At 71.2% G+C, this 56,617-nt stretch carries 51 protein-coding genes and 1 riboswitch; of the genes, 35 read left to right on the top strand and 16 right to left on the bottom strand.

Translation table 11 applies throughout. The features are described 5' to 3' along the window. Positions 1-41: 41 nt before the first annotated feature. On the top strand, positions 42-731 hold the full coding sequence (locus ACIGFK_RS35120) for a response regulator (RefSeq protein WP_376661816.1): 690 nt from the start codon (positions 42-44) through the stop codon (positions 729-731). Between the two features lie 145 nt (positions 732-876). After that, entirely contained in the window at positions 877-3,996 is a 3,120-nt protein-coding gene (locus ACIGFK_RS35115; RefSeq protein ID WP_376661815.1) for an efflux RND transporter permease subunit, read from the top strand. A gap of 102 nt (positions 3,997-4,098) precedes the next feature. Here ACIGFK_RS35115 and nadA read toward each other — a convergent pair whose 3' ends face one another. Then, positions 4,099-5,286, bottom strand: coding sequence for a quinolinate synthase NadA (gene nadA, locus ACIGFK_RS35110; protein WP_376662483.1), 1,188 nt, complete (start codon positions 5,284-5,286; stop codon positions 4,099-4,101). Positions 5,287-5,611: 325 nt separating this feature from the next. Between nadA and erpA the strand changes: the two genes are divergently transcribed. Then, a complete protein-coding gene (erpA, locus tag ACIGFK_RS35105) occupies positions 5,612-5,968 on the top strand; it encodes an iron-sulfur cluster insertion protein ErpA (protein WP_030010511.1) in 357 nt (118 codons plus the stop codon). Between the two features lie 85 nt (positions 5,969-6,053). Here erpA and ACIGFK_RS35100 read toward each other — a convergent pair whose 3' ends face one another. After that, entirely contained in the window at positions 6,054-7,595 is a 1,542-nt protein-coding gene (locus tag ACIGFK_RS35100; RefSeq protein WP_400055090.1) for a hypothetical protein, read from the bottom strand. Positions 7,596-7,663: 68 nt separating this feature from the next. Next, on the bottom strand, positions 7,664-7,903 hold the full coding sequence (locus tag ACIGFK_RS35095; protein ID WP_376662415.1) for a hypothetical protein: 240 nt from the start codon (positions 7,901-7,903) through the stop codon (positions 7,664-7,666). A 131-nt stretch (positions 7,904-8,034) separates the two neighbouring features. On the opposite strand from ACIGFK_RS35095, the gene ACIGFK_RS35090 reads away from it, so the two are divergent. After that, complete coding sequence (locus ACIGFK_RS35090; RefSeq protein WP_386469821.1) at positions 8,035-9,012, top strand: carbohydrate kinase family protein; 978 nt, start codon at positions 8,035-8,037, stop codon at positions 9,010-9,012. A 110-nt stretch (positions 9,013-9,122) separates the two neighbouring features. Here the strand turns inward: ACIGFK_RS35090 and ACIGFK_RS35085 are convergent, their stop codons facing one another. Beyond that, complete coding sequence (locus ACIGFK_RS35085) at positions 9,123-10,502, bottom strand: cysteine desulfurase/sulfurtransferase TusA family protein (protein ID WP_386469824.1); 1,380 nt, start codon at positions 10,500-10,502, stop codon at positions 9,123-9,125. 283 nt (positions 10,503-10,785) lie between these two features. On the opposite strand from ACIGFK_RS35085, the gene coxB reads away from it, so the two are divergent. The 4 genes from coxB (at position 10,786) to ACIGFK_RS35065 (ending at position 15,257) form a co-directional block, all read left to right on the top strand. Continuing rightward, positions 10,786-11,757, top strand: coding sequence for a cytochrome c oxidase subunit II (gene coxB, locus ACIGFK_RS35080; protein ID WP_376658776.1), 972 nt, complete (start codon positions 10,786-10,788; stop codon positions 11,755-11,757). Further along, a complete protein-coding gene (gene ctaD, locus ACIGFK_RS35075) occupies positions 11,754-13,490 on the top strand; it encodes a cytochrome c oxidase subunit I (RefSeq protein WP_376658777.1) in 1,737 nt (578 codons plus the stop codon). The genes coxB and ctaD overlap by 4 nt, the downstream gene beginning before the upstream one ends. Further along, complete coding sequence (locus ACIGFK_RS35070) at positions 13,487-13,885, top strand: cytochrome c oxidase subunit 4 (RefSeq protein WP_376658778.1); 399 nt, start codon at positions 13,487-13,489, stop codon at positions 13,883-13,885. Before ctaD ends, ACIGFK_RS35070 begins: the two co-directional genes overlap by 4 nt. Before the next feature lie 124 nt (positions 13,886-14,009). Continuing rightward, complete coding sequence (locus tag ACIGFK_RS35065; protein WP_376658779.1) at positions 14,010-15,257, top strand: Ig-like domain-containing protein; 1,248 nt, start codon at positions 14,010-14,012, stop codon at positions 15,255-15,257. An 84-nt stretch (positions 15,258-15,341) separates the two neighbouring features. On the opposite strand, the gene ACIGFK_RS35060 is transcribed toward ACIGFK_RS35065, so the two are convergent. Then, positions 15,342-15,743 carry a hypothetical protein gene (locus ACIGFK_RS35060; RefSeq protein WP_376658780.1) on the bottom strand — a complete coding sequence of 134 codons (402 nt, stop codon included), beginning with the start codon at positions 15,741-15,743 and terminating at the stop codon, positions 15,342-15,344. Positions 15,744-15,942: 199 nt separating this feature from the next. Between ACIGFK_RS35060 and ACIGFK_RS35055 the strand changes: the two genes are divergently transcribed. The 6 genes from ACIGFK_RS35055 to ACIGFK_RS35030 all read left to right on the top strand — a co-directional run bounded on the left by ACIGFK_RS35055 (position 15,943) and on the right by ACIGFK_RS35030 (position 23,210). Continuing rightward, positions 15,943-16,563, top strand: coding sequence for a heme-copper oxidase subunit III (locus ACIGFK_RS35055; protein WP_376658781.1), 621 nt, complete (start codon positions 15,943-15,945; stop codon positions 16,561-16,563). A gap of 77 nt (positions 16,564-16,640) precedes the next feature. Then, a complete protein-coding gene (locus ACIGFK_RS35050; RefSeq protein ID WP_376658782.1) occupies positions 16,641-17,450 on the top strand; it encodes a c-type cytochrome in 810 nt (269 codons plus the stop codon). Further along, complete coding sequence (locus tag ACIGFK_RS35045; protein ID WP_376658783.1) at positions 17,447-18,505, top strand: Rieske 2Fe-2S domain-containing protein; 1,059 nt, start codon at positions 17,447-17,449, stop codon at positions 18,503-18,505. Before ACIGFK_RS35050 ends, ACIGFK_RS35045 begins: the two co-directional genes overlap by 4 nt. Next, a complete protein-coding gene (locus ACIGFK_RS35040) occupies positions 18,502-20,133 on the top strand; it encodes a cytochrome bc complex cytochrome b subunit (protein WP_376658784.1) in 1,632 nt (543 codons plus the stop codon). Before ACIGFK_RS35045 ends, ACIGFK_RS35040 begins: the two co-directional genes overlap by 4 nt. A gap of 163 nt (positions 20,134-20,296) precedes the next feature. Further along, positions 20,297-21,361, top strand: a complete 1,065-nt coding sequence (gene trpD / locus ACIGFK_RS35035) for an anthranilate phosphoribosyltransferase (RefSeq protein WP_400055085.1) — start codon at positions 20,297-20,299, stop codon at positions 21,359-21,361. Between the two features lie 107 nt (positions 21,362-21,468). After that, positions 21,469-21,585: riboswitch (SAM riboswitch) on the top strand. Positions 21,586-21,818: 233 nt separating this feature from the next. Continuing rightward, entirely contained in the window at positions 21,819-23,210 is a 1,392-nt protein-coding gene (locus ACIGFK_RS35030; RefSeq protein ID WP_400055083.1) for an aminotransferase class V-fold PLP-dependent enzyme, read from the top strand. Positions 23,211-23,554: 344 nt separating this feature from the next. On the opposite strand, the gene ACIGFK_RS35025 is transcribed toward ACIGFK_RS35030, so the two are convergent. Next, positions 23,555-23,836 (bottom strand): Lrp/AsnC family transcriptional regulator, encoded by a 282-nt coding sequence (locus tag ACIGFK_RS35025; RefSeq protein ID WP_008738815.1) that lies wholly within the window; start codon positions 23,834-23,836, stop codon positions 23,555-23,557. Next, complete coding sequence (locus ACIGFK_RS35020) at positions 23,833-24,555, bottom strand: rhomboid family intramembrane serine protease (RefSeq protein ID WP_376658787.1); 723 nt, start codon at positions 24,553-24,555, stop codon at positions 23,833-23,835. Before ACIGFK_RS35020 ends, ACIGFK_RS35025 begins: the two co-directional genes overlap by 4 nt. A 126-nt stretch (positions 24,556-24,681) precedes the next feature. Here ACIGFK_RS35020 and ACIGFK_RS35015 point away from each other — a divergent pair, with 126 nt between their 5' ends. From ACIGFK_RS35015 to ACIGFK_RS34985, 7 genes are all read left to right on the top strand, one after another. Next, on the top strand, positions 24,682-24,924 hold the full coding sequence (locus ACIGFK_RS35015) for a hypothetical protein (RefSeq protein ID WP_079426254.1): 243 nt from the start codon (positions 24,682-24,684) through the stop codon (positions 24,922-24,924). Positions 24,925-24,964: 40 nt separating this feature from the next. Continuing rightward, entirely contained in the window at positions 24,965-26,329 is a 1,365-nt protein-coding gene (locus tag ACIGFK_RS35010; protein ID WP_376658799.1) for an NYN domain-containing protein, read from the top strand. A gap of 253 nt (positions 26,330-26,582) precedes the next feature. After that, positions 26,583-27,611 (top strand): NlpC/P60 family protein, encoded by a 1,029-nt coding sequence (locus ACIGFK_RS35005; RefSeq protein WP_376658788.1) that lies wholly within the window; start codon positions 26,583-26,585, stop codon positions 27,609-27,611. 274 nt (positions 27,612-27,885) lie between these two features. Next, positions 27,886-28,929 (top strand): NlpC/P60 family protein, encoded by a 1,044-nt coding sequence (locus ACIGFK_RS35000; protein WP_386469835.1) that lies wholly within the window; start codon positions 27,886-27,888, stop codon positions 28,927-28,929. 30 nt (positions 28,930-28,959) lie between these two features. Further along, on the top strand, positions 28,960-30,087 hold the full coding sequence (locus tag ACIGFK_RS34995) for a hypothetical protein (protein ID WP_400055080.1): 1,128 nt from the start codon (positions 28,960-28,962) through the stop codon (positions 30,085-30,087). Between the two features lie 20 nt (positions 30,088-30,107). Further along, entirely contained in the window at positions 30,108-31,250 is a 1,143-nt protein-coding gene (locus tag ACIGFK_RS34990) for a glycosyltransferase family 4 protein (RefSeq protein WP_400055078.1), read from the top strand. Between the two features lie 313 nt (positions 31,251-31,563). After that, positions 31,564-33,180, top strand: coding sequence for a GMC oxidoreductase (locus ACIGFK_RS34985; protein WP_400055076.1), 1,617 nt, complete (start codon positions 31,564-31,566; stop codon positions 33,178-33,180). 6 nt (positions 33,181-33,186) lie between these two features. Here the strand turns inward: ACIGFK_RS34985 and ACIGFK_RS34980 are convergent, their stop codons facing one another. Continuing rightward, the gene (locus tag ACIGFK_RS34980; RefSeq protein WP_376658793.1) at positions 33,187-34,983 is read right to left on the bottom strand and encodes an AMP-dependent synthetase/ligase; all 1,797 of its coding nucleotides are present in this window, start codon (positions 34,981-34,983) and stop codon (positions 33,187-33,189) included. A 228-nt stretch (positions 34,984-35,211) separates the two neighbouring features. Here ACIGFK_RS34980 and ACIGFK_RS34975 point away from each other — a divergent pair, with 228 nt between their 5' ends. The 6 genes from ACIGFK_RS34975 to ACIGFK_RS34950 all read left to right on the top strand — a co-directional run bounded on the left by ACIGFK_RS34975 (position 35,212) and on the right by ACIGFK_RS34950 (position 40,308). Then, positions 35,212-36,009 carry a metallophosphoesterase gene (locus ACIGFK_RS34975; RefSeq protein ID WP_376658794.1) on the top strand — a complete coding sequence of 266 codons (798 nt, stop codon included), beginning with the start codon at positions 35,212-35,214 and terminating at the stop codon, positions 36,007-36,009. Between the two features lie 79 nt (positions 36,010-36,088). Further along, a complete protein-coding gene (locus ACIGFK_RS34970) occupies positions 36,089-36,529 on the top strand; it encodes an SRPBCC family protein (RefSeq protein ID WP_376658795.1) in 441 nt (146 codons plus the stop codon). A 266-nt stretch (positions 36,530-36,795) separates the two neighbouring features. Further along, positions 36,796-37,929, top strand: a complete 1,134-nt coding sequence (locus ACIGFK_RS34965) for an ArsA family ATPase (protein ID WP_400055074.1) — start codon at positions 36,796-36,798, stop codon at positions 37,927-37,929. A gap of 67 nt (positions 37,930-37,996) precedes the next feature. Continuing rightward, positions 37,997-38,461 carry a DUF5304 domain-containing protein gene (locus tag ACIGFK_RS34960; RefSeq protein WP_376658797.1) on the top strand — a complete coding sequence of 155 codons (465 nt, stop codon included), beginning with the start codon at positions 37,997-37,999 and terminating at the stop codon, positions 38,459-38,461. Positions 38,462-38,522: 61 nt separating this feature from the next. Further along, entirely contained in the window at positions 38,523-39,464 is a 942-nt protein-coding gene (locus tag ACIGFK_RS34955; protein WP_376658798.1) for an ROK family glucokinase, read from the top strand. 76 nt (positions 39,465-39,540) lie between these two features. Continuing rightward, entirely contained in the window at positions 39,541-40,308 is a 768-nt protein-coding gene (locus tag ACIGFK_RS34950; RefSeq protein WP_400055071.1) for an endonuclease/exonuclease/phosphatase family protein, read from the top strand. 347 nt (positions 40,309-40,655) lie between these two features. Here ACIGFK_RS34950 and ACIGFK_RS34945 read toward each other — a convergent pair whose 3' ends face one another. Next, positions 40,656-41,270, bottom strand: coding sequence for a hypothetical protein (locus tag ACIGFK_RS34945; RefSeq protein WP_400055069.1), 615 nt, complete (start codon positions 41,268-41,270; stop codon positions 40,656-40,658). After that, positions 41,263-42,042: an alpha/beta hydrolase gene (locus ACIGFK_RS34940; RefSeq protein ID WP_376658416.1), complete on the bottom strand. Its 780-nt coding sequence runs from the start codon at positions 42,040-42,042 to the stop codon at positions 41,263-41,265. Before ACIGFK_RS34940 ends, ACIGFK_RS34945 begins: the two co-directional genes overlap by 8 nt. Positions 42,043-42,212: 170 nt before the next feature. On the opposite strand from ACIGFK_RS34940, the gene ACIGFK_RS34935 reads away from it, so the two are divergent. The 5 genes from ACIGFK_RS34935 (at position 42,213) to ACIGFK_RS34915 (ending at position 47,152) form a co-directional block, all read left to right on the top strand. Further along, entirely contained in the window at positions 42,213-42,944 is a 732-nt protein-coding gene (locus tag ACIGFK_RS34935) for a lysophospholipid acyltransferase family protein (RefSeq protein ID WP_376658415.1), read from the top strand. A 48-nt stretch (positions 42,945-42,992) separates the two neighbouring features. Continuing rightward, positions 42,993-44,210 carry a MacS family sensor histidine kinase gene (macS, locus tag ACIGFK_RS34930; RefSeq protein ID WP_386473451.1) on the top strand — a complete coding sequence of 406 codons (1,218 nt, stop codon included), beginning with the start codon at positions 42,993-42,995 and terminating at the stop codon, positions 44,208-44,210. Continuing rightward, positions 44,207-44,878 carry a response regulator gene (locus ACIGFK_RS34925; protein WP_376658390.1) on the top strand — a complete coding sequence of 224 codons (672 nt, stop codon included), beginning with the start codon at positions 44,207-44,209 and terminating at the stop codon, positions 44,876-44,878. The genes macS and ACIGFK_RS34925 overlap by 4 nt, the downstream gene beginning before the upstream one ends. Positions 44,879-45,042: 164 nt before the next feature. Then, the gene (locus ACIGFK_RS34920; protein ID WP_376658414.1) at positions 45,043-46,071 is read left to right on the top strand and encodes a 6-phosphofructokinase; all 1,029 of its coding nucleotides are present in this window, start codon (positions 45,043-45,045) and stop codon (positions 46,069-46,071) included. An 88-nt stretch (positions 46,072-46,159) separates the two neighbouring features. Next, positions 46,160-47,152: a 2-hydroxyacid dehydrogenase gene (locus ACIGFK_RS34915; RefSeq protein WP_400055067.1), complete on the top strand. Its 993-nt coding sequence runs from the start codon at positions 46,160-46,162 to the stop codon at positions 47,150-47,152. A gap of 220 nt (positions 47,153-47,372) precedes the next feature. On the opposite strand, the gene ACIGFK_RS34910 is transcribed toward ACIGFK_RS34915, so the two are convergent. Next, positions 47,373-49,244: an anthranilate synthase family protein gene (locus ACIGFK_RS34910; protein WP_376658388.1), complete on the bottom strand. Its 1,872-nt coding sequence runs from the start codon at positions 49,242-49,244 to the stop codon at positions 47,373-47,375. 95 nt (positions 49,245-49,339) lie between these two features. Then, entirely contained in the window at positions 49,340-49,408 is a 69-nt protein-coding gene (locus ACIGFK_RS34905; protein ID WP_202203957.1) for a trp operon leader peptide, read from the bottom strand. Between the two features lie 166 nt (positions 49,409-49,574). On the opposite strand from ACIGFK_RS34905, the gene ACIGFK_RS34900 reads away from it, so the two are divergent. Both ACIGFK_RS34900 and ACIGFK_RS34895 read left to right on the top strand, forming a co-directional pair. Continuing rightward, positions 49,575-50,930: a class II 3-deoxy-7-phosphoheptulonate synthase gene (locus tag ACIGFK_RS34900; RefSeq protein ID WP_267089274.1), complete on the top strand. Its 1,356-nt coding sequence runs from the start codon at positions 49,575-49,577 to the stop codon at positions 50,928-50,930. 157 nt (positions 50,931-51,087) lie between these two features. Next, positions 51,088-51,381: a bacterioferritin-associated ferredoxin gene (locus tag ACIGFK_RS34895; protein ID WP_376658387.1), complete on the top strand. Its 294-nt coding sequence runs from the start codon at positions 51,088-51,090 to the stop codon at positions 51,379-51,381. Between the two features lie 31 nt (positions 51,382-51,412). Here ACIGFK_RS34895 and bfr read toward each other — a convergent pair whose 3' ends face one another. Then, on the bottom strand, positions 51,413-51,889 hold the full coding sequence (gene bfr / locus ACIGFK_RS34890) for a bacterioferritin (protein ID WP_030707395.1): 477 nt from the start codon (positions 51,887-51,889) through the stop codon (positions 51,413-51,415). A 185-nt stretch (positions 51,890-52,074) separates the two neighbouring features. Here bfr and ACIGFK_RS34885 point away from each other — a divergent pair, with 185 nt between their 5' ends. Then, positions 52,075-52,707, top strand: coding sequence for a sulfite oxidase-like oxidoreductase (locus ACIGFK_RS34885; protein WP_376658386.1), 633 nt, complete (start codon positions 52,075-52,077; stop codon positions 52,705-52,707). 37 nt (positions 52,708-52,744) lie between these two features. On the opposite strand, the gene ACIGFK_RS34880 is transcribed toward ACIGFK_RS34885, so the two are convergent. The 3 genes from ACIGFK_RS34880 to pknB form a co-directional block, all read right to left on the bottom strand. Further along, positions 52,745-53,425 carry a DUF4396 domain-containing protein gene (locus ACIGFK_RS34880; protein ID WP_376658385.1) on the bottom strand — a complete coding sequence of 227 codons (681 nt, stop codon included), beginning with the start codon at positions 53,423-53,425 and terminating at the stop codon, positions 52,745-52,747. A 93-nt stretch (positions 53,426-53,518) separates the two neighbouring features. Further along, positions 53,519-54,376 carry a deoxyribonuclease IV gene (locus tag ACIGFK_RS34875; RefSeq protein ID WP_400055113.1) on the bottom strand — a complete coding sequence of 286 codons (858 nt, stop codon included), beginning with the start codon at positions 54,374-54,376 and terminating at the stop codon, positions 53,519-53,521. Positions 54,377-54,385: 9 nt separating this feature from the next. Then, the gene (gene pknB / locus ACIGFK_RS34870) at positions 54,386-56,302 is read right to left on the bottom strand and encodes a Stk1 family PASTA domain-containing Ser/Thr kinase (protein WP_376658384.1); all 1,917 of its coding nucleotides are present in this window, start codon (positions 56,300-56,302) and stop codon (positions 54,386-54,388) included. Positions 56,303-56,617 lie beyond the last annotated feature (315 nt).

Below are 56,617 nucleotides of genomic sequence, written 5' to 3'. Positions count from 1 at the left end.
TCACCCCCGTGGACCACACTCCGACGGAACCGACCGCCGCCGTGCCCATCAGGGTGCTGCTCGCCGACGACCAGGCGCTGCTGCGCTCCGCCTTCAAGGTGCTCGTCGACTCCGAACCCGACATGCAGGTCGTCGGCGAGGCCTCCGACGGGGCGCAGGCCTTCGCGCTCGCGCGGGAGACCCGGGCGGACGTCGTGCTCATGGACATCCGGATGCCCGGCACCGACGGGCTCGCCGCCACCCGGATGATCAGCGCCGACCCCGAACTCGCCGCCGTGCGCGTGGTGATGCTCACGACCTTCGAGGTCGACGAGTACGTGGTCCAGGCCCTGCGGGCCGGTGCCTCCGGCTTCCTCGGCAAGGGGGCCGAGCCCGAGGAGCTGCTCAACGCGATCCGCGTGGCCGCCGCCGGCGAGGCACTGCTGTCGCCGGCCGCCACCAAGGGGCTCATCACCACCTTCCTCGCCCAGGGCGGCGGCACCGACCTCTCCGCGGCCTCGGCCGGGTCGCACGCAGAGCGGCTCGCCGCGCTGACCGTCCGCGAGCGCGAGGTCCTCGTACACGTGGCCGCGGGGCTGTCCAACGACGAGATCGCCGGCCGGCTGGAGGTCAGCCCGCTCACCGTCAAGACCCACGTGAACCGGGCCATGGCCAAACTCGGCGCCCGCGACCGTGCCCAATTGGTGGTCATCGCCTACGAATCGGGACTGGTCCGGCCCCGCGCCGAGTAGCGGTGTACGCGGCGCAGTAGTGCGGCGTACTGCGGACGCGGTATGCAGCACATAAGGACGGGACCTGGGAGCGACGCGGGGCGCCCCGGCCGCAGGACAGGCTGGGAACGCCCTTGCGTTCCCACTGCAGAGAGATCCCACACCCATGTCCTGGCTGTCCCGCTTCAGCCTTGCCCAAAGGGCGTTGATCGGCCTCGTGTCGCTCGTCGCGCTCCTCTTCGGCGCCATCGCCATCCCGCAGCTCAAGCAGCAGCTGCTGCCGTCCATCGAACTGCCCATGGTGTCCGTGCTCGCGCCGTACCAGGGCGCCTCGCCCGACGTGGTGGAGAAGCAGGTCGTCGAACCGATCGAGGCCATGCTCAAGGGCGTCGACGGAATCACCGGCATCACCTCCACCGCCAGCGAGGGCAACGCCCTCGTCATGGCCACCTTCGACTACGGCGACAGCGGCACCAAGCAGCTCGTCGCCGACGTCCAGCAGGCCGTCAACCGGGCCCGGGTCCGGCTGCCCGCCGAGGTGGACCCGCAGGTGGTGGCCGGTTCCACCGACGACATCCCGACGGTCATCCTCGCCGTCACCTCCGACAAGGACCAGCAGGCCCTCGCCGACCAGCTGGAACGTTCCGTCGTCCCCGTCCTGTCGGACATCGAGGGCGTCGGCCAGGTCACCGTCGACGGAGTCCAGGACCTCCAGGTCACCGTCACCCCCGACGACGCCAGGCTCGCGGCCGCCGGCCTCGACGGCGCCGCCCTCGCCCAGGGCCTCCAGGCGGGCGGCGCGACCGTCCCCGCCGGCTCCTTCGACGAGGCGGGCAAGAACCGGACCGTCCGCGTCGGCACCGGCTACACCTCCCTCGCCCAGGTCGAGGACCTGCGCCTGAGCGCCGGCCCGGGCAAGCCCGCCGTCCGCCTCGGCGACGTCGCCACGGTGAAGCAGGAGGCCGCCAAGGCCGTCTCCATCACCCGCACCAACGGCAAGCCCAGCCTCGCCCTCGTCCTGACCATGGACAAGGACGGCAGCGCCGTCGCCATCTCCGACGCCGTCAAGGACAAGCTGCCCGAGCTGCGCTCCACCCTCGGCGCGGGCGCCGAACTGACCGTCGTCAGCGACCAGGGACCGGCCGTCGCCAAGTCCATCTCCAGCCTCACCACCGAAGGCATGCTCGGCCTGCTCTTCGCGGTGATCGTCATCCTGGTCTTCCTGGCCTCGCTGCGCTCGACGCTGGTCACGGCGGTCTCCATCCCGCTGTCCGTCGTCCTCGCACTGATCGTGCTGTGGACCCGCGACCTCTCGCTGAACATGCTGACGCTGGGCGCGCTCACCATTGCCATCGGCCGCGTCGTCGACGACTCGATCGTGGTCCTGGAGAACATCAAGCGCCACCTCGGCTACGGCGAGGAGCGCGAGAGCGCGATCATCACCGCGGTCAAGGAGGTGGCCGGCGCGGTCACTTCCTCCACGCTCACCACCGTGGCCGTCTTCCTGCCGATCGGCCTGGTCGGCGGCATGATCGGCGAGCTCTTCGGCTCCTTCTCGCTCACCGTCACCGCGGCCCTGCTGGCCTCGCTGATCGTCTCGCTGACGGTCGTACCGGTGTTGTCGTACTGGTTCCTCAAGACTCCGAAGGGCACGGCGGAGGATCCGGAGCGGGCCCGCCGCGAGGCGGAGGAGAAGGAGGCGCGCAGCAAGCTCCAGCGCCTCTACGTACGCGTCCTCGGCTTCGCCACCCGCCGCCGCCTGACGAGCGTGGCCATCGCGGTCGTCGTCCTCCTCGGCACCTTCGGCATGACCCCGCTGCTCAAGACCAACTTCTTCGACCAGGGCGAGCAGCAGGTCCTGACGGTCAAGCAGGAACTGGCCCCCGGCACCTCCCTGGCCGCCTCCGACGAGGCGAGCCACAAGATCGAGAAGGTGCTGGCCTCCGTCGACGGGGTCAAGAGCTACCAGGTCACCGTCGGCTCCTCCGGCTTCCTCGCGGCCTTCGGCGGCGGCACGGGCTCCAACCAGGCCTCGTACCAGGTCTCCCTGAAGGACTCGGGCAAGGCCGAGAGCGTCAAGAAGCAGATCGAGGGCAAGCTGGCCGCCCTCGACGGCGTCGGCCGCACCCGGATCGCCGCGGGCGACGGCTTCGGCAACCAGAACCTCAGCGTGGTCGTCAAGGCCGGCGACGCCGCGGTGCTCGCCAAGGCCGCCGAGCAGGTCCGCGCCGAGGTGGCCAAGCTCGAGAACGTCACCGACGTGCAGAGCGACCTCTCCCAGTCCGTGCCCCGCATCTCGGTGACCGCCACCCCCAAGGCGGCCGAACTGGGCCTGAACCAGGCCGCGCTCGGCGGGATCGTCGCGCAGGCCGTACGGGGCAACCCGGCGGGCAAGGCCGTACTGGACGACACCGAGCGGGACATCGTCATCAGGTCCGCGCAGCCGGCCACCACCCTGGCCCAGCTGCAGGCCCTCCCGGTCGGCCCCGTCAAGCTCGGTGACATCGCCGAGGTCAAGGAGGTCCCCGGCCCGGTCGCGATGACCCGGATCGACGGCGCCCGCGCCGCCACCATCACCGCACGGCCGGTCGGCGACAACACCGGCGCGGTCAGCTCCGACCTCCAGACGAAGATCAAGGCCCTGAAGCTGCCGGAGGGCGCCACCGCCTCCATCGGCGGGGTCTCCGAGGACCAGGACAAGGCCTTCGCCTCGCTGGGCCTGGCCATGTTCGCGGCCATCGCGATCGTGTTCATGCTGCTGGTCGCGACGTTCCGCTCGCTGGTCCAGCCGCTGATCCTGCTCGTCTCCATCCCGTTCGCGGCGACCGGCGCGATCGGCCTGCTCCTCGTCACCGGCACCCCGATGGGCGTCCCGGCGATGATCGGCATGCTGATGCTCATCGGCATCGTCGTGACCAACGCGATCGTCCTGATCGACCTGGTCAACCAGTACCGGGCCCAGGGCCTCGGCGTCGTCGAAGCCGTCATCGAGGGCGGCCGGCACCGCCTGCGCCCCATCCTGATGACGGCCCTGGCGACGATCTTCGCGCTGCTCCCGATGGCGCTCGGCGTCACCGGCGAGGGCGGCTTCATCTCGCAGCCGCTCGCGGTCGTGGTCATCGGCGGCCTGGTCACCTCGACGCTGCTGACGCTGCTCCTGGTGCCGACGCTCTACACGATGGTCGAGCTCCGCAAGGAGCGCCGCCGCGCCAAGCGCTCGGCGAAGCGCGAGGCCCCTCTGACGGTGGTCTCCCCCAGGGAGGAGGAGACGCCGGCCGGCGTCTGACCGGACGGGGCCGCGAGGCCCCGCCCGCCGCATGCCGAAGGGGCGGCCCCCACCAGGGGGCCGCCCCTTCGGGCGTCTGCGGGCCTGGAGCGGCCCTCTCCGCTACGGGAGCGCCAGCATCCGCTCCAGCGCGAGCTTCGCGAAGCTCTCGGTCTCCTTGTCGACCTGGATCTGGTTGACGAGGTTGCCCTCGGCCAGGGACTCCAGGGTCCACACCAGGTGGGGGAGGTCGATGCGGTTCATCGTCGAGCAGAAGCAGACCGTCTTGTCCAGGAAGACGACTTCCTTGTCCTCCGCGGCGAAACGGTTCGCCAGACGGCGGACCAGGTTCAGCTCGGTGCCGATGGCCCACTTGGAGCCGGCCGGGGCCGCCTCCAGCGCCTTGATGATGTACTCCGTCGAGCCGACGTAGTCCGCGGCCGCGACGACCTCGTGCTTGCACTCCGGGTGCACCAGGACGTTCACGCCCGGGATGCGCTCGCGCACGTCGTTGACCGAGTCCACCGAGAACCGGCCGTGGACCGAGCAGTGCCCGCGCCACAGGATCATCTTCGCGTTCCGCAGCTCCTCGACGGTCAGGCCGCCGTTCGGCTTGTGCGGGTTGTAGAGCACGCAGTCGTCGAGGGACATGCCCATGTCGCGGACGGCGGTGTTGCGGCCCAGGTGCTGGTCCGGGAGGAAGAGCACCTTCTCGCCCTGCTCGAAGGCCCACTCCAGGGCCTTCTTCGCGTTGGACGAAGTGCAGATCGTGCCGCCGTGCTTGCCGGTGAAGGCCTTGATGTCGGCGGAGGAGTTCATGTACGAGACGGGCACGGTGTCGCCCGCGACGCCGGCCTCGACCAGCGTGTCCCAGCACTCCGCGACCTGCTCGGCGGTGGCCATGTCGGCCATCGAGCAGCCGGCCGCGAGGTCGGGCAGCACGACCTTCTGGTCGTCCGAGGTCAGGATGTCCGCGGACTCGGCCATGAAGTGCACGCCGCAGAAGACGATGTACTCGGCCTCCGGCTTGGCGGCCGCGTCCTTGGCCAGCTTGAAGGAGTCGCCGGTGACGTCGGCGAACTCGATGACCTCGTCACGCTGGTAGTGGTGGCCGAGGATGAAGACCTTGTCGCCAAGCTTCTCCTTGGCCGCGCGGGCGCGCGCCACCAGGTCCGGGTCGGACGGAGAGGGCAGGTCGCCGGGGCACTCCACACCGCGCTCGCTCTTCGGGTCGGCTTCGCGGCCGAGCAGCAGCAGGGCGAGGGGCGTCGGCTGGACGTCCAAAGGCTGGGCGGTGGTCACGACACGCACCCTTTCTGTTCTGCGACAAGGGACTTCCGGAGGGCCGGAAGGCCGGACTTCTGGAAGATCGCTTCGGCTTCTCGTCTATATGACGCTATCTATCATAACCGCTTCATGTCAGTTTGACGATGCCGATAGTGTCAATGTGACGCATCAGCCCGCGGATCCATTCCGTCCGTTCGGGTCCGTCCCCCGCGCGGTGTGCGAGCATGGAATATCTGAAACAAGCGTCGGGTCCGGAATGAATTCGCGGTCCCGCTCGTTGCCACCGACGGCAAGAGTCCGACGTTTCCCCGTCCCCGCGGGGAGCCGCCCACTTCGGGAGTGAATGTAGATGTCCGTACAGGACGACAAGACCACTGTGAGCGACGGCATCCTCCTGTCCGACGCCGCCGCCGAGAAGGTCAGGACCCTGCTGGAGCAGGAAGGCCGCGATGACCTGGCGCTCCGCGTCGCCGTCCAGCCCGGCGGCTGCTCCGGCCTGCGCTACCAGCTCTTCTTCGACGAGCGCTCCCTCGACGGCGACGTCGTGAAGGACTTCGACGGTGTGAAGGTCGTCACGGACCGGATGAGCTCCCCGTACCTCCACGGCGCCTCCATCGACTTCGTCGACACCATCGAGAAGCAGGGCTTCACGATCGACAACCCGAACGCCACGGGCTCCTGCGCCTGCGGCGACTCGTTCAGCTAAGCCGCGCAGCAGTACCCGCGAGCACGACGAGGGCCCGCCCGCCGGTCGCATCGACCGGCGGCGGGCCCTCGTCGTACCCCCCGGGCTACTGCCGGGGGAGCGGCTTGCCCGTGGTGGCGTCGAGCACCTTCCGCGAGCCCAGCGGCTGCTGGAGCGTGGCCGTCGCGGACATCTCCTGCGCGAGCATGATGCAGGCCCGGCCCGGCTGGTTCGGCGTGTCCGTGATCTTCACCAGCACCGACTCCGCGGACTCCCGCGCCTCCAGCGCGTAGGTGCTGCACGGGCTGCCCCAGAAGTTCACGGTCAGCTTCCGGTCCGCCTCCGCGTACGAGAACCCCGGCACGGTACGGCCGTCCTTCTGCCCGGGAGAGGTCTGCGGGGGAGCCTGCGCGGCGGCCGGCTCGGTCACCGCGTGCCCGGGCGCACCGTCCCGGCCCGCCACCTCGAAGATCCAGGCCGGGACCAGGCCCCGCGCCCCGTCCACCGTCCCCGGGACCAGGCCGAGCACGGCCCCCTTGACCGTCTCCGAGCGCGGCGGCTTCATCGGCCGGGGGTCCGGGTTGCACGGCGGGGTGTCCGTCGACCCGACCGGGGTGTCCGGATCCAGCGGGACGGAGGTCGCGCAGCCGCTCGGCCCGGGGGCGGCCTCCTGGCCGCTCGACCGCGCGTTCAGCCGGGCCAGCGCCTCCACGGCCCCGACCACCGGCTGCTCGGCCGACCGTACGGGGGCCTTCAGCTCGCCGCTGCCCGCCACCACGGAGCCGTCGGAGGCCACGCTCACCGTGGTCGACCAGCCCTGCGTGGGCAGCTTGCCGAAGACCGGGTCCGCCTTCACCACCCGTACCGACCCCTGGACGAGCCGGGCGTCGAGCGCGGCCCCCTCCAGGCCCGCGGCGGCCAGCACCGGGCGGGCGGCGGCCTTCGCGGCCTCCTCCGACAGCGGCTTGCCGGAACTCGCGTCACCCGCGGCCGCGCTGCCCGCGCCCGCGTCGCTCCCCTGCTGCGGGAGGGTGGCCGGGCCGCAGGTGTCCTTGCCGCGCACGCAGTTGTCCCCGGTGCCGTTGCCGTTCGCCTGGTGGCGGGCGAAGTTCCAGGTCCCCGGCGCCTTGGCGGACACCGTGAGCCGGGGCCCGGAGCCGTCCGCGGCCTCCCCGGCCAGCCAGACCTCCCCGGCGAGCCGCGGAGTGCCCGCGATGCCCAGGGCCGCCGCGAGCCGGGCCGCCTCCTCCGGGGTGACCTCCCCGGACGCGGCGTACGCGGGCGCCGTCGCCGGGCCGTCCGGGAGCTTGACGTCGGCCCGGTACACGACCGGCCCGCCGGACGGGTCGGGCTCCCCGGGCGCGATGCCCGGTCCCGGGGGATCTCCCGCGTCCCGGGGCGCGGAGGCCGCGCTGTCGCCCGCACGGAGGCCCGCCGTGCCGTCGCCGTGCGCCGTGGACGCCCAGTACGCGGTCCCGCCGCCCGCCAGCAGGACGGCGGCCGCGATCGAGGCGACGGCCCAGGCGGGCCGACGGCGCGCCGCCGCGCGCGGTGCCTCCGCCGGGGCGGCCGTTTCGGCCGCGCCGTCCGGGTCGGCCGCATGGGCCGTGTCGGCCGCATCGGCCGCATCGGGTCGTTCGCTGGTCACCGCATCGCTCCTTCACCGGTCCCTGCCTGATGCGGGTGTGACGGAACAGACGCGCAACCGGTTCCCCGCTACTGGTCCCCGTACGCCGCCGTGTCGGCGATCAGCCGCGCCGAAGCCGCCGGGACGCGGATCCCGTGGATCTGCGAGGGCGCCACGCGGGCCGGCCGGGGCCCTGCAGGAACCGCCCAGTGCGGGGCCATTCGGGCGCAGTCGCCCAGCAGCCCGGCGAAACCGGGCCGGCGCGAGGCTTCCGCGCCGGGCCGCTCGGAGGTGTACTCGGAGTAGCCGAAACCGTCGGTGTAGGTCATGGAGGCACCGTAGGCACCGCGGCTCGCGCGAAGAAAGAGCTACTACGGGGTAGTTTCGGCCGTTCGGCTCAGGGCTGCTCACCGGGTAGTTTTGACTGTCCCTTGCCGTCCTCCGCAGGAGCGTCCACGCCGTGCGCATCGCAGTCACCGGCTCCATCGCCACCGACCACCTCATGACCTTCCCCGGCCGTTTCGCCGACCAGCTGGTCGCGGACCAGCTGCACACGGTCTCCCTCTCCTTCCTCGTCGACAACCTCGACGTCCGACGGGGCGGTGTCGGCCCGAACATCTGCTTCGGCATGGGGCAGCTCGGCAGCCGCCCGATCCTGGTCGGCGCCGCCGGCTACGACTTCGACGAATACCGCGCCTGGCTGGACCGGCACGGCGTCGACACCGACTCCGTCCGCATCTCCGAGGTGCTGCACACCGCGCGCTTCGTGTGCACCACGGACGCCGACCACAACCAGATCGGCTCCTTCTACACGGGCGCGATGAGCGAGGCCCGCCAGATCGAGCTGAAGTCCGTCGCCGACCGCGTGGGCGGCCTGGACCTGGTCCTCATCGGCGCCGACGACCCCGAGGCGATGCTGCGCCACACGGAGGAGTGCCGGACGCGGGGGATCCCCTTCGCCGCCGACTTCTCGCAGCAGATCGCCCGCATGGACGGCGAGAACATCCGCACCCTGATGGAGGGCGCGACGTTCCTCTTCTCGAACGAGTACGAGAAGGGCCTCATCGAGTCGAAGTCGGGCTGGACGGACGCGGAGATCCTGTCCAAGGTCGGCACCCGGGTCACCACGCTGGGCGCGCAGGGCGTGCGGATCGAGCGCGTCGGCGAGGAGCCGATCGTCGTCGGCTGCCCCGAGGAGAACGCGAAGGTCGACCCGACGGGTGTCGGCGACGCGTTCCGCGCCGGGTTCCTGACCGGGCTCGGCTGGGGCGTCGGCCTCGAGCGCGCCGCGCAGGTCGGCTGCATGCTGGCGACCCTGGTCATCGAGACCCTGGGCACCCAGGAGTACACCCTGGCCCGCGCCCACTTCATGGAGCGCTTCACCAAGGCGTACGGCGACGAGGCCGCGGCGGAAGTCCAGTCCCACCTGGCGGCCTGATCCCCCGGGGCTCCGCCCCCGCCACCGGGGCCCGGGCTCAGCCCGGGTCCCGGTGGCGCGGCGCCGTTACCGGGGGCAGCACCCCGGCAGCGGCGCCGCACCCGGACGCGTCAGACCAGGCGGCGGACGGAGTACGCCACCCCCGCCGGGCGGGGGGATTCCCCCAGGTACGCGTGCCCGCGCATGCCGCACCACGCCGGGATGTCCAGCCGGGCCACCTCGTCGTCGGAGACCACCGTCACCGTGCCCCCCACCGGCACCCGGCCGATGGCCCGGGCGAGCTCGATCACCGGCTGCGGGCAGCGCAGCCCGAGCGCGTCCAGCTCCAGCGACTCCGCCTCCGGCAGGACCTCCGGCGCGGCCGGGACGCCCAGCTGCTCCCGTACGCCCGCCACCGCGCCCGGCAGTACCTCCAGGAACGCGTTGACCTCCTGCGCCGGCGTGCCCAGCGGCAGCGAGACCCGTACGTTCCCCTCCGACAGCACGCCCATCGCCCGCAGCACATGACTCGGGGTCAGCGTGGAGCTGGTGCAGGACGAGCCCGAATTGACCGAGAAGCCCGCCCGGTCCAGCTCGTGGAGCAGCGTCTCCCCGTCGACGTACAGGCAGGAGAAGGTGACGAGGTGGGGGAGGCGGGCGTCGGGGTGGCCCACCACCTCCACGTCCGGCACCAGCCGGACCACCCGCCGCCGGATGCGGTCCACCAGGATCCGCAGCCGGGCCGCTTCCGCCTCCGCCTCGGCCCGTACCGCCCGCAGCGAGGCCGCCGCCGCCACGATGGCGGGGAGGTTCACGAAGCCGGGGGAGCGGCCCGACTCCCTTTCGTCGGCGGGGCCTTGGGGCGAGAAGCGGACGCCCTTGCGGACCGCCAGCAGCCCCACCCCCGGCGGGCCGCCCCATTTGTGCGCGCTGGCGGCGAGCACCGACCAGGCGCCCTCCACCGGGCCCCAGCCCAGCGACTGCGCCGCGTCCACGAGCAGCGGCACCCCGGCCTCGCGGCAGACCTCGGCGACCTCCGCCACCGGCTGGACCGTGCCCACCTCGTGGTTGGCGGACTGCAGGCAGGCCAGCGCGGTCGAGGCGCCCAGCACGTCCGCGTATCCGGCGGGAGCCACCGCGCCGAACCGGTCGACGGGCACCTCCGTCACCGAGCCGCCGCGCCCCGCGTGCACCTCGGCCGCGTGGAGTACAGAACTGTGTTCGACCGCGGACACGACCAGATGGTCCCCGACGCGCCGGCGCCCCGCGAGGACTCCCGCAACCCCCGCGTGAACCGCGTGCGTCCCCGAAGGAGTGAACACGAGCTCGTCCGCGCGGCAGCCCACCGCCTCCGCGGCGGCCTCCCGGGCCGCGTCCAGCAGCAGCCGCGCCCTCCTGCCCTCCCGGTACAGCCGGGCCGGATCGGCCCAGCCCTCGTCCAGGGAGGCCTGCAGGGCCTGGCGTGCCACGGGGTGCAGGGGAGCGGCGGACGCGCTGTCGAAGTACGGCATACGGGCACGCTAGCCGCAGCCCGGCGACCATCGAGGTCAGGGGCCGTCAGATGGCTTCCGGAGCCCGCCATTCAGGGGTGCCGGACCCGTCCCCCGGACGGCGGATCCATCCCTTCGGGGGCCCTGGCGGCGCGTTGGGCACCCTCCCCGCGCGACCTCAAATAGCGTCCAGTAGGGTTTGGTCCGCATAAACATCCAAACCCCTGCCTGCGTCAGGGCCGGCGACCGACCCGAACACGGCCGCGGCCGGCCGCGCGGGCCGAGACTCTCGGGAAGGCGCTACGTGAGTCCCTACGGCTCCGACCGCTCGCCGCGGCGCCCGATGCGGCGGAAGCTGCTGCAGGCGCTGACTGCGGGCGTGGTCCTGGCGACCGCCACTGGTTGCTCGTATAACTGGAAAGACTTCCCCCGCCTCGGACTGCCCTCACCGGTAACCGAGGAGGGTCCGCGCATCCTCTCCCTGTGGCAGGGATCCTGGGCGGCCGCACTCATCACGGGCATCCTGGTCTGGGGCCTGATCCTGTGGTCCGTCATCTTCCACCGGCGCAGCCGGACGAAGGTGGAGGTCCCCCCGCAGACCCGGTACAACATGCCCATCGAGGCGCTGTACACGGTGGTCCCGCTCATCATCGTCTCGGTGTTCTTCTACTTCACCGCGCGTGACGAGTCGAAGCTGCTGGAGCTCTCCAAGCCGCAGCACACGATCAACGTGATCGGCTACCAGTGGAGCTGGGGCTTCAACTACATCGAGAACGTCGATGGAGACGCGGCCACCCCGAAGAAGGGCGAGGTCCCCAAGGAGCTCGCCTCCATCCCGGACCGCTTCACCAAGGACTTCCCCGCGGGCGCCGAGGGCGTCTACACCAAGGGCGTCCCCAGCGACAAGAACCCGGTGACGGGCAACCCGGGCCCGACCCTGGTCCTCCCCAAGGGTGAGAAGGTCCGCTTCATCCTGTCGTCCAATGACGTCATCCACTCCTTCTGGGTGGTTCCCTTCCTGTTCAAGCAGGACGTCATCCCGGGCCACACCAATGTCTTCGAGGTCGTCCCGACCGAAGAGGGCACCTTCATGGGCAAGTGCGCCGAGCTCTGCGGCGTCGACCACTCCCGAATGCTCTTCAACGTCACGGTGGTCTCCCCCGCGGAGTACCAGAAGTACCTGAAGGGCCTGGCGGAGAAGGGTCAGACCGGCTTCCTGCCGGCCGGCATCAAGCAGACCGACCCGGCCCGGAATGCGGAGACGAACAAACTGTGAGCATCCTCAACGAATCCCAGGGTGCCGCCGCAGCTGACTCGTACGAGAACGAGCTGCCGGTACGGCGCAAGCAGCCGGGCAACGTGGTCGTCAAGTGGCTCACCACCACCGACCACAAGACCATCGGCACGATGTACCTGCTCACGTCGTTCGTGTTCTTCATCATCGGCGGCATCATGGCGCTCTTCATGCGCGCCGAGCTTGCCCGTCCGGGCACGCAGATCATGTCGAACGAGCAGTTCAACCAGGCGTTCACGATGCACGGCACGATCATGCTGCTGATGTTCGCGACGCCGCTGTTCGCCGGTTTCGCGAACTGGATCATGCCGCTGCAGATCGGCGCGCCCGACGTGGCGTTCCCGCGGCTGAACATGTTCGCGTACTGGCTGTACCTCTTCGGCTCGATCATCGCGGTGGCCGGCTTCGTCACCCCGCAGGGTGCGGCCGACTTCGGCTGGTTCGCCTACTCGCCGCTGACCGACGCCGTCCGCTCGCCGGGCATCGGCAGCGACATGTGGATCATGGGTCTGGCCTTCTCCGGCTTCGGCACGATCCTCGGCTCGGTCAACTTCATCACCACGATCATCTGCATGCGCGCTCCGGGCATGACGATGTTCCGCATGCCGATCTTCACCTGGAACGTGCTGCTGACCGGTGTCCTGGTCCTGCTCGCCTTCCCGGTCCTGGCTGCCGCGCTCTTCGCGCTGGAGGCCGACCGCAAGTTCGGCTCGCACGTCTTCGACGCGGCCAACGGCGGCGCCCTGCTGTGGCAACACCTCTTCTGGTTCTTCGGACACCCAGAGGTGTACATCATCGCCCTGCCGTTCTTCGGCATCATTTCCGAGGTCATCCCGGTCTTCTCCCGCAAGCCGATGTTCGGTTACATCGGTCTGATCGCGGCGACGATCGCGATCGCCGGCCTCTCGGTGACCGTGTGGGCCCACCACATGTACGTCACCGGCGGCGTGCTGCTGCCGTTCTTCTCCTTCATGACCTTCCTGATCGCGGTCCCGACCGGTGTGAAGTTCTTCAACTGGATCGGCACCATGTGGAAGGGCTCGCTGTCCTTCGAGACCCCGATGCTCTGGGCCGTCGGCTTCCTGGTCACCTTCACCTTCGGTGGCCTGACCGGCGTCATCCTCGCCTCGCCCCCGCTGGACTTCCACGTCTCCGACTCGTACTTCGTCGTCGCGCACTTCCACTACGTCATCTTCGGCACCGTGGTCTTCGCGATGTTCTCCGGCTTCCACTTCTGGTGGCCGAAGTTCACGGGCAAGATGCTGGACGAGCGCCTCGGCAAGATCACCTTCTGGACCCTGTTCGTGGGCTTCCACGGCACGTTCCTGGTGCAGCACTGGCTCGGTGCCGAGGGCATGCCGCGCCGTTACGCGGACTACCTCGCCGCCGACGGCTTCACCCTGCTGAACACGATCTCGACGATCAGCTCCTTCCTGCTCGGCCTGTCGATGCTTCCGTTCATGTACAACGTGTGGAAGACCGCCAAGTACGGCAAGAAGATCGAGGTCGACGACCCGTGGGGCTACGGCCGTTCGCTCGAGTGGGCGACCTCCTGCCCGCCGCCGCGGCACAACTTCCTCACCCTGCCGCGCATCCGCAGTGAATCGCCGGCGTTCGACCTGCACCACCCGGAGATCGCGGCCCTCGACCACCTCGAGGACCACGCCGGAACCAAGGCGGCCGTCACCGGCGGCAGCAAGGAGGCCGGCAAGTGAAGGTCCAGGGCAAGCTCTTCCTGTGGCTCTCCTTCTTCATCCTGGTCATGGCCGTCGTGTACGGCGTGTGGTCGAAGGAGCCCGTCGGCACCACCGCGCTCTTCCTGGCCTTCGGCCTGAGCGTCATGATCGGCTACTACCTGGCCTTCACGGCCAAGCGCGTGGACGAGATGGCCCAGGACAACCTGGAGGCCGACGTCGCCGACGAGGCGGGCGAGCTGGGGTTCTTCTCCCCGCACAGCTGGATGCCGCTCTTCCTCGGCATCGGTGGCGCGTTCGCCTTCATGGGCGTCATCTTCGGCTGGTGGCTCATGTACTTCTCGGCCCCGATCCTCGTGATCGGCCTGTGGGGCTGGGTGTACGAGTACTACCGCGGTGAGAACGCGAACCAGTAGCAGCACCCGCGCGGCAGCGCCGCGTGGCACCAGGGGCCCGGACACCTCCAATGGAGGAGTCCGGGCCCCTCGTTTGCAGTCATCCCGCGCGCCGTAATTGTCATATCTTCATAGCGTTGAGCGCATGAACCACTCACCGCGTCTTTGGACGGTACTCAGCTGCTCCCTGCTGGTCGCGTCCCTCGGGGCCGGCGCAACCGCCTGCGGGTCAGGCGACGACAACCCGCTCTCCGCGCGCCCGTACGACGCGGGCGATCAGGTCGCCTTCAACCAGACCGTCGGCAGCCGCCCCGTGGACCCCGACAAGCCCCTCGAAGTCACCACGAAGGGGGGCGAGGCCCGCATCACCGACGTGACGGTCGTCGACACCCACGGGCGCCGCCTGGCGGGCGAGTTGTCCGCCAAGGGCGACCGCTGGCACAACACCGTCCCGATGGCCGCGGGCGTCCGCTACACCGTCACCGTGAGCACGGAGGACGGCAGGGGCGCGCAGGGGCGGCGTACGGCCGCCTTCGACACCACCCCGGCCAAGGGCGTCCTCAAGGTCGAATTCGGCCCGGACGCGGGCAAATACGGCGTCGGGCAGCCCATCACGGCCGAACTCAGCGAACCCGTCAAGGAGAAGGCCGCCCGTGCCGTCGTCGAACGGGGACTCGTCGTCGACACGCCCACGGGCGTCGAAGGGGCCTGGCACTGGGTCGACGACAAGAAGCTGCACTACCGCCCCAAGGAGTACTGGCCCGCCAACACCACGGTCTCCGTACGGAGCAACCTGGAAGGCGTCAGGATCTCCGACCACCTCTACGGCGCCGGGGCCAAGCCCCTGAAGCTGGAGATCGGCGACCGCGTCGAGGTCACCACCGACGCCGCCTCGCACTACCTCACGTTCAAGCGCAACGGAGAAGTGATCAACACCATTCCGGTGACCACCGGCAAGCCCGGCTTCTCCACCCGCAACGGCATCAAGGTGGTGCTCGGGAAGCAGTACTACGTCCAGATGCGCGGCGACACCGTCGGCATCGGCGGCAGCGAGTACTACAACCTCCCCGTCTACTACGCCACACGGGTGACGTGGAGCGGTGAATACGTGCACGCCGCGCCGTGGTCCGTCGGCTCCCAGGGCTACGAGAACGTCAGCCACGGCTGCACCGGCATGAGCACCGGCAACGCCGCCTGGTTCTACGAGAACATCACCGAGGGCGACATCGTCCAGGTGATCAACAGCATCGGCGAGGACATGGACGTCTTCGGCAACGGCTTCGGCGACTGGAACATGGACTGGAAGGACTGGCGGCAGGGAAGCTCCCTGCTCAAGGGCACCCAGGAAGGCCGCAGCCCCATGGACCAGGCCCGGCTGCGCCCGACCGTCTGAGCCCCGGCGGCCCCACGGGCCCCCGCACGCCTCCCGGACCCCCTCCGGGGCCCTCCAGGGCCCCGGAGGCGTCCTGTCGGAGCGTCAGGCGTCCAGGGACAGCCGGGAGCGCAGCAGGCCCGCCAGGGCCTCGGGGAACTCCACCGGGTCCACCGGAAGGGTCACGGCCGCGTCCGCACGGCTCCACGTGGCCAGCCAGGCGTCCTGCGGGCGCCCCATCAGCAGCAGCACCGGGGGACACCGGAAGATCTCGTCCTTGATCTGCCGGCACACACCCATGCCCCCGGCCGGAACGGCCTCGCCGTCCAGCACGCACACGTCGACGCCGCCCGCGTCCAGCTCCGTCAGGACCGCCGGAAGCGTCGCGCACTCCACGAACTCCACCGGCGGCAGGTCCGCGGCCGGCCGACGCCCCGCCGCCAGCCGCACCTGCTCCCGGGTGCCCGCGTCGTCGCTGTAGACCAGAACCCGCGCAGTCGCCCGCATTTCGTTCCTCCACGGTCCCGTGAATCACGTTGATGTTGCGCGGGATGCTACTCCTCCCGGTGCGTTGTCAACATCGGTTCGGACATGTCGCACGCGGGCCCGCAGAGGGGTCGTCTGATGGGCCGTTCGGGCCTTGCACACGCCCCTGACACTCCGAACGGCACCCCCCGGGGTGAGGGCGGGATAAGCGACCGACATAATGTCGGTCGTGGCGACAGCAACGACAGTAGATACCGGGCACGCGCACCCGACGGTCAACCGGCCGAACCTCGTCAGCGTCGGAACCATCATCTGGTTGAGTTCCGAGCTGATGTTCTTCGCGGCCCTCTTCGCGATGTACTTCACCCTGCGATCCGTGACAGGACCCGAGTACTGGACAGAACAGGCTGGGTTCCTGAATCTGCCCTTCTCGGCGACGAACACGACGATCCTGGTGCTTTCCTCCCTCACCTGCCAGCTCGGCGTCTTCGCCGCCGAGCGCGGTGATGTGAAGAAGCTCCGGACGTGGTTCATCATCACGTTCGTCATGGGTGCGATCTTCATTGGCGGCCAGGTGTTCGAGTACACCGAGCTGGTCAAGCACGAGGGCCTGAGCCTCTCGTCCGGACCGTACGGCTCGGTGTTCTACCTGACCACCGGCTTCCACGGTCTGCACGTGACAGGCGGTCTCATCGCCTTCCTGCTGGTCCTCGGCCGGACGTACGCGGCCAAGAGGTTCACCCACGAACAGGCCACGTCGGCCATCGTCGTGTCCTACTACTGGCACTTCGTCGATGTCGTCTGGATCGGCCTCTTCGCGACGATCTACCTGATCAAGTAGCGAACCCGTCGCCGGACACCGCTCCGGCACTCCATCCAGAAACACCGACGCAGAAGATCCTGACACCGGGGTAATCCGTGAAAAAGCTCTCCGCACGACGACGCCATCCGCTGGCGGCGGTCGTCGTTCTACTCCTCGCGCTGGCGGCCACTGGGGGGCTGTACGCCGCCTTTGCTCCCGCGGGCAAGGCGCAGGCCGATGAAACCGCCCAGTCCCTCGCCATCGAGGAGGGCAAGAAGCTCTACGCCGTGGGTTGCGCAAGCTGCCACGGAACCGGCGGTCAGGGTTCCTCTGACGGCCCGAGCCTGGTCGGCGTCGGCTCCGCGGCCGTCGACTTCCAGGTGAGCACGGGCCGTATGCCCGCCCAGCAGCCCGGCGCCCAGGTGCCGAAGAAGCCCACCATCTACACCCAGGCCCAGATCGACCAGCTGGCCGCGTACATCGCCTCCCTCGGCGCCGGCCCGATCACGCCGACCGAGAAGCAGTACAACCCGGCGGGTGCCGACATCGCCAAGGGTGGTGAGCTGTTCCGCAACAACTGCGCGCAGTGCCACAACTTCACCGGCGAGGGCGGCGCACTGACGAACGGCAAGTACGCCCCGAACCTCGAGGGCGTCGAGCCGAAGCACATCTACGAGGCCATGCTCACCGGCCCGCAGAACATGCCCTCCTTCCCCGACAGCACGATGCCGGAGAAGCAGAAGAAGGACATCATCGCGTACCTCCAGAACGTGAACGGCGAGAAGTCGGTCAGCCCTGGCGGCCTGAAGCTCGGCGGCCTCGGCCCCGTCTCCGAGGGTCTCTTCGGCTGGATCTTCGCTCTGGGTGCGCTGATCGCTGTCGCCGTCTGGGTCGCGGCCCACACCGCTAAGGCCAAGAAGTCATGAGTAGCCAAGACATTCCCGAAGAGAAGCACCTGCCGAGCGAGCAGGGCGACGCCCACCACGGTGGCGTAGCGGTCGCGGACGACCCGTTCGCGGACCCGGGCCTCCCGGTCCACAAGCCGCGCATCCAGGACATCGACGAGCGTGCGGCGAAGCGCTCCGAGCGCACCGTCGCGATGCTGTTCACGCTGTCGATGCTGGCGACGATCGCCTTCATCACGGCGTACGTCACGATCCCGGTCGACAAGATCGTGTACATCTTCCCCGTCGGGAAGGTGAGCGCGCTCAACTTCGCCCTGGGTCTGACCCTGGGCACGGCCCTCTTCTGCATCGGCGCGGGCGCGGTCCACTGGGCCCGCACCCTGATGTCCGACGTCGAGGTCGCCGACGACCGGCACGAGATCGCCGCTCCGCCGGAGGTCAAGGCCAAGGTCATGCAGGACTTCGCGGACGGTGCGAACGAGTCGGGCATCGCCCGCCGTCCGCTGATCCGCAACACCCTGCTCGGCGCGCTGGCCCTGATGCCGCTGTCCGCCGTCATGCTCCTGCGCGACACGGGCCCGCTGCCCGAGCAGAGCCTGCGCAAGACCGTGTGGGCCAAGGGCAAGCTGCTCATCAACCAGAACACGATGGAGCCGCTGCGTCCCGAGGACGTCCTCGTCGGCTCGCTCACCTTCGCCATGCCGGAAGGCCTGGAGGAGGAGCAGCACGACTTCCAGGTCCAGATCGCCAAGGCCGCCCTGATGATCGTCCGCATCAAGCCGGAGGACATCAAGGACAAGCAGGAACTGGCGTGGTCCCACGAGGGCATCGTGGCCTACTCCAAGATCTGCACCCACGTCGGCTGCCCGATCAGCCTGTACGAGCAGCAGACGCACCACGTGCTCTGCCCGTGCCACCAGTCCACCTTCGACCTCTCCGACGGCGCCCGTGTCATCTTCGGCCCGGCCGGTCACGCGCTTCCGCAGCTGCGGATCGGTGTGAATGACGAAGGCTTCCTCGAAGCGCTCGGCGACTTCGAAGAGCCCGTCGGTCCTGCATTCTGGGAGCGCGGATGAGCACTGCGACCACTGACACGAAGGCGCGCAAAGCGCCTGCCGGCGAGCGCGTAGCGGACTGGGCGGACGGCCGCCTGGGCATCTACAGCCTCGCCAAGGCGAACATGCGCAAGATCTTCCCGGACCACTGGTCCTTCATGCTGGGTGAGATCTGCCTCTACACCTTCATCATCATCATCCTCACGGGTGTGTACCTGACGCTGTTCTTCCACCCGAGCATGAACGAGGTCGTGTACCACGGCTCGTACGTGCCGATGCAGGGCGTCCTGATGTCCGAGGCCTTCGCCTCGACCCTCGACATCAGCTTCGACGTCCGCGGTGGTCTGCTGATCCGTCAGATCCACCACTGGGCGGCGCTGATCTTCGTCGCGGCGATGGTCGTGCACATGATGCGCGTCTTCTTCACCGGCGCGTTCCGCAAGCCGCGTGAGGTCAACTGGATCTTCGGCTTCCTGCTGCTCGTCCTCGGCATGTTCACCGGTTTCACCGGTTACTCGCTGCCGGACGACCTGCTGTCGGGTACCGGTGTCCGCTTCATGGAGGGCGCGATCCTGTCCGTGCCGGTCATCGGCACGTACCTGTCGTTCTTCCTCTTCGGCGGAGAGTTCCCGGGCGGCGACTTCGTCGCACGGTTCTACTCGATCCACATCCTGCTGCTGCCCGGCATCATGATGGGCCTCCTGGTCGCCCACCTGATCCTGGTCTTCTACCACAAGCACACCCAGTTCGCGGGTCCCGGCAAGACGAACAACAACGTCGTCGGCATGCCGCTGCTGCCGGTCTACATGGCCAAGGCCGGAGGCTTCTTCTTCCTGGTCTTCGGTGTCGTCGCGGCCATCGCGGCCATCGCCTCGATCAACCCGATCTGGGCGCTCGGCCCGTACCGCCCGGACCACGTGTCCACCGGTGCGCAGCCCGACTGGTACATGGGTATGCCGGAAGGCCTGATCCGAGCCATGCCGGGCTGGGAGATCAACCTGTGGGGCCACACGCTCGTCCTGGGCGTGTTCATCCCGCTGCTGCTCTTCCCGCTGGTCCTCGGCGCGATCGCCGTCTGGCCGTTCATCGAGTCCTGGGTCACCGGCGACAAGCGCGAGCACCACATCCTGGACCGCCCGCGCAACGTCCCGACCCGTACGGCCTTCGGTGTCGCCTGGATCGCGGAGTACATCGTGCTCCTCATCGGCGGCGGCAACGACATGTTCGCCCAGTACTTCCACCTGTCGATCAACTCGATCACGTGGTTCGTCCGGATCGGCTTCTTCGTCGTCCCGGTCGTCGCCTTCATCGTCACCAAGCGGATCTGCCTCGGCCTCCAGCGCCGGGACCACGACAAGGTGCTGCACGGTCGCGAGACCGGCATCATCAAGCGTCTGCCGCACGGTGAGTTCGTCGAGGTCCACGAGCCGCTCTCGCAGGGCAAGCTGCACACGCTCACCTCGCACGAGCAGTACAAGCCGGTCGAGATCGGCCCGACGGTCGACGAGAACGGTGTCGAGCGCAAGGTGAAGGCCACCGAGAAGCTGCGCGCGAAGCTCAGCAAGGGCCTCTACGCCGAGGGCAACCAGATCCTGAAGCCCACGGCTGAGGAGTACAAGGAGATCCAGTCCGGCCACGGCCACCACTGATCCCCGCTTGACAGCATGAGGGACTGATTTCGGTCAGTCCTGGTGTCGCCACGGCGAGAGCCCCGTCCAGTGTCTGGACGGGGCTCTTTGCCGTCTCCCCGGCTGGATAGGCTGAAGGCCTTTCCATTCGACGTGGATCTCTGACGAGCAGCAGGAGCGGACCATGAACGTTGTGACCCCGGCGGGCGGCGACAGCGTGGCGGCCCGTGGCTGGCCGGGCGTCCTCGACGCCCTGCTGACCGGCCGTGATCTGAGTGCCGACGACACCGCCTGGGCCATGGACCGGATCATGCGGGGGGAGGCCACCGACGCCCAGATCGCCGGTTTCGCGGTCGCGCTGCGGGCGAAGGGCGAGACGGTCGACGAGATCAACGGCCTCGTACGGGCCATGTACGCGCACGCCAACCTCATCGAGGTGCCCGGCCGCACCGTCGACATCGTCGGCACGGGCGGCGACGGGGCCAAGACGGTGAACATCTCCACGATGTCCGCCCTCGTGGTGGCCGGAACCGGCGCGAAGGTCGTCAAGCACGGCAACCGGGCGGCGTCCTCCGCGAGCGGCTCCTCGGACGTGCTGGAGAAGCTCGGCGTCAACCTCAACCTCACCCCGGAGCGGGTCGTGGAGGTCGCGGAGGAGGCCGGCATCACCTTCTGCTTCGCCGTGAAGTTCCACCCGGCCCTGCGGCACGTGGCGGCGGCCCGCAAGGAGCTGGGCATCCGCACCACCTTCAACTTCCTCGGCCCGCTGACCAATCCGGCCCGGGTACGGGCCCAGGCGACCGGTGTCGCCGATGCGCGGGTGGCCCCGATCGTGGCGGGCGCGCTCGCCGAGCGGGGCTCGTCCGCACTGGTCTTCCGCGGCGACGACGGCCTGGACGAACTGACCACCACGGCCACCTCGCGCGTCTGGTGGGTCCGCGACGGCAAGGTCTCGGAGCAGTCCTTCGACCCGCGCGACGTCGGCATCGAGCTGGTCGACGTCTCCGCACTGGCCGGCGGGGACCCCTCGTACAACGCGGACGTCGCCCGCCGGCTGCTGGCCGGCGAGACGGGTCCGGTCCGCGACGCGGTGCTGCTGAACTCGGCGGCGGCGCTGGTCGCCCTCGACCCGGGCACGGGCACGCTGGAGGAGCAGATCGCGGCCGCCATCACCCGTGCGGCCGAGTCGATCGACTCGGGTTCGGCGCGGGCCGCCCTCGAGCGGTGGGTGGCGGCCACCAACCGGTAGGCCCGCCGCAGCCGGGCTGCGCGAGAAAGGCGTGAAAGAGCCGACCCCGGTCCAGCATGTGGACCGGGGTCTTGCGTTCGGTCGATCTTGTGGCAGGATGCGGATCAGGTCACGAGTGACAGCGTTTAGGCCCCGGCTTGCTGTCCGGCAACCCTCCTTCCGTGGCGGGGTGCCCCGGGTGATGACCAGGTCGTAGGCAGCAAGGCCTACGGCAAGCGCGGATCCCTCGATACCAGGGGTCCTGGTCCACTCGAGGAGCTTTTTCCGTGAGCAAGCGAATGCGATAGGGCGACTCCGCCCCTTCTTCAACCCTCGGATCAGGGTCTCTTCCGCGTACCCGCGTCGGGCCCGCCTTCCCTCCGAGGTCCCTACCCGTACCCCGGACGGCCGCAGCGCCGCCGTACCCGCGTACGGGCACACCGAAGCCATTCCGCCCTGCCTGCCGGGAGACACCGCCATGTCCGCGACCCTGAACGCCGCCGCCTCCACCGCTTCCGCCGCCACCGCCGTCGACCCCGCCTGTGCCGAGCCCCTCGCGGTCCTCGGCCGGGACGTCACCGTCCCGCTCGTCACCGGCGGCGAGGTCACCTACGCGGCCCTCGACTACGCGGCCAGCGCCCCCGCGCTCCAGCGGGTCTGGGACGACGTGGCCGCGTACGCCCCCTACTACGGCAGCGTCCACCGCGGCGCGGGCTACCTCTCGCAGCTCTCCACGGACCTCTTCGAGCAGAGCCGGGCCACGGTCGCCGGATTCCTCGACTGCCGACCCTCCGACCAGATCGTCTTCACCCGCTCCACCACCGACTCGCTGAACCTGCTCGCGGCCGCGCTCCCCGCCGGCTGCCAGGTCTTCGTCTTCGAGACCGAGCACCACGCCTCGCTGCTGCCGTGGACGAACGCCCAGGTCACCTACCTCAACGCCCCCCGCACCCCCGACGAGGCCGTCGCCACCCTGGAGCGCGCGCTGGCCGACCGCGAGCCTTACGGCCCGGCCCTGGTCTGCGTCACCGGTGCGTCCAACGTCACCGGTGAGCTGTGGCCGGTCAAGGAGCTCGCCGCCGCCGCGCACGCCCACGGCGCGCGGATCGTGCTGGACGCCGCCCAGCTGGCCCCGCACCACCCCGTCTCGGTCCAGGAACTCGACGTGGACTGGGTCGCCTTCTCCGGCCACAAGCTGTACGCGCCCTTCGGCTCGGGCGTGCTCGCCGGCCGCGCGGACTGGCTCCAGCAGGCCGAGCCGTACCTGGCCGGTGGCGGCGCCTCCCGCAAGGTGGCCCGCCGCGAGGACGGCGGCGTGGACGTCGAGTGGCACACCACGGCCGCCCGCCACGAGGCCGGCTCCCCGAACGTCATCGGCGTCTACTCCATCGCCTCCGCCTGCCGGGCCCTGACCGAGGCGGGCTTCGACACGCTGGTCGCCCGCGAGCAGGAGCTCATCCGCAAGGTCCGCGAGGGCCTCGCGGAGGTCCCGGCGGTGCGCGTCCTGTCCCTCTTCGGGGACGACGCCCCGCGCGTCGGCGTCATCTCCTTCGTGGTGGACGGCTGGAACAGCTCCCACTTCGCCGCGGCCCTGTCGGCCGAGTACGGCATCGGCGTCCGCGACGGCCTCTTCTGCGCCCACCCGCTGGTCCGCACCCTGCTCGGCAGCGAGCCGCAGGCCCAGGGCGAGTGCGGGGCGCCGGAGGCGGCGCCGGGGGAGCGCTCGCTGAACGCGATCCGCGTCAGCTTCGGCGCGGGCACGCCCGACGAGCACGTGGACCGCTTCGTCGGGGCGGTGAAGGAACTGGTCGCGGACGGCGCGAAGTGGCAGTACCGCACGGAGGAAGGCCGCTGCGTCCCGGCGGTCTGACGCCCCCTGCCCGGCGGGGGCTGCGCTGCCGGGGCGCTGCCCCGGACCCCGCGCCTCAAGCGCCGGCGGGGCTGGTTTTGCCTCGGCGGGACCGGTCTGTTGGGGCGGGGCCCCTCCGGAGTGTCTCCTCGTCCTCGCGCCTGCGGGCAGTGCTGCGTGGCGTGGAGGGTGGTCGCGCGCTCGTCCTGCGGGGACCCTCCTGCACGGCCCCACCCCAAGAGCACCGTCCCGGCCCGCCGGGGCGGAGTCATGGCGCGGACACCGCGCAGGGCCCGAAGGGTCAGGACCCCGGCCGGGGAAGATCCAGCCTCGCCGGCGTTTGAGGCGCGGGGTCCGGGGCAGCGCTACGCGTCGAGGCCGATCGCGAACGCCGCCTCCAGGTCGTGCTGGGAGTACGTACGGAACGCCACGTGCGTGTCCGTGGCCTCGACGCCCGGGATCTTGCTGATGCGGCCCGGGATGATGTCCGCCAGGTTCTCGTGGCGGGCGACGCGGACCAGCGCGATCAGGTCGTAGGTACCGGTGACGGAGTAGACCTCGCTGACGCTGTCCAGCGCGGCGATGGACTCGGCGATCTCGGGGATGCGGTCCACGCTGGTCTTGATGAGCACGATCGCGGTGATCACGGCTGGCTGTCTCCCTCGGTGGCCGTCGCTGGTCGACCCACTCTAGTCGTACGCCGATACCGCGCCCACGCGTAGAGGAAGCCGAGCGAGAAGCCCACCAGATGGGCCAGGTACGCGACCCCGGGACCGCTGCCCGCCCGGTGTGCCGCCACCCCCTGCAAGGCGAACCAGAAGAGCAGCACGATCCACGCCGGGAACCGCAGCGGCAGGAAGAAGAGGAACGGGAACAGGCTCGTCACCCGCGCGCTCGGCAGCAGGCACAGGAAGGCCCCCAGGACCGCCGAGATCGCGCCGGACGCGCCGACCAGGGTCTGGTCGGAGCCGGCGTTGGCCGCCGCGTACGCGGCGAGGGCCAGGTAGCCCGTACAGACGTAGAAGACGAGGAAGGCGGGGCGGCCCATCCGCTCCTCCGCCATGGCGCCGAAGACGTAGAGGAAGAGCATGTTCCCGAGCAGGTGCAGCCAGCTGCCGTGGACGAAGAGCGCCGTCAGCGGCGTCAGCCAGGCACGCGGGCTGCGCGTGAAGAGCTCGTCCGGGACGACGCCCCAGCGCCGGAAGTAGGCCGTACCCGCGGTCAGCAGTTCGTCCCCCGTGCCGTAGACCGGGTTCAGCCCCGAGGCGGGGCCGAGGAGGAACACCAGAGCGCAGCCCGCGATCAGCGCATGGGTGACCACCGGTCCCCGGGCGGCCTCGCGGACGGCCCGCCACCTTACGATCATGTGACAGAGCATGACGCAACCGGCCCCACCTGAAGCGGTGGCAGGCCGTAGGGTTACGAGCTGCGGTCCGACGAGAGCAGCGCGGACGGCTTTAATTGAATCAGCTACGAAGGAGAGAGCGGCCTGATGACGACGGTTCCCCTGCCGACCGACACCACCCGGTGGCGCTGCACCCTGTGCGGCAACCTCACGCGTTTCGACGTCACCCGTTCGTCGAAGGTCGTCGAGTACGTCCACCTGGACCTCGCCGGGGAGCCCAAGGTCGAGGAGCGCGAGGTGGTCAGTGAGACCATCGAGTCGGTCCGCTGCCGCTGGTGCAATGCGGTGGACCAGATCGAGCTCGTGGACAGGCCGGGCGCGGACTCCTGACGGAGCCCCGCCCACAGGTAGAAGACGGTAGGGGTGACGGATCGTGGAGCCAGCAAGCGGCGCTGAGCCGGCCGATGCGGCCGGCGACGCCGCCGAGGTGCTCGACCGCCCGCTGCCGGAAGGCGTGCGGCGTCGGGTCGTCGCGCTCGTCTCGGACGCCTTCGGCGGACTGACGGTCGCGGACCTCCCGGCGCAGCTGCGCCAGTACGCCCGTTTCACCCCGACCCGTCGGGTCAAGTTCGCCGGCAACGCCATGGCCACGGCCGTCGAGACCGACGGCGTCTTCCGCAGCCGCGTCGCCGAGAAGCTGCGCGAGGCGCAGGGCGACCTCGCCGCGGCGCTGGAGTCGGGCGCGCCGCCCGCCGCCGCCGATCCGCTGGACGTGGCGGCCGCCGCGTACGTGCTGCGGCCCGTCGGCTGGGTCAAGCTGGTCGCCGCCGCCGGCGAGGAGGCGCAGCGCGCCGACGCCGAGCGGGTGGGCGAGGAGACCCGGCGCGAGCTGGAGCGGCTGCGCGAGGAGCTGGCCCACGTACGGGAACTGCAGCGCACCGGGGGCGAAGAGGTGAGGGCCGAGCTGGAGGCCGCCCGCAAGGAAGCCGAATCGCTTCAGCGCAAGCTGCGCAGTGCCCTCAGCGACGTGAAGCGCGGCGAGGCCGCCCTGCGCAAGGTGAACGCCGAGATCGACGGGATCCGCGGGGAGGCCGCCGCGCAGGTGGCCGCCGCCGAGAGCGAGAGCCGGCGGCTCAAGTCCCGCCTCACGGAGGTGGAGACGGCGCTGGAGACCTCCCGCCGGGCCACCCGCGAGGGGCGCAGCATCGAGGACATGCGGCTGCGGCTGCTGCTGGACACCGTGCTGGACGCGGCGGCGGGGCTGCGCCGCGAGCTGGCGCTGCCGCCGGTGAACATCCGCCCCGCGGACACCGTGGACGCGGTGGAGCCCGGCCGGATGACGCCGAAGGACATCGCCGCCCGGGCGCTGTCGGAGACCGATCCGGCGCTGCTGGACCAGCTGTTGGCGCTGCCCCAGGCCCATCTCGTGGTCGACGGCTACAACGTGACGAAGACCGGCTATCCGACGATGCCGCTTGAGAAGCAGCGGCTGCGGCTGCTGGGCGGGCTGTCGATGCTCGCCGCGCAGACGGGCGCCGAGATGACCTGTGTCTTCGACGGGGCGGAGCTGGCGGCGCCGGTGCTGCTCGCGCCGCCGCGCGGGGTCCGGGTGCTGTTCTCCAAGGCCGGGGTCACGGCGGACGAGTTGATCCGCCAGCTGGTGCGCGCGGAGCCGCCCGGCCGCCCGGTGGTCGTGGTCTCCACCGACCGGGAGGTCGCCGACGGCGTGGCCAAGGCCGGGGCGCGACCCGTGACGTCCGCCTTGTTGCTGAAGCGGCTTTCGCGCGTTTCGTAACTCCTGGCCCCAATGCCCGAATTGGCAGGGAGTCTGAGGGACGTACGGTCAAGTGCCCTGCACACAGCGTGCGCTGTAGGTAAAGAACCTGGTCGGTCAGCAAGTTTTTTCCCGACGGGATTTGAACTGATCACAGCGGGGTCACTAAGGTCTGCTCAAACCTTCGTGCGGTAGATCACTCATTCGGGGTGGCGGCGGAGGTGCTGCCGAGCCTGCGTTCTTCGGCGGCTCTAGGAAGAAGGAGCTCGCCCGCGTGGCGTCCCACCGTCGACCCAAGCAGCCGACCCGCGCTCGTGTGACCGTGCTGACCGCGACAGCGGCCGCGGCCGTCGTCCTCTCCTCCCAGGGTGCATCGGCCGCCCCGGCGAAGCCGACCAAGGAAGAGGTCAAGTCCCAGGTCGACGCTCTCTACGAAGAGGCGGAGCAGGCCACCGAGAAGTTCAACGGGGCCAAGGAGCACCAGGACAAGCTCGAGAAGGAGATCGGGTACCTCCAGGACCAGGTCGCCCGCGGCCAGGGAGACATCAACGAGCTGCGCAACACGCTCGGTTCGATGGCCACCTCCCAGTACCGCACCGGCGGCATCGACCCGGCACTCGCCCTCCTCCTCTCCGAGGACCCCGACGGCTACCTCGACAAAGCCGCCTCCCTCGACCACTTGAGCGGCAAGCAGGTCGAGGCGGTCCAGCGGATCCAGGCCAAGCAGCGCACCCTCGCGCAGCAGCGCCAGGAAGCCGCGAGCAAGCTCGCCGACCTCGACGCCACCCGCAAGGAACTCGGCGAGAAGAAGAAGGCCTCGCAGGAGAAGCTCGCCGAGGCGCAGGCCCTGCTCAACACCCTCACCGCGGAGGAGCGCGCCGCGATCAAGGACGAGGACTCCCGGGCCAGCCGCGCCGCCGGCCAGCGCGTCGACCTCGGCAACGTCAGCGCCTCCGGCCGCGCCGGAGCCGCCCTCGCGGCGGCGAAGACCAAGCTGGGCGGCGCCTACGTGATGGGCGCCACCGGCCCGAGCGCCTTCGACTGCTCCGGGCTCACCCAGTGGGCGTACAAGCAGGCCAACGTCAGCATCAGCCGCACCACCTACACCCAGGCCAACGACGGCACGCGCATCAGCCGCAGCCAGCTCCAGCCCGGTGACCTGGTCTTCTTCTACAGCGACCTGCACCACGTGGGCCTGTACGCCGGCAACAACATGACGCTGCACGCCTCCAACCCGCGCGGCGGCATCAAGTACGAGTCCATGGACAACATGCCGTTCATGTTCGGTGTCCGGGTCGGCTGACCCCCGGGACCTCTTGGACCCCTGAAGGCCCAGGAACCTCCCCCGTCACACAACGCGCCGTGCACCGCCCATCCGGGGGAATTGCACGCGTGCGCCGCGACCACACGCCCCGCCGGTGACCTGCGTCTCCGGCGGGGCGTCCCCGTTCGTACCCTCCGGCGGTCGTTGGCCGGTGCCCCGTGGCGCGGCTACTGTCTGCCAGCGCGGAACCCGGCACACGGCCGCCCACGGAGGGCGGACCCGGGCCCCGCGCAGCGGAAGGGAGCGGTTTCACGTGGCGTCCCATCGCCGGACCGGGCCGAACGCCCTCGACCGGAACACGAAGGTCACCGTCCTGACCGCCGCGGCGGCAGGCGCCGCCGTCGTCATGTCGGGCGCACCCGCGGGCGCGGCGCCCGGCCTCCCGCAGGAGCCGGCAGCGGGTGCCCGCGCCCAGGTCGACCGGCTCTTCGAGGAGGCCGAGCAGGCCACCGAGCGCTTCAACGAGGCGGGCGAGAAGGCCGACCGGCTCCGCGCCGAGATCAGCCGGGCCCAGGACGCGGTGGCCCGCGGCCAGGAACGCGTCAACACCATGCGCGGCGTCCTCGGCACCTTCGCCGGAGCCCAGTACCGCAGCGGCGGCATCGACCCCTCCCTCGCCCTGATGCTCGCCGAGGACCCGGACGCGTACCTCGAACAGTCCGCGGCCCTGGACCGGCTGACCGGGCGCCAGGCCCGCCAGCTCGAGGCACTGCGCGAGGAGCAGCGCCGGCTCGCCCAGGAACGCCGCGAAGCCTCCGGCAAACTCGCCGAACTCGAAGCCCTGCGCGCCGACGTCGCCACCCAGAAGAGGTCCGTCACCGCGAAGCTCGCCGCCGCCCGGCGGCTGCTCAACGCCATGCCCTCCGAGGAACGGGCCGACTACGAGCGGGCCTCGCGCTCCGCGGACCGCCAGGACGTGCTGCCCGAACTGCCCTCCTTCGGGCCCTCCTCCGGCCGCGCCGCGGCCGCGGTGATGGCGGCCCGCTCGGCGGTCGGCCGCCCCTACGTATGGGGCTCCACCGGCCCCTCCGGCTTCGACTGCTCCGGCCTGATGGTCTGGTCGTACCGGCAGGCGGGCGTCTCGCTGCCGCGCACCTCGCAGGCCCAGCGGCACGCGGGGCGCCAGGTGCCGCTCTCGCAGGCCCGCCCCGGGGACCTGGTGACGTACCGCTCCGACGCCAGCCACGTCGGCATGTACGTCGGCAACGGCCAGGTCGTGCACGCCCCCTACCCGGGGGCCCGGGTGCGCTACGACCCGGTCGGGATGATGCCGGTGTCGTCGGTCACCCGCCCCTGAACCCGCGGAGCACGCACGTACGATCGGCGGATGCCCCGCGGTCGCCCCGTCCCCCGTGTCCTGCCGCTGCTGCTCTGCGTGCTGGGCGCGCTGCTGACCGGCTGCGGCGCGCCCGGAACCCCCCGGGACACCGCCGAGCGGGACGTCCGCGAGGCCGTCGCCGCCTGGTCGCGGACACCGCCCGAGCGGCTCGCCGGGATCCCGCTCGAGGGCTGGTCCTACGAGGTCACCTCGGTCCGGCGGGACGGCGCGCGGGCCACCGCCCGGGCCGAACTGCACTACCGGCTCGCCGGATACGACACGGCCCCGGCCGGTTCGGCGCGGGAGCTCACCCTCGACGGGCAGGGCGGGCGGTGGCGGGTCACGGCCGACCGGCCCGCGCCCGGCGCCCTGCCGCAGCTGTGGGACCAGGGCGCGGTGACCGTGGCCCGCGGGGCGCACTCCCTGGTGCTGGGCGGCGAAGGGCAGTCCCCCGGGGCCCTCTCCGCGATCGCCGCCGAGGCCGACCGGGCGGTACCGGCCGCCGGCGCGGCCTGGCCGCGGCCGTGGTCGGGGCGGGTCGTGGTCCTCGTACCGGGGTCGCTGGAGCGGATGGCCGGGCTGCTGGGCCGCCCGGCCGAGGCCTACCGGGGACTGGGCGCCGTCACCACCGGGCAGGTGGGCGCCGGGCCCGCCCCCGCGGACCGGGTCGTGGTCAACCCGCAGGCCTACCCGGAACTGAGCGGGCAGGGCCGCCGGATCGTCCTGACCCACGAGGTCACGCACGTGGCCACCCGCGCCGCGACCTCCGCCACCACCCCGCTGTGGCTCTCCGAGGGCTTTGCGGACTGGGCGGCGTACCGGGGCACCTCCACCACCCCCGCGCAGGGCGCCCCCGTGCTCGCCCGGGCCGTGCGGCGGGGCGAGGTGCCGGGCGGACTGCCCCGGACGGAGGCCTTCGCCTTCGGCGGCGACCCGGAGGCGGCGGCGCGGGCCTACGAGGGCGCGTGGCTGGCCTGTCGGCTGATCGCGGAGAAGTGGGGGGAGGCGGGCCTGGTCCGGCTGTACGAGGCGGCGGGCCGGGAGCCGTGGCCGAACGCCCTCGCCCACGCCCTGGGCACGGACACCGACACGCTCACCCGGGCCTGGCAGGAGTCCCTGCGCGACGAACTCGGCTGAGCGGGTACTGTCGGCAGGCGATGCACAAGACGCTGATCGTGACCAACGACTTCCCGCCGCGACCGGGCGGCATCCAGGCCTTCCTCCACAACATGGCGCTACGGCTGGATCCCGACCGGGTCGTCGTCTACGCCTCCACGTGGAAGCAGAGCGCGGAGGGCCGCGAGGCCACCGCGGCCTTCGACGCGGAGCAGCCGTTCCAGGTCGTGCGCGAACGTACGACGATGCTCCTGCCGACCCCGCGCGTGACCCGGCGGGCGGTGGGCCTGCTGCAGGAACACGGCTGCGAGTCCGTGTGGTTCGGGGCGGCGGCCCCGCTCGGGCTGATGGGCCCGGCGCTGCGGCGGGCGGGCGCGAAGCGGCTGGTCGCCACCACGCACGGGCACGAGGCGGGCTGGGCGCAGCTGCCGGCCGCGCGGCAGCTGCTGCGGCGGATCGGCGAGGGCACGGACACGCTGACCTACCTCGGGGAGTACACGCGCTCGCGGATCGCCTCGGCGGTGACGGAGCGGGCGGCGGCCCGGATGGTCCAACTCCCGCCGGGGGTGGACGAGAAGACCTTCCACCCGGAGTCGGGCGGCGCGGAGGTCCGGGCACGGCTCGGGCTGACCGACCGCCCGGTGGTGGTCTGCGTCTCGCGGCTGGTGCCGCGCAAGGGCCAGGACACCCTCATCGAGGCGATGCCGGCCATCCTGGCGGCGGTGCCGGACGCGGTGCTGCTGATCGTGGGCGGCGGGCCGTACGAATCGGACCTGCGGGCCCTCGCCGTCTCCACGGGGGTCGCGGACTCGGTGGTCTTCACGGGAGCGGTCCCGTGGTCCGAGCTCCCCGCCCACTACGGGGCGGGCGACGTCTTCGCGATGCCGTGCCGCACCCGGCGGGGCGGGCTGGACGTCGAGGGGCTCGGCATCGTCTACCTGGAGGCCTCGGCGACGGGCCTGCCGGTGGTCGCGGGCGACTCCGGCGGGGCGCCGGACGCGGTGCTCGACGGTGAGACGGGGTGGGTGGTCCGGGGCGGCGCCCCTGAGGACGCGGCGGACCGCATCGTCACCCTCCTCCAGGACCCGGACCTGCGCGCGCGCATGGGTGAACGCGGGCGGGCGTGGGTCGAGGAGAAGTGGCGCTGGGACCTGCTGGCGGACCGCCTGCGCGCGTTGCTGTAGCCGTTGGCCGCCGCTGCGCGGTTGCGTGGGCTCTGCCCCCGGACCCCCGCTCCTCAAACGCCGGAGGGGCTGGGTTCCGGCTGCTGCCGTCCGCCAGGTGCGGCTGGGCAGTCAGCAGCGCCGGACGGACGGCAGTCGCCAGATCCAGCCCCTCCGGCGTTTGAGGAGCGGGGTGCGGGGCGGAGCCCCGGATCTTCGAGCCGGCGGAGCCCCAAGGGCGGCGGGACGGGCCGAACGCCATGTCTGACTGTCACTCAGAACTGTGGCAGCACCGGCTATGGGGGGACGGCCGGATTCCGCCCATGATGCGGCCATGACACCACACCTGACGCGCCGTCACCTACTGGGGATCGGCGCCCTCCAGACCGCGGCCGCCCTCGGCTTCACCCGCATCGGGCTGCAATCCGCGGCCGCCGCCGAGCCCGCCGCCGCACAGTACGCCCCCGCCATCGTCGTCGGCTCCGGTTACGGCTCCGCCGTCGCCGCGCTGAGACTCGGCCAGGCCGGCGTGCGTACCGTCGTCCTCGAAATGGGCCGGCTCTGGAACACCCCCGGCCCCGACGGCAAGGTCTTCCCCTCCACCTCCGCGCCCGACCAGCGCTCCATGTGGTTCCGCAACCGCACCGAGGCCCCGCTCGCCCAGTTCCTCTGGCTCGACGTGGTCAACCGCGACATCAGCCCGTATCCCGGCGTCCTCGACCGCGTGAACTACGGCGACATGTCCGTGTACGTGGGACGCGGCGTCGGCGGCGGGTCGCTCGTCAACGGCGGCATGGCGCCCACCCCCCGGCGGTCGTACTTCCAGGAGGTGATGCCGCAGGTCGACGCCGACGAGATGTACGGCACCTACTACCCCCGCGCCCGCGCCATGCTCGGCGTCAACGACATCGACCCGGCCTGGTTCGAGTCCACGGAGTGGTACCGCTTCGCCCGGATCTCCCGCAAGCACGCCCAGAACACCGGCCTGAAGACCGTCTTCGTACCGAACGTCTACGACTTCGAGTACATGAAGCGGGAAGCCGCCGGCACCGCCACCAGGTCGGCCCTCGCCGGAGAGGTCATCTACGGCAACAACCACGGCAAGAAGAGCGTCGACAAGACCTACCTCGCCGCCGCCCTCGGCACCGGCAACGTCACCATCGAGACGATGCAGCGCGTCGTCGGCGTGCGCCCGGACCCGGCCGGCGGATACGTCCTCACCGTGCAGACCGGCGACGTCACGGGACGGGTCACCCAGGTCCGCGAACTCGGCTGCAAGCAGCTGTTCCTCGGCGCCGGCAGCCTCGGCACCACCGAGATCCTGCTCCGGGCCCGGGAGACGGGCGCCCTGCCCGCACTCAGCGACAGGGTCGGGCTCGGCTGGGGCCACAACGGCAACGTCATGACCGCCCGCGCCAACCACCTCTGGGACACCGTCGGCGCGAACCAGGCCACCATGCCCGCCATGGGCATCGACGACTGGGACAACGCCTCGAACCCGGTCTTCGCCGAGATCGCCCCGCTCCCCATGGGGCTGGAGCACTGGATCTCGATGTACCTGGCCATCACCAAGAACCCGGAGCGCGGGCACTTCACCTACGACGCGGCCACCGACTCGGCGCGCCTCAACTGGCGCAGGGACCAGAACACGCCCTCGGTCAACGCGGCGAAGTGCCTCTTCGACCGCATCAACTGGAAGAACTTCACGATGTACCGCTACGACCTCTTCGGCGGCAACAGGGCCTTCGCCGACAACTTCACCTACCACCCGCTCGGCGGCTGCGTCCTCGGCGACGCCACCGACGGGTACGGGCGGGCGAAGGGCTACCAGGGGCTGTACGTGGTCGACAGCTCCCTGATCCCCGGATCGCTCGGCGTGAACCCGTTCGTGACCATCACCGCCCTCGCCGAGCGGAACATGGCCCGGATCCTCGCCGAGGACCCCCGTTAGGGACGATCAGCCCCGGTACAGCGCCTCGATCTCGTCCGCGAAGTCCTTCGCGACCACATTGCGCTTCAGCTTCAGCGAAGGCGTGATGTGACCCGACTCCTCCGTGAACTGGGAGGGCAGAATGCGGAATTTCCGCACCGATTCCGCCTTGGACACCGCCGCATTGCCGTCGTCGACGGCCTTCTGGACGGCGGCGATCAGCTCCGCGTCCTCGCGCAGCTCCGCCGCCGTCACCCCGGCCGGCTTGCCGTTCTCCGCGGCCCACCGGCCGAGGAACTCCTCGTCGATGGTGACGAGTGCGGCCACGAACGGCCGCCCGTCGCCGACGACCATGCACTCCGCGACCAGCGCGTGCGCCCGGATCCGGTCCTCGATCACCGCGGGGGCGACGTTCTTTCCGCCGGCCGTGACGATCAGTTCCTTCTTGCGTCCGGTGATCGCGAGGTAGCCGTCCTCGTCGAGCGTGCCGACGTCGCCGGTGTGGAACCAGCCGTCGGTCAGCGCGTCGGCGGTGGCCGTCTCGTTCTTCCAGTACTCCTTGAAGACGTGCTCGCCGTGCAGCAGCACCTCGCCGTCGTCCGCGATGCGCACGACGGAACCCGGGAGCGGCTGGCCGACCGTACCGATCTTCGTCTTGTCCCACGGGTTGAAGGCCGTGGCGGCGCAGGACTCGGTCAGGCCGTAGCCCTCCAGCACCGTGAAGCCGATGCCGCGGAAGAAGTGCCCGAGGCGCTCGCCCAGCGGGGCGCCGCCGGAGATCGCGTACTCGCCGCGTCCGCCGAGGACCGTGTGCAGCTTGCTGTAGACGAGCTTCGAGAAGATCTTGTGCTTGAGCTTCAGGCCGAAGGACGGCCCGCCCGGGGCGTCCAGCGCGCGGCTGTAGGCGATGGCCGTCTCGGCCGCCGCGTCGAAGATCCTGCCCTTGCCGTCGGCCTGGGCCTTGGCGCGCGCCGAGTTGTAGACCTTCTCGAAGACGCGCGGCACGCCGAGGATCAGCGTGGGCCGGAAGGACTGCAGCTCGTCGGTCAGGTTCTTGATGTCCGGTACGCAGCCCAGCCGGATCGGCGCCAGCACCGCGGCCACCTCCACCAGGCGGCCGAAGACGTGCGCGGCCGGGAGGAAGAGCAGCACGGAGCACTCGCCGGTGCGGAAGAGCGGGCTGAGCCGCTCCACCACGTTGCCGCACTCCGCGAAGAAGTTGCGGTGGGTCAGCACGCAGCCCTTGGGGCGGCCGGTGGTGCCCGAGGTGTAGACGATGGTGGCCGGGTCGTCCGCGACCGCGAGGCTGCTGCGCTCGTCGACCTCGGCGTCGGTGATCTCGCTGCCTGCGGCCTTCAGGGCCTCGACGGCGCCCTGCTCGATCTCCCAGACCTCGCGCAGCTCCGGCAGCCGGTCCCGGAGGGAGGTGACGGACGCGCTGTGGCCGGGGCTCTCCACGACCACGGCGACGGCGCCGGAGTCGCCGAGGATCCACTGGATCTGCTCGGGAGAGCTGGTCTCGTAGACGGGGACGGTGACACCGCCCGCGGTCCAGATCGCGAAGTCGATCAGCACCCACTCGTAGCGGGTGCGGGAGATCAGGGCGACCCGGTCGCCGGGGCGGACGCCCGCCGCGATCAGGCCCTTGGCCGTGGCCCGGACCTCGGCCAGGAACTCGGTCGCCGTCACGTCCTGCCACCGGCCGTCGACCTTGCGGCTCATGACGGCGGTGTCGGGATGCTGCGCGGCATTGCGGCGGATGAGATCCGTCAGGTTCCCGTCCGACGGGACCTCGTACAGGGCCGGAAGGCTGAACTCGCGCAAGACTGCTGCTCCTCTGGGCGCCATCGCCACCATGTGGACCGACCGGACGTTACCCACGAGTAGTGGGTTCCCGATAGAGGGAACCGGCCAGATGTTCCGTGCGTCACAGACACGGCCCTTACGAGCCGACAGTAGTCGACCCCGTTCGCGACTCGGAAGTAACCGCAGGTAGGGCGGGCTTCGGCAGTCCCCCTACCCCGGGTTACCCCCCACCTCTAGGGTGGCCGCATGGGTGGCAGCGCGCGTGGCAGGAAAAATCGCACACGGATCCACGTCGTCAGCGACGTGCACGGCAACACCGAGGCCCTCGCCAGGGCGGGGGAGGGCGCCGACGCCCTGATCTGCCTCGGCGACCTCGTCCTCTTCCTCGACTACGCCGACCACTCGCGCGGGATCTTCCCCGACCTCTTCGGCGTCGCCAACGCCGACCGGATCGTCGAACTGCGCACCGCCCGCCGGTTCGCCGAAGCACACGCGTTCGGCCGGGAGCTGTGGGCCGGCATGGACCGGGACCGGATGATCGAGGGCGCGGTACGCCGCCAGTACGCGGAGATGTTCGCCGCCTTCCCCACCCCCACGTACGCCACCTACGGCAACGTCGACATCCCGGGACTGTGGCCCGAGTACGCCGACCGCCACGGCATCACCGTCCTCGACGGGCAGCGGGCCGAGATCGGCGGCCGCGTCTTCGGCTTCGTCGGCGGCGGACTGCCCTCGCCGATGCGCACCCCGTACGAGGTGGACGTCGAGGAGTACGCGGCCAAGGTGGAGGCGCTCGGCGAGGTCGACGTACTGTGCTCGCACATCCCGCCGGAGGTGCCGGAGCTCTGCTACGACACCGTGGCACGGCGCTTCGAACGGGGCAGCGAGGCACTGCTCGCCGCGATCCGGCGGACCCGGCCCCGGTACGCCCTCTTCGGGCACGTGCACCAGCCCCTGACGCGCCGGATGCGGATCGGGAACACCGAGTGCGTGAACGTGGGGCACTTCGCGGCGACCGGAAGGCCATGGGCCCTGGAGTGGTGACCACCGCACGCACGGTAGCCTTCGAGCGGCGGCCCGAGGCCGCACAATTCCTCGAACACTCCCCGGAGGAGCCACCGCGATGGCGGAACACACCAGCTCAAGCATCACGATCGACGCCGCCCCGGCCGACGTGATGGCCGTGATCGCCGACTTCGCCCGCTACCCCGAGTGGACCGGCGAGGTGAAGGAGGCCGAGGTGCTGGCCGCCGACGCCGAAGGCCGCGCCGAGAAGGTCCGCCTGCTGCTCGACGCGGGCGCGATCAAGGACGACCACGTCCTCGGCTACACCTGGACCGGCGCGGACGAGGTCAGCTGGACCCTCGTGAAGTCCCAGATGCTGCGTCAGCTGGACGGCTCGTACCGGCTCGCCCCCGTGGACGGCGGCAAGCGGACCGAGGTCACCTACCAGCTGACGGTGGACGTCAAGATCCCCATGCTGGGCATGATCAAGCGCAAGGCGGAGAAGGTCATCATCGACCGGGCGCTGGCGGGCCTGAAGAAGCGCGTCGAGTCCTCCTGACCCGGCCCCTGCGGGGTCGCCCGCCGGTTCTCGGGTGCGGCGCCGCTGTCGGGGGCGCTGTCCCCGAACCCCCGCGCCTCAAACGCCGGCGGGGCTGGTTTGGGCCCGGGCGGGCGGAAAGATCCAGCCCCTCCGGCGTTTGGGGAGCGGGGTCCGGGGCGGAGCCCCGGTCTTTGAGCCGCTGCCCCGCCGTCGATCGAGGCGCGGGCCGGGGCGGTGCCCGGGAGCCCCGCGCAGCGGTACAGCCACCACCGAGTCGGAGCGCAATGCACACCCTGCTGATCACCGGCCCCGGCGGCGCCGGGCGGAGCACCGTGGCCGCGGCCACCGCCCTCGCCGCGGCACGCGCAGGACGCCGGGTGCTGCTGCTCACTGACGCCCCCCACCCGCCGGAGGGCGAACGGCTGCGCGTGGCCCGCGTCGACTCCGGCCAGGAGTTCCGCGACGAGTTCGTCGCCCTGCAGGAGCGCGGATCCGCGGTGCTCGGCATGGTCGGGGCCCGCCCCCTCTCCGCCGAGGAGCTCACCGAGCTGCCCGGCGCCGAGGAGTTCGCCCTGCTCCGCGCCATCCGCCGGGCCGCCACCGCACCCGGCACCGACCTCGTCGTCGTCGACCTGCCCCCGCTGCACCGGGCCGTCGCCACCCTCTCCCTCCCCGCCCAGCTGCGCCGCTACCTCACCCGGCTGCTCCCCGCCGAGCGCCAGGCCGCCCGCGCCCTGCGCCCCGTACTCGCCCAGCTCGCCGGTGTGCCCATGCCCGCGCAGTGGCTCTACGAGACCGCCGCCCGCTGGGACGAGGAGCTCGCCGCCGTACAGGCCGTCGTCGAGGCCGACACCACCGGGATACGGCTCGTCGCCGAGCCGGGACCGGCCGCCGCCGACGCGCTGCGCCTCGGCCGGCTCGGGCTCGCCCTCCAGCAGCTGCCCGTCTCCGCGGTCGTCGCCAACCGGCTCCTCCCGCAGGGCTCCGGCGACCCCTGGCTCGCCGGCCTCGCCGCCCAGCAGGAGAAGTACACCGCCGAGTGGGCCGCCGAGCTCCCCGTCATCCCGCTCGCCCACCTCGGCCGGGACCCGCGCGGCCCCCAGGACCTGGCCCTCCTGGCCGCGGCGGAAGGGCTCGTGCCCGAGCCGCCCGCACCCCGCCCCCGCTGGGCCGTCGAGGACCGCCGCGCCGAGGACGGGGTGCTCGTCTGGGAGGTGCCGCTGCCCGGCGCCCGCAAGAGCGAGCTCGACCTGATCCGCCGCGGCGACGAGCTCCTGCTCACCGCGGGCCCGTACCGCAGGATCGTCCCGCTCCCCTCGGTCCTGCGCCGCTGCTCCGTCTCCGGCGCCGCACTCGCCGACGGCGTGCTCCGCATCCGGTTCACGCCGGATCCGGGCCTGTGGCCCCGTACGTCCTGAACCGCGTACGCCCATTCGGGTAAGGTCGAAAGAGGCCGCACCGAACGCCCCGCAAGGAGAACCCGCGATGAGCGAGGCCACCGACCGTCCCGCCGACGACGACGCCTGGGCCAAGGCCTGCGCCGAGGACCTCGCCGCCGAGAAGGAGCGCCTGCGCGGCCAGGGACAGGCGGGCACCGGGACCACCGGGACCGCCGCCGAGGAACTGTTCAAGCTCTTCGAAGCCGTCGCGGACAAGGTCTCCGGGCTGAACAACCCCCTCTTCGGCGCCGCGGCACAAGGCGCGGTGCGCCAGTTCGTCGACCAGGCCAAGACCGCGGCCAAGCCCGTCATCGAACGCAACCCCCAGGTCTTCGACCACCTCGCGGCCGCCGGGTCCGAGCTGCTCGCGGCCTACCGCTCCGCCGTCGAGGGCCACGAGCGCCGCTGGACGCGCGACGAGCCCCCGGCCCCCCGCAAGGGCTCCCACGACCGCGACCCCCGCGACGAGGGCCCCGACGCAGGCCCCGGCGAGCGGATCGATCTCGACTGAACCCCATGCGCGCTCGGGTACGGTTGGCCCTGGCGGGGTTTGACCGGAAACCGAGGGACTAATGGGACTCACCATCGGCGTCGACATCGGCGGCACGAAGATCGCGGCCGGCGTGGTCGACGAAGAGGGCACCATCCTTGAGACGTACAAGGTGCCCACCCCGCCGACCGCGGACGGAGTCACGGAGGCCATCTGCGCCGCCGTCTCCGAGGTCAGCAGCAACCACACCATCGAGGCCGTGGGCATCGGCGCCGCCGGATACGTGGACGACAAGCGCGCCACCGTCCTCTTCGCGCCGAACATCAACTGGCGCCACGAGCCGCTCAAGGACAAGGTCGAGCAGCGCATCGGCCTCCCCGTCGTCGTCGAGAACGACGCGAACTGCGCGGCCTGGGGCGAGTACCGCTTCGGCGCCGGCAAGGGCCACGAGGACGTCATCTGCATCACGCTCGGCACCGGCCTGGGCGGCGGCATCATCATCGGCAACAAGCTGCGGCGCGGCCGCTTCGGCGTCGCCGCCGAGTTCGGGCACATCCGGGTCGTCCCGGACGGCCTGCTGTGCGGCTGCGGCAGCCAGGGCTGCTGGGAGCAGTACGCCTCCGGGCGCGCGCTCGTCCGGTACGCGAAGCAGCGCGCCAACGCCACCCCCGAGAACGCGGCGATCCTCCTCGGGCTCGGCGACGGCACCGCCGAGGGCATCGAGGGCAGGCACATCAGCGAAGCCGCCCGCCAGGGCGACCTGGTGGCCATCGACGCCTTCCGCGAACTGGCCCGCTGGGCCGGAGCCGGGCTGGCCGACCTGGCCTCCCTCTTCGACCCGTCGGCGTTCATCGTCGGCGGCGGGGTCTCCGACGAGGGCGACCTCGTCCTCGACCCGATCCGCAAGTCCTTCAAGCGCTGGCTGGTCGGCGGCGCCTGGCGCCCGCACGCACAGGTGCTGGCCGCGCAGCTCGGAGGCAAGGCCGGGCTCGTCGGCGCGGCGGACCTGGCCCGCCAGGGCTGACCCTCCGGCGCCATTCCTCCCGGCCCGCCCGCCGCGCCCCTTGGGGGAGCGGCGGGCGGCCGCATATCTTGCGGGCATGGACCAGTTGCTGCCCTCGCTGCCGAAGTCCCGTACGGAGCCCGACGGTTCTGCCGTGATCCGGGTACTCAGCTACAACATCCGCTCGCTGCGCGACGACGAGGACGCGCTGGCCAGGGTCATCCGGGCGTGCGAGCCGGACCTGGTCCTCATCCAGGAGGCGCCGCTGTTCTTCCGGTGGCGCAAGCACGCGGCGCGGCTCGCCGCGAAATCCGACCTGGTGGTGCTGAGCGGCGGCGCGACGGCGGCCGGACCGCTGCTGCTGTGCTCGCTGCGGGCTTCCGTGGAGCGCACCGAGGACGTACTGCTGCCGCTGACCCCCGGCCTGCACCGGCGGGGCCTCGCCACGGCCGTGGTCCGCTTCGCCGGGGTCCGGGTGGGGGTCGTCAGCACCCACCTGTCGCTCGACGCGGCCGAGCGGGCTGCGCAGGCGGACCTGCTGCTGGGCCGGGTCGCCGCGATGAACGCGGACGTGCCGTACGCGATCGTGGCCGGGGACGTGAACGAAACGCCCGGGGGCCCGGCGTTCGGGCGGCTCACGGGTGCCCTGCAGGACTGCTGGACGGTCGCGCCGTGGGGCGGTGAGCGGACCTTCCCGGCGGCCGCGCCGGACCGGCGGATCGACGCGGTGTTCGCCTCGCGGGGGGTGGAGGTGCTGGCCTGCGGTGTCCCTGCGGGGCTGCCGGGGATCTCCTCCGCGGACCTCCGCGCGGCGACGGACCACCTCCCGGTCCTGGCGGCCCTCCGCCTCCCGGCTGCGCCGTAGCCCGAGTGCCGGGTGCGGCGCCGCTGCCGGGGGCGCTGCCCGCGGGGCGAATCCAGCCTCGCCGGCGTTTGAGGCGCGGGGTCTGGGGCGGAGCCCCAGGACGGGTCCGGGCAGCGCCCGGGGAACGGTGGAAGGGCGGGTGGGGGACCAGCCCCGCGCAGCGGCCACCACCCGCGGACAACCCACCGGCCCGGCCAAGGACGGCACCCCCGCCCGACCACCGACGGCCGGAGGCCGTCGCAGCGACCCGAAGCCGGGGAGGCGCCCCGGCGCCGAGCCGCGCGAGGGGCGCGTGAAGGAGGCGAGGCGCCCCGGCGCCGAGCGGCGCGAGGGGCGCGGGGAAAAGGTCAGACCACGGCCCCGCGCCCGGGATCGTCGTCATCGTCATCGCCCTGCGCCATCCTCGCGACCAGCGTCGCGAAGCCGCCCAGGAAGCCGCCGATGCCCAGGGTGGTCAGCCACCAGGTCATCTCCCACTGCAGCAGCACCGCCAGGAGCAGCAGCACCGGCCCGCCGACGACCGCCAGCCAGGCGAACTTCGACGTGGTGTCCGCCTCCGGCAGCTCCGGCTCGGGCTGCACGAAGTGGCCCTCGTCCTCGTCCTTGGGCTCCGCCAGGGAGTGGTCCCGGGGACCGACCATGCCGACGCCCGGAGCGAAGACCACCGAGCTGCCCAGGGACGGCGGCGACGGCGCAGCCGGCCCCTCCGGCCCGGCCCCGTCGGCGTCGGCCTCGGCGTCGGCCTCCGCCCCGGCCCCGGCCTCCACCTCCCCGTCGGCGCCCGCCTCCGGCGGCAACGGCTTCACGTCCTCCTCCGGCAGCAGCAGGTTCTCGATCGGCCGGAACGGTCTGGCCCCCGGCGGGTCCGGCGGTTCCTGCCCGTACCCGGCGACGATCGCCGCCCAGGCCGCTTCCTCGTCCAGCGGCGGAACTCCGCCCGACTGCTCCTCGTGCTCAGCCACCCGCCTCCGCCCCCTCCCTGCCCACGCTCTCCGCCAGCCGGCCGACGAACGCAAAACTGTCCGCGAAGATCCGCTCCGCGTCATGGTCCAACGTCGCGACGTGGTAGCTCTGTTCCAGCAGCGTCTCGGTGACGTCCGTCGACGAGATCCGCGCCAGGATCCGCGCCGAGTCGACGGGCGGTACGACGTGGTCCTGCGGGCTGTGCAGCAGCAGTACCGGCTGTGTCACCTGCGGCAGGTCGGCGTCCACCAGCTGGAAGAGCTTCCGCAGCGAGTCCGCGGCCCGGGTCGGGACCCGGTCGTAGCCGACCTCCTCCGACCCCGGCTTCGCGATGTCGCTGGCGATGCCCGGCGTCGACCGGATGAAGTGCTTGGCGACGGGAAGGGCGAAGGCCAGCGGGTCGTGCACCTTGTTCGCCGGGTTGACGAGGACGAGGCCGCGGATCGCGTCCCCGTGCTTCGCGGCCAGCCGCAGCGTGAGCGCGCCGCCCATCGAGAGCCCGAAGACGAACACCTGCTCGCAGCGGTCCAGCAGCTCCTGCAGCGCCCGGTCGACCTCCGCGTACCAGTCCTGCCAGCCCGTGAGCTGCATGTCCTGCCAGCGCGTCCCGTGCCCGGGCAGCAGCGGCAGCGACACCGTGAGGCCCTTCCCGGCGAGATAGTCGGCCCAGGGGCGCATCGACTGCGGGGAACCGGTGAAGCCGTGGCAGAGAAGGACGCCGACCTCTCCGCCCTCGTGGCGGAACGGCTCGGCTCCAGGGAGGACGGGCACCAGGGTCTCCTTGATCATGATGTACATCAGGTGGGTGCGTTGCTCTGTGTGACTTCACCGTACGCGACCGGACTGGTACCGACCAGGGCCGTCGGGCCCCTGCCGGGGGAGCCAGGGGATAAGGTCTGTTCGACAGACACAGGAAGGCTTTCGAGTTGATCTACGGCGCAATGAAGTTCTCGATCGGCGGGTCCCTGAAGCTCGCTTTCAGGCCGTGGGTGGAGGGCCTGGAGAACATCCCCGCCGAGGGGCCGGCGATCCTTGCGAGCAACCACCTGTCCTTCTCGGACTCCTTCTTCCTGCCGGCCGTGCTGGACCGCAAGGTCACCTTCATCGCGAAGGCCGAGTACTTCACCTCCCCGGGCGTCAAGGGCAAGCTGACGGCCGCCTTCTTCAAGGGCGTCGGCCAGCTCCCGGTGGACCGCTCCGGTGCCCGGGGGGCCGGCGAGGCCGCCATCAAGAGCGGTATCGAGGTCATCGAACGCGGGGAGCTGTTCGGTATCTACCCCGAGGGCACGCGTTCACCCGACGGGCGCCTCTACCGCGGCAAGCCCGGCGGGCTGGCCCGGGTGGCGCTGGCCACCGGAGCGCCGGTGATCCCCGTGGCGATGATCGACACGGAGAAGATCCAGCCGCCCGGCAAGGTGGTCCCGAAGCTGATGCGCCCCGGGATCCGGATCGGCAAGCCGCTGGACTTCAGCCGCTACCAGGGCATGGACGGGGACCGCTTCATCCTCCGCTCGGTGACCGACGAGGTCATGTACGAGATCATGAAGCTCTCCGGCCAGGAGTACGTGGACATCTACGCGACGGCGGCCAAGCGGCAGATCGCCGATGCGGAGAAGGCCGAGAGGGACGCGGAGAAGGCGGCCAAGGCCGCCAAGGGCGACAGCGCGGAGTAGGACGGGCGGCGGTACCGCCCGCGGGAGCGGGAATCGGGGGCGGGGGAAATGGCGAAACGCGAACGTGTCGTGCGCATGTCGGTCGAGCAGCCGCTCTGGCGGGCGCTGACGGGCTACCGGCTGCTGACCATGGTCTACGCGGTGGTGCTGTTCGCCTCCGCGTACAAGGGGTTCGACCGGCCCGGGGTCGCGATCGGCTACCTCGCCGTCCTCGCCGTCTGGACCCTGGCCACCTCCTCGAAGGTGGCCACCGCCGCCAGCTGCACCAAGCGCTTCCTCTGCGCCGACCTCACCGTCGCCATCGCGGGGATCCTGCTCACCCCGGTCGCCGACACCCACGCGCGGATCACCGCGGGCGGGCCCACCCTCCCCAGCATCTGGACCGCAGGCTCGGTCCTCGCCTTCGCCCTCAAGGGCGGCTGGCGCTGGGCCGGCTTCGCCTCCACCTTCGTGGCCGCCGCCAACCTCGTCATCCACGGCGGCGACCCCAGCCGCGACACCCTGCACAACGTCCTGCTCGTCTGGGTCGCCTCCATCGCCATCGGCTACGTCGTCGAGGTCGCCCGGGCCAGCGAGGCCACCCTGGCCCGCGCCCTGGAGATCGAGGCCGCCACCCGCGAACGCGAGCGCCTCGCCCGCGACATCCACGACGGGGTCCTCCAGGTCCTCGCCATGGTCCAGCGGCGCGGCACCGAACTGGGCGGCGAGGCCGCCGAGCTCGGCCGGATGGCGGGCGAGCAGGAGGTGGCCCTGCGCACCCTGGTCTCCAGCGGGCTGGTGCACCCCTCCCGGATCTCCCGCGACGAGTCGCTGGGCGCGCTGGTGGACTCGTACGAGGTGGAGGAGCCCGGCGCCGACGAGGGCGAGATCGATCTGCGCACCCTCCTCGCCCCGCACGCCGGGTCCCGGGTGAGCTTCGCCGAGCCGGGCACCCCGGTGCAGCTGCCGGTGCCCGCCGCGAAGGAACTGGCCGCGGCCGTCGGCGCCGCCCTCGACAACGTGCGCAAGCACGCCGGGGAGGGCGCCAGCGCCTGGATCCTGGTCGAGGACTGGGGCGACGAGGTGATCGTCACGGTCCGCGACGACGGCCCGGGCATCCCGGCGGGCCGGCTCGACCAGGCCGAGGGAGAGGGGCGGATGGGCGTCGCCCTGTCCATCCGCGGCCGGCTGCGTGACCTCGGCGGCAGCGCCGAGCTGGTGTCCGTCCCCGGACAGGGCACCGAAGTGGAACTGAAAGTACCCAGGGGGAGGACGGACAAGCGATGACCGAGCCGCACGAGATCAAGGTGATGGTCGTCGACGACCACCCGATGTGGCGGGACGCGGTCGCCCGCGACCTCGCCGCCGCGGGCTTCGACGTGGTGGCCACCGCGGGCGACGGCCCCGAGGCGGTCCGCCGCGCCCGCGCCGTCACCCCGCACGTCCTGGTCCTCGACCTCAACCTGCCCGGCATGCCCGGCGTCCAGGTCTGCAAGGAACTCGTCGGCGCCAACCCGGCGCTGCGGGTCCTCGTCCTGTCGGCGAGCGGCGAGCACGCGGACGTCCTGGAGGCGGTGAAGTCCGGCGCGACGGGATACCTGCTGAAGTCCGCCGGCGCCCAGGAGCTGATCGATGCCGTCCGCCGCACGGCCGCCGGCGACCCGGTCTTCACCCCGGGCCTGGCCGGACTGGTGCTCGGCGAGTACCGCCGCCTGGCCACCGACCCCGCACCGACCGCCTCCGACGAGCCGAAGGCCCCGCAGCTGACCGACCGGGAGACCGAGGTGCTGCGACTGGTGGCCAAGGGGCTGTCGTACAAGCAGATCGCGGAACGGCTGGTCATCTCCCACCGCACGGTGCAGAACCACGTCCAGAACACCCTGGGCAAGCTCCAGTTGCACAACCGGGTGGAACTCGTCCGCTACGCCATCGAGCGCGGCCTCGACGACGCCTGACCCCGGCGGAGCGCGGTCGAACATCGCACTTACTTCCCCGAACTCCCCGTACGAGTGAACGGGCGTACGCAACGCCCCGCGATTCCACCGGAATTGACCCCTCCACCCCCCTTGCTGTGACCTGCGTCACCACTAGCGTGACCGTCATGGCGAAGGGAGAGGCAATGAAGGTCGGAGTGCTGACCGGTGGCGGCGACTGCCCCGGGCTCAACGCGGTGATCCGGGGCGTCGTCCGCAAGGGCGACCAGGAGTACGGCTACGGGTTCATCGGATTCAAGGACGGCTGGCGGGGTGCCGTCGAGGGGGCCACCGTCCCCCTCGACATCCCCGCCGTCCGCGGCATCCTGCCCCGCGGCGGCACCATCCTCGGCTCCTCCCGCACCAACCCGTTCAAGGTGGAGGACGGGGTGCGGCGCATCAAGGAGAACCTCGCCAAGTACGAGGTCGACGCGCTCATCGCGATCGGCGGCGAGGACACCCTCGGCGTCGCCGCCAAGCTGTACGAGGAGTACGGCATCCCCTGCGTCGGCGTGCCGAAGACCATCGACAACGACCTGTCGGCGACGGACTACACCTTCGGCTTCGACACCGCCGTCGGCATCGCGACCGAGGCCATCGACCGGCTCCACACCACGGCCGAGTCGCACATGCGGGTCCTGGTCGTCGAGGTCATGGGCCGGCACGCCGGCTGGATCGCCCTGCACTCGGGCCTCGCGGGCGGAGCCAACGTCATCCTGATCCCCGAACAGCGCTTCGACATGGACCAGGTGTGCGCCTGGGTGACCTCCCGGTTCACGGCGAGCTACGCCCCCATCGTGGTCGTCGCCGAGGGCGCCATGCCCAAGGACGGGGACATGGTGCTGAAGGACTCCACCAAGGACTCCTTCGGGCACGTCCGGCTCTCGGGCGTGGGCGAGTGGCTCGCGAAGGAGATCGAGGCGCGGACCGGCAAGGAGGCCCGTACGACGGTGCTCGGCCACATCCAGCGCGGCGGCACGCCGAGCGCCTTCGACCGCTGGCTGGCGACCCGGTTCGGGCTGCACGCGATCGACGCGGTGCGCGACGGGGACTTCGGCAAGATGGTCGCGCTCAAGGGGACGGACATCGTCCGGGTCCCGATCGCCGAGGCCACGGCGAAGCTGAAGACGGTGGACCCGGCGCTGTACAAGGAAGTCGGGGTCTTCTTCGGCTGATCCGAGGGTCGGACCGCACCCGCGAGCCATGGGTCGTATCGTGACGAACGACCCATGGCCCTGATGTGTCCGACGTACGGGAGCGAGCGTGGAGATCCTGGCATTCGGTGTGACCGCCGACGAGGAACCGCTCCTGGAGCGGGCCTTCGCGGATCGGCACGAGATCCGCTGCCTCGACGTCTTCCTGAGCGAGGACACGGCGCCGATCGCGGCCGGGTACGAGGTCGTCTCCTCCAGCGTGAACGCCGACCTGGGCGGCCGGGTGCTGCGGATCCTGGCCGCGGGCGGGACGAAGATGATCGCCCAGCGGTCCACCGGCTTCAACAACATCGACCTGGACGAGGCCCGCAGGCTGGGCATGACCGTCAGCCGGGTCTCCTCCTACTCGCCCTACTCGGTGGCCGAGTTCGCCTGGACCCTCGCGATGGCCGTCAACCGGCGGATCGTCAGGGCCTCCAACCGCACCCGGGACTTCGACTTCCGCCTGAACGGGCTGATGGGCCGCGACATGCACGGCCGCACGGTCGGTGTCCTCGGCACCGGAAGGATCGGCGAGGCCTTCACCCGGATCGCGCACGGCTTCGGCATGAACCTGCTGGGCTGGGACGTGGCGCGGAACGAGGCCTGCCTGGAGCTGGGCATGAAGTACGTGGAGAAGGAGGAGCTGTTCGCCTCCTCGGACCTCATCAGCCTGCACGTGCCGCTGCTGGAGGCCACGCACCACATCGTCGACGCGGCGGCGCTGGGGCTGATGAGGGACGACGTGATCCTGGTGAACTCCAGCCGGGGCGGGCTCATCGACACGGACGCACTGGTCGCGGAACTGCGGGCGGGACGGTTCACGGGGGTGGGCCTCGACGTGTACGAGGCCGAGGCCGGGGTGTTCTTCACGGACAAGTCCCTGGAGGCGGTGGAGGACGACACCCTGGCCCGGCTCGTCACCTTCCCGAACGTGGTGGTGACCTCGCACCAGGCGTATTACACGGCGGACGCGGTGGGGCAGATCATCGAGGCGACGGTCTCCAACGTGGCGGATTTCCTCGCGGGGCGGCGCTCGGAGAACACCCTGGTCCCCTCCTGACGCGCACGGTCCGGGGCGGGGTGCCGCTGCGCGGGCTGGGTCCCCTACCCTCCCCCAGACTCCGTCCGGGGGGACCCCCTCTTTCACCGTTTCCCGGGGCTCAGACGCCGGCGAGGCTGGATCTTTCAGCCCCTCCGGCGTTTGAGGAGCGGGGTCCGGGGCGGAGCCCCGGTTCGGGAAGGGGCGGGGTGGGGGAGAGGCCCCGCGCAGCGGACCCCGGCTACGCGGAGGCGCCCGCCCGCACGCCCTCCACCAGCTCGCGCAGCAGCTCCGCGCCCCGCAGGGTGAGCACCGACTCCGGGTGGAACTGGACCCCCGCGAAGCCACCCTCCGCGGAGCGCAGCGCGTGGACCTCGCCCGTCGCCGGGTCACGGGAGACCTCGACCCCCACCGGCTCGCAGCCCTCGGCGCAGTGCGCGGTGTACGTGTTGTAGAAGCCCACCACCTCCTGCGCCCCGAACAGATCGATCCGCGTCTGCGCCCCCTGCGCCGGCTCCGCCTTGCGGATCAGCGGGAGTCCGAGCTCCGCCGCCAGCAGCTCGTGCCCCAGGCAGACCCCGAGCAGCCCGCCCCGGTGCGAGGCGAGGAGTTCCGCGGTCAGCGCGCGCAGCATCCGCATCTTCGGGTCGGCGGAATCGGCCGGGTTTCCCGGGCCGGGGCCCAGCACGATCGGGCCGTCCCAGGCCAGGGCCGCCGCACGCAGCCCCGGGTCGTCGTAGCGGCGTACGGTCACCTCCAGCCCGGCCACCCGCAGGACGTGGGCCAGCATCGCCGTGAAGGTGTCCTCGCCGTCGACCACCAGCGCGTGCCCGGACGGCGCGGAGGGCTCCTGCATCCGAAGCCAGAACGGGGCCAGGTCCGCCCGCCGCGCGGAGAGCGCGGCCTGCACCCGGGGGTCCTCCGCCAGCCGCGCCCCCTCGAAGGCCGGGCGGGGCGCCGCCGGCCGGACCCCGAGCGCCGCCAGTACCCCGGCGGCCTTCGCGTGGGTCTCCGCGACCTCGCCCGCCGGGTCGGAGTGCCGGACGAGGGTGGCTCCGACCGGCACGCGCAGCACGCCGTCCGCGGCGATGTCGGCGGTGCGGATCAGGATGGGGGAGTCGAGCGTCTGGGTCCCGGCCGCGTCCACGCCCAGCAGGGCCAGCGCGCCCGCGTAGTAGCCGCGGCCACCGGCCTCGTACCGCTCGATCACCCGGCAGGCGTTCTGCACCGGCGAGCCGGTCACCGTCGCCGCGAACATCGTCTCGCGCAGCACCTCCCGCACGTCCAGGGAGGAGCGCCCGCGCAGCTCGTACTCGGTGTGCGCGAGGTGCGACATCTCCTTCAGGCGCGGTCCGACCACGACACCGCCGCGGTCGCCGACCGTGCACATCATCTTGAGCTCCTCGTCGACCACCATCGACAGCTCCTCGGTCTCCTTGCGGTCGCCGAGGAAGGAGAGGAGGGACTCCACGGTGGGGCCGCCGGCCGGATGGCGGTACGTCCCGCTGATCGGGTTCATCACGACCGTGCCGCCGGACATCCGTACGTGGACTTCGGGGCTGGCGCCCACCAGGGTCCGCTCCCCAGTGTGGACCACGTACGTCCAGTACGCGCCCCGCTCGCCCTCCAGCAGCCGCCGGAACAGGGCGAGGGCGTCGGCCCGGCCGAAGCCCTCGATCCGGCCCTCGAAGGTGCGCCGGATGACGAAGTTCGCGCCCTCCCCGCGGCCGATCTCGTCCTCGATGACCCGCGAGACCGTGGCCGCGTACTCCTCGTCGGGGACGTCGAAGGCGCCGCCGTCGACGCGTACGGCGTGCGCGGGCAGCGCCGCCAGCGCCTCGGCGAGCGGGATCTCGTACGCCTCCTCGGCCACGAGCACGCTCAGCGGCGTGCCGTCGTCGCGCACGTCGAACCCGCGCTCCCGGATCTGCCGGAAGGGGACCAGGGCGAGGGTGGGCAGTTCCCGCACGGGCAGGTCGGCGAGGCGCTCGGCCTCGTGGACCGGGCCCAGCAGCACCTCGACGGTGTCGTGGTCACGGCCGGGGGTGCGCCGGCGCAGCAGGGCGAAAGGGGGGCAGGAGTCGTCGAGCAGGCGACTGAGTGCCAGGGACATGGGCGGGTCGTCCTTCCGGTGGGAGGAGCGGCCCGCGTCCCCGTGGAAACACGGAAGGCCGCCCCTCGGGGCGGCCTTCGCGTTGGTAGCGTCTTTTACGTACGCGCGAGAAGTGGGCCGCCGGGAGCGGTCCACCACCAGTTCTGGTTCGAGTGCGCGTACATGCTGCGCACCTTAGCCCAGATCGGCCTCCGAGCGCTGTATCCGTCTCATGACGCGGTATGAACCATGGATTCCGTATTTTTGGGCTCCGTCAACCTTCGAGCCACTTGCGTCTCACTAGGTGGTCGCAAGGCTGGACGTGACGAATGACGACGTAATGTTTACGAGGTGACCGTGAACGCTGAAACCCAAGCCCCCGCCGCCAAGGCGACCTGGCGAGACCTTCCCGCGGCGCAGCAGCCTTCGTACCCCGATGCCGAGGCTCTGCGCGCTGTCGTCGCGGACCTCGAGTCGTATCCCCCGCTCGTCTTCGCGGGCGAGTGTGACCAGCTGCGCGCCCGACTGGGAGCCGTCGCCAAGGGCGAGGCGTTCCTGCTCCAGGGCGGCGACTGTGCCGAGGCCTTCGATGCCGTGTCCGCCGACCACATCCGCGCCAAGCTGAAGACGCTGCTCCAGATGAGCGCCGTCCTGACGTACGCGGCCTCCGTGCCCGTCGTGAAGGTCGGCCGCATCGCGGGCCAGTACTCCAAGCCGCGCTCCAAGGACACCGAGACCCGCGACGGCGTCACCCTGCCGACCTACCGCGGCGACTCCGTCAACGGCTTCGCCTTCACCGAAGAGGCCCGGATCCCGGACCCCGAGCGGCTGAAGCGCATGTACCACGCGTCGGCCTCGACGCTGAACCTGGTGCGCGCCTTCACCACCGGTGGCTACGCCGACCTGCGCCAGGTGCACGCCTGGAACCAGGACTTCGTGAAGTCCTCCCCGTCCGGGCAGCGCTACGAGCAGCTGGCGCGGGAGATCGACAACGCGCTGAACTTCATGAAGGCCTGTGGCACCGACCCGGCCGAGTTCAAGGCCGTCGAGTTCTACGCCTCCCACGAGGCGCTGCTGCTCGACTACGAGGGCGCGCTGACCCGTACGGACTCCCGCACCGGCAAGCTGTACGACACCTCGGGCCACATGGTCTGGATCGGTGAGCGCACCCGCCAGCTGGACCACGCGCACATCGAGTTCTGCTCGCAGATCGCCAACCCGATCGGCATCAAGCTCGGCCCGACCACCACGGTGGACGAGGCGCTGACCTACATCGACCGCCTGGACCCCGAGCGCGAGCCGGGCCGGCTGACCTTCGTCGTCCGCATGGGCGCCGACAAGGTCCGCGACAAGCTCCCCGAGCTCGTCGAGAAGGTCACCGCGTCCGGTGCGACCGTCGCCTGGGTCACCGACCCGATGCACGGCAACACCTTCGAGGCGGCCTCCGGCCACAAGACGCGCCGTTTCGACGACGTGCTCGACGAGGTCAAGGGCTTCTTCGAGGTCCACAAGGGCCTCGGCACCCACCCGGGCGGCATCCACGTCGAGCTCACCGGTGACGACGTCACCGAGTGCGTGGGCGGCGGCGACGAGATCTTCGTCGACGACCTGCACCAGCGCTACGAGACGGCCTGCGACCCGCGGCTCAACCGCAGCCAGTCCCTGGACCTGGCGTTCCTGGTCGCAGAGATGTACCGCGACCAGTAGACAGCAGCCTGTGACGACGGGGCGCGGATCGATGTGATCCGCGCCCCATCCTCGTATCCGGGTCTTTTAGGGAACCCTAACTTTGGGTACGGTTAGGTAAGCCTCACCGATCTAGGGGATGGCTCGCCGAACCATTCCGCCCAGGGAGGTGAACCGCGTGTACGTCTGCTCGTGTTTCGGGATCACCGACAAGCAGGTCAGGGACCACGCGGCTGCCGGGTCCTGCACCCCGCGCCAGATCGCCTCGGCCACCAAGGCCGGCACCGACTGCGGATCCTGCGTGCGCACCATCCAGGGCATACTCGGCCGCGGCGCGTGCCCGCGTCGCGAGCAGCTGGAGAAGGGCAACGCCGCGGCCGTCCTCGCCGCGGACCCGGAGCTGACGGCGGTGGCCGCGTCCGTTCCCGCGGTCGTTCCCGCGCCCGTGCCGCACCTCGCTGAAGCGGCCTGAGCCTCCCGCAGTCCCGGAGCTTCCGGAGAGGTCAGCTCGGCTGCTCGATCAGCTGGGCGATGTACAGCGGCTCTCCCAGGGACTCGATGAGCTCCAGCTGGGTGTCGAGGTAGTCGATGTGGTGCTCCTCGTCCTCCAGGATCTCCTCGAAGAGCCGCGCCGAGGTGATGTCGCCCTTGCCGCGCATGACCTCGATGCCCCGCTTGAGCCGGTCGATGGCCTCGACCTCGACCTGGCGGTCCGCCTGGAACATCTCCGTGATCGTCTGGCCGACGCGTACGTGGAAGAGGCGCTGGTAGTTCGGCAGACCGTCCAGCATCAGGATGCGTTCGGTGATCTTGTCCGCGTGCTTCATCTCGTCGATGGACTCTTCACGCGTGTACTTGGCGAGCTTGGTCCAGCCCTTGTTGTCCTGGATGCGGTAGTGCAGCCAGTACTGGTTGATGGCCGTCAGCTCGCCGGTCAGCTGCTCGTTCAGAAACTCAAGGACCTCGGGGTCGCCCTGCATCGCAGAGGCTCCTTCCAGGCAATGTCAGCTATGTGACGGGGCAGGTGCGCGCATCCTTGCACCGCCACTGGGGGGCGTCCAGTAAGTGCCTCCTTAGTGGGAGTTGCCGTGACTTGCCCTGAAAGGGGCCTGCATTGGCCCAGACCTGGTCATGACCACCCCGCCAAGTCTGTCACCATGGAGTCATGGGTCAGCCGGAAAGCCGGGAATCTCCGGGAGCGCAGCAGCCGGAGCTCCCGCCGGGGCAGCGGCTCCAGCGGGGCTGGCCCGTCACCCACTACGGGCCCGTACCGAAGTTCAAGCCGGAGCGCTGGGAGTTCCGCGTCTTCGGGGCCACGGCCGACGGTGAGAAGCACTGCTGGAACCACGAGGAGTTCACGGCCCTGCCGTTCGAGTCGGTGGTGGCGGATCTGCACTGCGTGACGAAGTTCAGCATGCGGGGCGCCGAATGGGGCGGTGTGCTCGCCCGTACCGTGCTCGCCCTCGCCCCGCCCGCTCCGCAGGTCACGCACGTCATGGTGTGGGCCGAGTACGGCTTCAGCTCCAACTTGCGGCTGGCCGACTTTGCTTCCGACCGGACCGTCTTCGCCACCCACGAGGGCGGTGAACTGCTCACCGCCGAGCACGGGTTCCCGCTGCGGCTCGTCGTCCCGCACCTGTACGCCTGGAAGGGCCCCAAGTGGGTCCGCGGAATCGAGTACATGACCGCGGACCGCCGGGGCTTCTGGGAAGAGCGCGGCTACCACAACATCGGCGACCCCTGGCGCGAACAGCGCTACTCCTACCAGGAGGAGCCGGGGGACGGCCCGGAGCTGTAGCGGACGCCGTCGGGGATTCGCCCGATGGCGGTACTGCTCAGTGGTGGTACTGGTGGACGACCGCGTGGCCCTTGCCGCGGCCGATCATCCACTTGTTGACCGGGGTGGTGAGGACGAAGGCGATCGCGAGCGAGATCGCCAGCACGATCCAGAACAGCGCGTCCGAGAGGTGCGCGTCCATCGCGCCGGGCCACAGGGCGATCACTCCGTTGTCGATCAGTTCCATGACGGCGATCGAGAGGGTGTCGGCCGCCAGGGCCACCCGGATGGCCGTACGGAAGTCGACGCCGGCGGCGAGGATCCCGCGCAGGGTGAGCGCGTAGCCGAAGAAGAACGCCAGCACGATCGCCAGGATCATGGTGGCCACGTTGCCCCACCCGAGCGCGGTGCCGATGATCATGCCGAGCACCTCGCCGATGGCGCAGCCGGTGAGGCAGTGGAGGGTGGCCTTGGCGGCCATGGCCCAGCTGACCTTCCCGGGGGCGTGGCCGTGGTGGGCGTGCGCGTCGTGTGCGGCGTGGGTGTCGTGTCCGCTGTGCCCGCTGTGGGCTTCGTGGCCTGCGTGGGTGCCGTGCTCGGCATGGCCCTCGTGACCTGCGTGGTTGCCGTGACCCGCATGGCCGTCGTGACTCGCGTGGTTCCCGTGTCCGGCGTGGCTGCCGTGTTGCTCGTGTCCGTGGTGCTGATGGTGCTCGTGGTCTGCGTGCGTCTGCTCCATGACAACAACCCCCTCGTGGGAACGCCGGGTGGCGGTTCCGTCGATGGACAGAACCGTATACCCCCCTGGGGTATTCCTCAAGGGATCATCGGATCACCGGGTGCCGCGCAGCTCCTTCAGCAGCGCCACGTCCGCCGCGTGCCCTTCCTTGCCGCCGGGCGTCTCGATGATCAGCGGTACGCCCTCCATCGCAGGGTGCGTGCACAGCTCCGCGAAGGCCTCCCGGCCGATGTGGCCCTGGCCGATCTGCGCGTGCCGGTCCTTGTGGGCGCCGACGCCCTCCTTGGAGTCGTTCGCGTGGACCAGCTTCAGCCGGCCCTCGCCGACCGTGTCCACCAGCAGGTCGAGGGTCTGCTTGGTGCCGCCCGGCTCCGCCAGGTCGTGACCGGCCGCGAAGACGTGGCAGGTGTCCAGGCACACCCCGAGCAGCGGGTGGCGGTCGAGCGCCTCGAAGTACGGGCCGAACTCCTCGGCGGTCGAGCACAGCGAGGAACCCTGCCCCGCCGTGGACTCCAGCAGCAGGAAGGGGTCGTCCTCGTGCGTCAGCTCGTCCAGCAGCGGCAGCATGTGCTCCCTGATCTGCGCGTACGCCGCCTCGCGGGGGCGCCCGCCGGTCGCCGAGCCGGTGTGCACGACCACCCCGAGCGCACCGATCTCCCGGCCGCGGCGCAGCGAGTGGCGCAGCGACTCCACCGACTTCTCGACGGTCGCCTCGGTGTGGGAGCCGAAGTTGATCAGGTAGGGCGCGTGCACGTACGCCGGGATGGACGCTTCCGCGCACTCCGCCCGGAACCGCTCGTCCTGCGCCGGATTGCCGACCGGGGTGGCCCAGCCGCGCGGATTGGCGACGAAGACCTGGACGGCCTCGGCGCCCATCTCACGGGCATAGGTCAGCCCGACCGAGGCGAGGCCGCCCGCCACGGGGACGTGCCCGCCCACTGGATTGCGTATCACTGCGGCCTACAGCCCCTTGGTCTTGATGGTGATCGTGGTGCCCTCGGGGGCGGTCTGCCCGGCGGGTACCGACTGGGTGTCCACCGTGTTGCTGAAGGAGAGGAAGGGCCGCTCCACCTTCACCTTGAAGCCCGAGGCCTCCAGCGCCTTGCGCGCCGCGTCCACCTCCTGGCCGGTCACGCCCGGGACCGGGAGCAGGCGGGGACCCTTGGACACGGTCAGCGTGATCGTGTCACCGGCCGCCGCCTGGGCGCCCGCGCTGACCGACTGGTTGGCGACCGTACCGGCCGCAGCAGGGGAGTTGACCTGCTCGGCGGCCGTCTCGACCTTGAAGCCCAGGCCCTCCAGACTCGCCTTCGCCTGATCGGCGGGGAGCCCCACCACGCTCGGGACCGCAACCGGTCGGCCCTTGCTGACCACGAGCGCGACCGCCGTGTCGGGCGCCCGCTTCTCGCCGCCCGCCGGGTCGGTGCTGATCACCGAGCCCTGGGCGACGTCCTGACTGAAGGCCTGGGTGACGACACCGGGGGCCAGCCCGGCCTTCGTCAGCTCCTTCTTGGCCTCCTCCAGAGGGCGCTCCTTCAGATTGGGAACGGCCACGACCTGGGGGCCGCGGGAGATCGTGATCGTCACGGCGCCGTTGCCGCGGATGCGCTTGCCGCCCGGCGGGTCGGTGTTCATCACCGTCCCGCGGTCGAAGGCGTCGCTGAACCTCCGCTCCACGCCCTTCACCCCGAGCCCGGCCTCCGACAGCTGGGAGCGGGCCTCCGCCTCCGTCTTGCCGAGGAGGTTCGGGACCTTCGTGAACTGGCCGGAACTGATGTACCAGACGCCCGTGCCCAGACCGAGGGTGAGCAGGAGCCCCGCGATGACGAGGAGCACGCCGCGGCGCGGCAACCGGGAGGCGGAGGCCGCCGGCCGGTGCGTCGCCGGCGGCGGAGTCGGGGGCATCTCCAGACGGGAGGTGTGGTGCACGGGCTGCTGCGCGGACACCGGGCGCGGGATCACACCCGTACGGTCCTCGGCGGACGACCGCTCCTCGGCCCGCGCCTGCGGCGGCACGGCGTCCAGCTCGGCGTCGCCGAGCTGCGCACGGGCCTCGAGGACGATGCCGAGCAGGGCGGCGGCGTCGTGCGGACGCAGCTCGGGGTTACGGGCGGTGGCCTGGGCGACGAGCTCGTCGAGCCCGGCGGCGAGCCCGGGGACGGAGGCCGACGGAGGCGGCACGTCCTCGTGGAGGTGCTGGTACAGCACCTGGGCGGGGCTCCCGCCGGTGTGCGGCTTGGCGCCGGTCAGCATCTCGTACAGCACGACACCGCAGGCGTAGACGTCCACGCGGGTGTCGGCGACGCCGCTCTCGATCTGCTCGGGCGCCAGGTAGGAGACGGTGCCGAGGACGGAGCCGGTGGTGTTGGTGGCGGAGTCCACGGAGCGGACCAGCCCGAAGTCGGCCACCTTGACCCGGCCGTCGTCGCCGATCAGGACGTTCTCGGGCTTCATGTCGCGGTGCACGAACCCGGCCCGGTGGGCCGCGCCGAGGGCGGCGAGGACGGGCTCGAGGATGTCGAGGGCGGCCCGCGGCCGCAGCGCACCGCGCTCACGGAGCACGTCGCGCAGGGTGCAGCCGGACACGTACTCCATGGCGAGGAACACGTACGGCCCGTCCGTGCCCTGGTCGAACACGGCGACCACGTTGGGGTGCGCGAGCCGCGCCACGGACTTGGCCTCCCGGATGAACCGGTCGACGAAGGCCGCGTCGGCGGCGAGGGCCGGGTGCATCACCTTCAGCGCGAGCACGCGGTCGAGCCGGGTGTCGACGGCCCGGTAGACCGTTGCCATGCCGCCGGCCGCGATGCGGGCGTCTACGCGGTAGCGGCCGTCGAGCACGCGCCCGACGAGGGGGTCATCCAGGGTCGTATCCACCCGCCGATTCTATTGGCGACCGGAAGCGCCCCGACGGGGGCGGTCGTAGTTGCAGCGCAGCTGTGACGTGGGGGCGGGGGCGGGACCTCATCCCCTGCGACCCCCACCCGCACCCAGCGGCTGCCCACCCACCACCACGCGGGGTGAGGCGGAGCCGAACCGTCCTGTACGGCGGGGTCGAGGCGATGGCAGGGCCCGAGTCGGCCGGAATCAGAGAAGCCTTGGGGCTTTCCCGTCAGTCCCATAGTCCTTCCGTGTCGAAACGGCCTGTCAAGGGCGCTCCTCCTTCGTCGTCGCGTCGCTTCGCGACGGCCT

Origin of the sequence: Streptomyces sp. NPDC085524 (genome assembly GCF_044541755.1) — a bacterium.
GTDB lineage: Bacteria > Actinomycetota > Actinomycetes > Streptomycetales > Streptomycetaceae > Streptomyces.
This window is presented reverse-complemented; position numbering and strand designations above follow the sequence as displayed.

Coding starts and splice junctions, on each gene's coding strand:
- ACIGFK_RS35115 (WP_376661815.1), top strand. CDS start 877: ATGTCCTGGCTGTCCCGCTTCAGCCTTGCCCAAAGGGCGTTGATCGGC.
- erpA (WP_030010511.1), top strand. CDS start 5,612: ATGTCCGTACAGGACGACAAGACCACTGTGAGCGACGGCATCCTCCTG.
- ACIGFK_RS35095 (WP_376662415.1), bottom strand. CDS start 7,903: ATGACCTACACCGACGGTTTCGGCTACTCCGAGTACACCTCCGAGCGG.
- ACIGFK_RS35085 (WP_386469824.1), bottom strand. CDS start 10,502: ATGCCGTACTTCGACAGCGCGTCCGCCGCTCCCCTGCACCCCGTGGCA.
- ACIGFK_RS35065 (WP_376658779.1), top strand. CDS start 14,010: ATGAACCACTCACCGCGTCTTTGGACGGTACTCAGCTGCTCCCTGCTG.
- ACIGFK_RS35060 (WP_376658780.1), bottom strand. CDS start 15,743: ATGCGGGCGACTGCGCGGGTTCTGGTCTACAGCGACGACGCGGGCACC.
- ACIGFK_RS35055 (WP_376658781.1), top strand. CDS start 15,943: ATGTCGGTCGTGGCGACAGCAACGACAGTAGATACCGGGCACGCGCAC.
- ACIGFK_RS35045 (WP_376658783.1), top strand. CDS start 17,447: ATGAGTAGCCAAGACATTCCCGAAGAGAAGCACCTGCCGAGCGAGCAG.
- ACIGFK_RS35040 (WP_376658784.1), top strand. CDS start 18,502: ATGAGCACTGCGACCACTGACACGAAGGCGCGCAAAGCGCCTGCCGGC.
- trpD (WP_400055085.1), top strand. CDS start 20,297: ATGAACGTTGTGACCCCGGCGGGCGGCGACAGCGTGGCGGCCCGTGGC.
- ACIGFK_RS35030 (WP_400055083.1), top strand. CDS start 21,819: ATGTCCGCGACCCTGAACGCCGCCGCCTCCACCGCTTCCGCCGCCACC.
- ACIGFK_RS35020 (WP_376658787.1), bottom strand. CDS start 24,555: ATGATCGTAAGGTGGCGGGCCGTCCGCGAGGCCGCCCGGGGACCGGTG.
- ACIGFK_RS35015 (WP_079426254.1), top strand. CDS start 24,682: ATGACGACGGTTCCCCTGCCGACCGACACCACCCGGTGGCGCTGCACC.
- ACIGFK_RS34995 (WP_400055080.1), top strand. CDS start 28,960: ATGCCCCGCGGTCGCCCCGTCCCCCGTGTCCTGCCGCTGCTGCTCTGC.
- ACIGFK_RS34990 (WP_400055078.1), top strand. CDS start 30,108: ATGCACAAGACGCTGATCGTGACCAACGACTTCCCGCCGCGACCGGGC.
- ACIGFK_RS34985 (WP_400055076.1), top strand. CDS start 31,564: ATGACACCACACCTGACGCGCCGTCACCTACTGGGGATCGGCGCCCTC.
- ACIGFK_RS34975 (WP_376658794.1), top strand. CDS start 35,212: ATGGGTGGCAGCGCGCGTGGCAGGAAAAATCGCACACGGATCCACGTC.
- ACIGFK_RS34970 (WP_376658795.1), top strand. CDS start 36,089: ATGGCGGAACACACCAGCTCAAGCATCACGATCGACGCCGCCCCGGCC.
- ACIGFK_RS34965 (WP_400055074.1), top strand. CDS start 36,796: ATGCACACCCTGCTGATCACCGGCCCCGGCGGCGCCGGGCGGAGCACC.
- ACIGFK_RS34960 (WP_376658797.1), top strand. CDS start 37,997: ATGAGCGAGGCCACCGACCGTCCCGCCGACGACGACGCCTGGGCCAAG.
- ACIGFK_RS34955 (WP_376658798.1), top strand. CDS start 38,523: ATGGGACTCACCATCGGCGTCGACATCGGCGGCACGAAGATCGCGGCC.
- ACIGFK_RS34950 (WP_400055071.1), top strand. CDS start 39,541: ATGGACCAGTTGCTGCCCTCGCTGCCGAAGTCCCGTACGGAGCCCGAC.
- ACIGFK_RS34935 (WP_376658415.1), top strand. CDS start 42,213: ATGAAGTTCTCGATCGGCGGGTCCCTGAAGCTCGCTTTCAGGCCGTGG.
- macS (WP_386473451.1), top strand. CDS start 42,993: ATGGCGAAACGCGAACGTGTCGTGCGCATGTCGGTCGAGCAGCCGCTC.
- ACIGFK_RS34925 (WP_376658390.1), top strand. CDS start 44,207: ATGACCGAGCCGCACGAGATCAAGGTGATGGTCGTCGACGACCACCCG.
- ACIGFK_RS34920 (WP_376658414.1), top strand. CDS start 45,043: ATGAAGGTCGGAGTGCTGACCGGTGGCGGCGACTGCCCCGGGCTCAAC.
- ACIGFK_RS34910 (WP_376658388.1), bottom strand. CDS start 49,244: ATGTCCCTGGCACTCAGTCGCCTGCTCGACGACTCCTGCCCCCCTTTC.
- bfr (WP_030707395.1), bottom strand. CDS start 51,889: ATGCAGGGCGACCCCGAGGTCCTTGAGTTTCTGAACGAGCAGCTGACC.
- ACIGFK_RS34885 (WP_376658386.1), top strand. CDS start 52,075: ATGGGTCAGCCGGAAAGCCGGGAATCTCCGGGAGCGCAGCAGCCGGAG.
- ACIGFK_RS34880 (WP_376658385.1), bottom strand. CDS start 53,425: ATGGAGCAGACGCACGCAGACCACGAGCACCATCAGCACCACGGACAC.